This window comes from Amycolatopsis saalfeldensis (assembly GCF_900110575.1).
Taxonomy (GTDB): Bacteria; Actinomycetota; Actinomycetes; order Mycobacteriales; family Pseudonocardiaceae; genus Amycolatopsis; species Amycolatopsis saalfeldensis.
The window spans coordinates 1-57671 of record NZ_FOEF01000031.1 but is presented as its reverse complement, the minus strand read 5'-3'; the positions used below and the strand labels follow the sequence as shown (position 1 = coordinate 57671).

Annotated in this window: 55 protein-coding genes, 3 pseudogenes and 1 CRISPR repeat array; of the genes and pseudogenes, 18 read left to right on the top strand and 40 right to left on the bottom strand. The window is 67.1% G+C overall.

Annotation, left to right across the window (positions count from 1 at the left end):
• The first annotated feature begins 99 nt into the window (after positions 1-99).
• Positions 100-354 carry a hypothetical protein gene (locus tag BMY97_RS46595; RefSeq protein ID WP_143086467.1) on the top strand — a complete coding sequence of 85 codons (255 nt, stop codon included), beginning with the start codon at positions 100-102 and terminating at the stop codon, positions 352-354.
• Here the strand turns inward: BMY97_RS46595 and BMY97_RS41860 are convergent.
• Together BMY97_RS41860 and BMY97_RS41855 are read right to left on the bottom strand one after the other, a co-directional pair.
• Positions 331-924 carry a hypothetical protein gene (locus BMY97_RS41860; RefSeq protein WP_091628695.1) on the bottom strand — a complete coding sequence of 198 codons (594 nt, stop codon included), beginning with the start codon at positions 922-924 and terminating at the stop codon, positions 331-333. The two genes, BMY97_RS46595 and BMY97_RS41860, sit on opposite strands and share 24 nt — an antisense overlap.
• 238 nt (positions 925-1162) lie before the next feature.
• Positions 1163-1798: a hypothetical protein gene (locus BMY97_RS41855; RefSeq protein ID WP_091628694.1), complete on the bottom strand. Its 636-nt coding sequence runs from the start codon at positions 1796-1798 to the stop codon at positions 1163-1165.
• Between the two features lie 483 nt (positions 1799-2281).
• Here BMY97_RS41855 and BMY97_RS49735 point away from each other — a divergent pair.
• From BMY97_RS49735 to BMY97_RS46585, 6 genes and pseudogenes are all read left to right on the top strand, one after another.
• Positions 2282-2413: pseudogene (locus BMY97_RS49735) on the top strand (GTP cyclohydrolase I); the annotation flags it as partial.
• A gap of 137 nt (positions 2414-2550) precedes the next feature.
• The gene (locus BMY97_RS47565; protein ID WP_177231800.1) at positions 2551-3159 is read left to right on the top strand and encodes a hypothetical protein; all 609 of its coding nucleotides are present in this window, start codon (positions 2551-2553) and stop codon (positions 3157-3159) included.
• A 58-nt stretch (positions 3160-3217) separates the two neighbouring features.
• Positions 3218-3601, top strand: coding sequence for a hypothetical protein (locus BMY97_RS41845; protein WP_177231799.1), 384 nt, complete (start codon positions 3218-3220; stop codon positions 3599-3601).
• Positions 3602-4145: 544 nt separating this feature from the next.
• Positions 4146-5876 (top strand): DUF4209 domain-containing protein, encoded by a 1731-nt coding sequence (locus BMY97_RS41840; RefSeq protein WP_091628691.1) that lies wholly within the window; start codon positions 4146-4148, stop codon positions 5874-5876.
• Between the two features lie 165 nt (positions 5877-6041).
• Entirely contained in the window at positions 6042-6299 is a 258-nt protein-coding gene (locus tag BMY97_RS41835; protein ID WP_091628720.1) for a C40 family peptidase, read from the top strand.
• 540 nt (positions 6300-6839) lie between these two features.
• On the top strand, positions 6840-7421 hold the full coding sequence (locus BMY97_RS46585) for a hypothetical protein (RefSeq protein ID WP_143086465.1): 582 nt from the start codon (positions 6840-6842) through the stop codon (positions 7419-7421).
• Here the strand turns inward: BMY97_RS46585 and BMY97_RS46580 are convergent.
• The 22 genes from BMY97_RS46580 to BMY97_RS41730 all read right to left on the bottom strand — a co-directional run bounded on the left by BMY97_RS46580 (position 7418) and on the right by BMY97_RS41730 (position 27286).
• Complete coding sequence (locus tag BMY97_RS46580; protein WP_143086464.1) at positions 7418-8026, bottom strand: hypothetical protein; 609 nt, start codon at positions 8024-8026, stop codon at positions 7418-7420. The genes BMY97_RS46585 and BMY97_RS46580 overlap by 4 nt on opposite strands.
• A gap of 489 nt (positions 8027-8515) precedes the next feature.
• Positions 8516-8812: a helix-turn-helix domain-containing protein gene (locus BMY97_RS41820; protein WP_091628686.1), complete on the bottom strand. Its 297-nt coding sequence runs from the start codon at positions 8810-8812 to the stop codon at positions 8516-8518.
• Positions 8813-9077: 265 nt separating this feature from the next.
• Complete coding sequence (locus BMY97_RS41815; protein WP_091628684.1) at positions 9078-9791, bottom strand: hypothetical protein; 714 nt, start codon at positions 9789-9791, stop codon at positions 9078-9080.
• A 134-nt stretch (positions 9792-9925) separates the two neighbouring features.
• Entirely contained in the window at positions 9926-10486 is a 561-nt protein-coding gene (locus tag BMY97_RS46575) for a hypothetical protein (RefSeq protein ID WP_143086463.1), read from the bottom strand.
• A gap of 243 nt (positions 10487-10729) precedes the next feature.
• Entirely contained in the window at positions 10730-11734 is a 1005-nt protein-coding gene (locus tag BMY97_RS41810) for a DUF932 domain-containing protein (protein ID WP_091628682.1), read from the bottom strand.
• A gap of 1047 nt (positions 11735-12781) precedes the next feature.
• Entirely contained in the window at positions 12782-15820 is a 3039-nt protein-coding gene (locus BMY97_RS49270; RefSeq protein WP_091628680.1) for a LysM peptidoglycan-binding domain-containing protein, read from the bottom strand.
• Positions 15817-16230, bottom strand: coding sequence for a hypothetical protein (locus BMY97_RS49265; protein WP_218157007.1), 414 nt, complete (start codon positions 16228-16230; stop codon positions 15817-15819). Before BMY97_RS49265 ends, BMY97_RS49270 begins: the two co-directional genes overlap by 4 nt.
• Positions 16227-16685, bottom strand: a complete 459-nt coding sequence (locus tag BMY97_RS41795) for a TadE/TadG family type IV pilus assembly protein (RefSeq protein WP_281246966.1) — start codon at positions 16683-16685, stop codon at positions 16227-16229. Before BMY97_RS41795 ends, BMY97_RS49265 begins: the two co-directional genes overlap by 4 nt.
• On the bottom strand, positions 16682-17047 hold the full coding sequence (locus tag BMY97_RS41790; RefSeq protein ID WP_245787777.1) for a TadE/TadG family type IV pilus assembly protein: 366 nt from the start codon (positions 17045-17047) through the stop codon (positions 16682-16684). The genes BMY97_RS41795 and BMY97_RS41790 overlap by 4 nt, the downstream gene beginning before the upstream one ends.
• A 104-nt stretch (positions 17048-17151) precedes the next feature.
• Positions 17152-17577 (bottom strand): hypothetical protein, encoded by a 426-nt coding sequence (locus BMY97_RS41785; RefSeq protein ID WP_091628676.1) that lies wholly within the window; start codon positions 17575-17577, stop codon positions 17152-17154.
• A complete protein-coding gene (locus BMY97_RS41780; RefSeq protein ID WP_143086462.1) occupies positions 17574-18557 on the bottom strand; it encodes a hypothetical protein in 984 nt (327 codons plus the stop codon). Before BMY97_RS41780 ends, BMY97_RS41785 begins: the two co-directional genes overlap by 4 nt.
• Complete coding sequence (locus BMY97_RS41775; protein WP_091628670.1) at positions 18554-18808, bottom strand: hypothetical protein; 255 nt, start codon at positions 18806-18808, stop codon at positions 18554-18556. The genes BMY97_RS41780 and BMY97_RS41775 overlap by 4 nt, the downstream gene beginning before the upstream one ends.
• Before the next feature lie 58 nt (positions 18809-18866).
• Positions 18867-19772, bottom strand: coding sequence for a type II secretion system F family protein (locus BMY97_RS41770; protein WP_091628668.1), 906 nt, complete (start codon positions 19770-19772; stop codon positions 18867-18869).
• The gene (locus BMY97_RS41765) at positions 19769-20560 is read right to left on the bottom strand and encodes a type II secretion system F family protein (protein WP_245787776.1); all 792 of its coding nucleotides are present in this window, start codon (positions 20558-20560) and stop codon (positions 19769-19771) included. The genes BMY97_RS41770 and BMY97_RS41765 overlap by 4 nt, the downstream gene beginning before the upstream one ends.
• A 134-nt stretch (positions 20561-20694) precedes the next feature.
• The gene (locus tag BMY97_RS41760; RefSeq protein ID WP_091628664.1) at positions 20695-22203 is read right to left on the bottom strand and encodes a TadA family conjugal transfer-associated ATPase; all 1509 of its coding nucleotides are present in this window, start codon (positions 22201-22203) and stop codon (positions 20695-20697) included.
• A complete protein-coding gene (locus tag BMY97_RS41755; protein WP_091628714.1) occupies positions 22200-23027 on the bottom strand; it encodes a CpaE/TadZ family protein in 828 nt (275 codons plus the stop codon). Before BMY97_RS41755 ends, BMY97_RS41760 begins: the two co-directional genes overlap by 4 nt.
• 43 nt (positions 23028-23070) lie before the next feature.
• Positions 23071-23769, bottom strand: coding sequence for an SAF domain-containing protein (locus tag BMY97_RS41750; RefSeq protein ID WP_177231798.1), 699 nt, complete (start codon positions 23767-23769; stop codon positions 23071-23073).
• A gap of 90 nt (positions 23770-23859) precedes the next feature.
• Positions 23860-24354, bottom strand: a complete 495-nt coding sequence (locus tag BMY97_RS41745; protein ID WP_245787775.1) for a hypothetical protein — start codon at positions 24352-24354, stop codon at positions 23860-23862.
• Positions 24355-24818: 464 nt separating this feature from the next.
• Positions 24819-25379: a hypothetical protein gene (locus BMY97_RS46570; protein WP_143086461.1), complete on the bottom strand. Its 561-nt coding sequence runs from the start codon at positions 25377-25379 to the stop codon at positions 24819-24821.
• 68 nt (positions 25380-25447) lie between these two features.
• Positions 25448-25759 (bottom strand): A24 family peptidase, encoded by a 312-nt coding sequence (locus BMY97_RS48930; protein ID WP_245787774.1) that lies wholly within the window; start codon positions 25757-25759, stop codon positions 25448-25450.
• A gap of 550 nt (positions 25760-26309) precedes the next feature.
• Positions 26310-26879: a hypothetical protein gene (locus BMY97_RS48925; protein ID WP_245787773.1), complete on the bottom strand. Its 570-nt coding sequence runs from the start codon at positions 26877-26879 to the stop codon at positions 26310-26312.
• 62 nt (positions 26880-26941) lie between these two features.
• Positions 26942-27286 carry a DUF6355 family natural product biosynthesis protein gene (locus BMY97_RS41730; RefSeq protein WP_091628659.1) on the bottom strand — a complete coding sequence of 115 codons (345 nt, stop codon included), beginning with the start codon at positions 27284-27286 and terminating at the stop codon, positions 26942-26944.
• 360 nt (positions 27287-27646) lie between these two features.
• Between BMY97_RS41730 and BMY97_RS47555 the strand changes: the two genes are divergently transcribed.
• On the top strand, positions 27647-28030 hold the full coding sequence (locus tag BMY97_RS47555) for a winged helix-turn-helix transcriptional regulator (protein ID WP_177231797.1): 384 nt from the start codon (positions 27647-27649) through the stop codon (positions 28028-28030).
• Position 28031: 1 nt separating this feature from the next.
• Here the strand turns inward: BMY97_RS47555 and BMY97_RS41720 are convergent, their stop codons facing one another.
• Together BMY97_RS41720 and BMY97_RS41715 are read right to left on the bottom strand one after the other, a co-directional pair.
• Entirely contained in the window at positions 28032-29294 is a 1263-nt protein-coding gene (locus BMY97_RS41720; RefSeq protein WP_091628656.1) for a GGDEF domain-containing protein, read from the bottom strand.
• 119 nt (positions 29295-29413) lie between these two features.
• Complete coding sequence (locus tag BMY97_RS41715; protein ID WP_091628655.1) at positions 29414-30649, bottom strand: MFS transporter; 1236 nt, start codon at positions 30647-30649, stop codon at positions 29414-29416.
• A 482-nt stretch (positions 30650-31131) separates the two neighbouring features.
• Here BMY97_RS41715 and BMY97_RS41705 point away from each other — a divergent pair, with 482 nt between their 5' ends.
• On the top strand, positions 31132-31776 hold the full coding sequence (locus BMY97_RS41705; protein ID WP_091628653.1) for an HAD family hydrolase: 645 nt from the start codon (positions 31132-31134) through the stop codon (positions 31774-31776).
• On the opposite strand, the gene BMY97_RS41700 is transcribed toward BMY97_RS41705, so the two are convergent.
• Positions 31773-32996 carry a helix-turn-helix domain-containing protein gene (locus BMY97_RS41700; protein WP_091628651.1) on the bottom strand — a complete coding sequence of 408 codons (1224 nt, stop codon included), beginning with the start codon at positions 32994-32996 and terminating at the stop codon, positions 31773-31775. The two genes, BMY97_RS41705 and BMY97_RS41700, sit on opposite strands and share 4 nt — an antisense overlap.
• Before the next feature lie 575 nt (positions 32997-33571).
• Here BMY97_RS41700 and BMY97_RS41695 point away from each other — a divergent pair.
• The 3 genes from BMY97_RS41695 (at position 33572) to BMY97_RS41685 (ending at position 35046) form a co-directional block, all read left to right on the top strand.
• Positions 33572-33862, top strand: a complete 291-nt coding sequence (locus BMY97_RS41695) for a hypothetical protein (protein WP_218157006.1) — start codon at positions 33572-33574, stop codon at positions 33860-33862.
• A complete protein-coding gene (locus BMY97_RS41690; protein WP_091628649.1) occupies positions 33859-34116 on the top strand; it encodes a hypothetical protein in 258 nt (85 codons plus the stop codon). The genes BMY97_RS41695 and BMY97_RS41690 overlap by 4 nt, the downstream gene beginning before the upstream one ends.
• A gap of 75 nt (positions 34117-34191) precedes the next feature.
• A complete protein-coding gene (locus tag BMY97_RS41685) occupies positions 34192-35046 on the top strand; it encodes a helix-turn-helix domain-containing protein (RefSeq protein WP_091628647.1) in 855 nt (284 codons plus the stop codon).
• A 128-nt stretch (positions 35047-35174) separates the two neighbouring features.
• On the opposite strand, the gene BMY97_RS41680 is transcribed toward BMY97_RS41685, so the two are convergent.
• From BMY97_RS41680 to BMY97_RS41660, 5 genes are all read right to left on the bottom strand, one after another.
• Positions 35175-35900, bottom strand: a complete 726-nt coding sequence (locus BMY97_RS41680; RefSeq protein WP_245787772.1) for an ESX secretion-associated protein EspG — start codon at positions 35898-35900, stop codon at positions 35175-35177.
• Between the two features lie 56 nt (positions 35901-35956).
• Entirely contained in the window at positions 35957-37285 is a 1329-nt protein-coding gene (locus BMY97_RS41675; protein WP_091628644.1) for a hypothetical protein, read from the bottom strand.
• Entirely contained in the window at positions 37285-37869 is a 585-nt protein-coding gene (locus BMY97_RS41670; RefSeq protein ID WP_091628710.1) for a DUF3558 domain-containing protein, read from the bottom strand. The genes BMY97_RS41675 and BMY97_RS41670 overlap by 1 nt, the downstream gene beginning before the upstream one ends.
• Before the next feature lie 32 nt (positions 37870-37901).
• Entirely contained in the window at positions 37902-38351 is a 450-nt protein-coding gene (locus BMY97_RS41665; RefSeq protein ID WP_091628642.1) for a hypothetical protein, read from the bottom strand.
• A 135-nt stretch (positions 38352-38486) separates the two neighbouring features.
• Positions 38487-38837: a hypothetical protein gene (locus BMY97_RS41660; protein WP_143086460.1), complete on the bottom strand. Its 351-nt coding sequence runs from the start codon at positions 38835-38837 to the stop codon at positions 38487-38489.
• A 610-nt stretch (positions 38838-39447) separates the two neighbouring features.
• On the opposite strand from BMY97_RS41660, the gene BMY97_RS41655 reads away from it, so the two are divergent.
• Positions 39448-39942, top strand: coding sequence for a GNAT family N-acetyltransferase (locus tag BMY97_RS41655; RefSeq protein WP_091628638.1), 495 nt, complete (start codon positions 39448-39450; stop codon positions 39940-39942).
• 231 nt (positions 39943-40173) lie between these two features.
• A CRISPR array of direct repeats spans positions 40174-40506; the repeat unit is 28 nt; unit sequence GTTCTCCCCGCGCGAGCGGGGGTGATCC.
• 233 nt (positions 40507-40739) lie between these two features.
• On the opposite strand, the gene BMY97_RS41650 is transcribed toward BMY97_RS41655, so the two are convergent.
• The 3 genes from BMY97_RS41650 to BMY97_RS41640 all read right to left on the bottom strand — a co-directional run bounded on the left by BMY97_RS41650 (position 40740) and on the right by BMY97_RS41640 (position 46644).
• Positions 40740-41339 carry an SMI1/KNR4 family protein gene (locus BMY97_RS41650; protein WP_091628637.1) on the bottom strand — a complete coding sequence of 200 codons (600 nt, stop codon included), beginning with the start codon at positions 41337-41339 and terminating at the stop codon, positions 40740-40742.
• A 43-nt stretch (positions 41340-41382) separates the two neighbouring features.
• Positions 41383-45624 (bottom strand): DNA/RNA non-specific endonuclease, encoded by a 4242-nt coding sequence (locus tag BMY97_RS41645; protein WP_245787771.1) that lies wholly within the window; start codon positions 45622-45624, stop codon positions 41383-41385.
• Positions 45625-45777: 153 nt separating this feature from the next.
• Entirely contained in the window at positions 45778-46644 is an 867-nt protein-coding gene (locus BMY97_RS41640) for a hypothetical protein (protein ID WP_245787770.1), read from the bottom strand.
• A 467-nt stretch (positions 46645-47111) separates the two neighbouring features.
• Here BMY97_RS41640 and BMY97_RS41635 point away from each other — a divergent pair, with 467 nt between their 5' ends.
• The 3 genes and pseudogenes from BMY97_RS41635 to BMY97_RS41625 form a co-directional block, all read left to right on the top strand.
• Positions 47112-50231, top strand: coding sequence for an RICIN domain-containing protein (locus BMY97_RS41635; RefSeq protein WP_143086458.1), 3120 nt, complete (start codon positions 47112-47114; stop codon positions 50229-50231).
• Between the two features lie 502 nt (positions 50232-50733).
• Positions 50734-51276: a hypothetical protein gene (locus BMY97_RS41630; protein ID WP_091628634.1), complete on the top strand. Its 543-nt coding sequence runs from the start codon at positions 50734-50736 to the stop codon at positions 51274-51276.
• Between the two features lie 804 nt (positions 51277-52080).
• A pseudogene (locus tag BMY97_RS41625) lies at positions 52081-52593 on the top strand (CRISPR-associated endonuclease Cas3''); the annotation flags it as partial.
• A 122-nt stretch (positions 52594-52715) separates the two neighbouring features.
• On the opposite strand, the gene BMY97_RS48920 reads toward BMY97_RS41625, so the two are convergent.
• The 4 genes and pseudogenes from BMY97_RS48920 to BMY97_RS48915 form a co-directional block, all read right to left on the bottom strand.
• Positions 52716-53816 (bottom strand): integrase core domain-containing protein, encoded by a 1101-nt coding sequence (locus tag BMY97_RS48920; RefSeq protein WP_091628632.1) that lies wholly within the window; start codon positions 53814-53816, stop codon positions 52716-52718.
• 100 nt (positions 53817-53916) lie between these two features.
• Positions 53917-54564: pseudogene (locus BMY97_RS41615) on the bottom strand (IS701 family transposase); the annotation flags it as partial.
• Positions 54565-54782: 218 nt separating this feature from the next.
• Positions 54783-55184 carry an Imm7 family immunity protein gene (locus tag BMY97_RS41610; protein ID WP_091628630.1) on the bottom strand — a complete coding sequence of 134 codons (402 nt, stop codon included), beginning with the start codon at positions 55182-55184 and terminating at the stop codon, positions 54783-54785.
• A gap of 5 nt (positions 55185-55189) precedes the next feature.
• Complete coding sequence (locus BMY97_RS48915; protein WP_245787769.1) at positions 55190-55735, bottom strand: restriction endonuclease fold toxin; 546 nt, start codon at positions 55733-55735, stop codon at positions 55190-55192.
• A 117-nt stretch (positions 55736-55852) separates the two neighbouring features.
• Here BMY97_RS48915 and BMY97_RS48910 point away from each other — a divergent pair, with 117 nt between their 5' ends.
• Together BMY97_RS48910 and BMY97_RS46565 are read left to right on the top strand one after the other, a co-directional pair.
• Complete coding sequence (locus BMY97_RS48910) at positions 55853-56035, top strand: hypothetical protein (protein ID WP_245787768.1); 183 nt, start codon at positions 55853-55855, stop codon at positions 56033-56035.
• A gap of 310 nt (positions 56036-56345) precedes the next feature.
• Complete coding sequence (locus BMY97_RS46565; RefSeq protein ID WP_143086457.1) at positions 56346-56633, top strand: hypothetical protein; 288 nt, start codon at positions 56346-56348, stop codon at positions 56631-56633.
• 57 nt (positions 56634-56690) lie between these two features.
• On the opposite strand, the gene BMY97_RS48905 is transcribed toward BMY97_RS46565, so the two are convergent.
• Positions 56691-57470 (bottom strand): hypothetical protein, encoded by a 780-nt coding sequence (locus BMY97_RS48905; protein WP_091628626.1) that lies wholly within the window; start codon positions 57468-57470, stop codon positions 56691-56693.
• Positions 57471-57671: the final 201 nt, after the last annotated feature.

Sequence of the window (57671 nt, the reverse complement as noted above, 5' to 3'; positions counted from 1 at the left end):
CGGCTGAGCACCGCGAGCTCGGGTGAACAACAGTGCTGGCAAGCCGCCGGCGTAGTCCAGGGCGGAGCCCAGCAGGGGGCCGCAGTCTAGCCCAGGCTCTTGAAGAAGCGCCGCACAATCACCGCCCTGACCGTCTCGGCCGTCTGCCTCGCCGCAGAATCCGTCGCCCTCGCGCTGACCGGCCCGACCGCAGGCTGCGCGCTGACTCTGGAGCTCACCGTGTTCAGTCTGCTGCGTATCGCCCGCAAGCTGGACCTCAACGCCGATGACGCCGTCCACCTGGCAGGCGAGCCAGCCCCGTTGACCAGGGTCGGCTCGCCGTCGTCAAGATCAGCAGTCCAGGTAGATGCCTGAGCCCCAGCCGCCATCGGAGAAGGTGTGCCAGTTGCCCCACATGTGCTTCGAGCAGTCGGTGTGCTGCGTCCAGTCACTGTCGGTCCTGTAGACCGTCAGGTCGACGTCGGGAAGGAACTTGAGCGGCGGGGCATACTTGCCGCCCCACCGGTTGTAGTGGATGTCCTCGATCGGCGAGGTGGTGTAGGTGCCGTCGAGGTGGTCCTTGGCGAAGTTGGTGCCGGGGAAGCCGTCCTTGTTCTCGCCCTCGACGTACACGGTGCCTGCGGGACGGTAGACGTCCATTTCGCCCTCGCCGGCCGGGTTGGGCGGGACCGGGTTGGACGGGCCGAAGTTCCAGTGGATCTCGGCATAGACGCCCTTGCAGTCCCCGAAGTAGCCTAGGTAGAGAATTCCCAGGCGGTTGTCGTTGTCCATGATGGAGACCGGGTGCGAGACCGTGATCGGGGCCGTGGTGGCGCCGCAGTTCTGGGCCGTATTTGCGCTGGCGGTCCCGGCTCCGGTCACGGACAAACCGGCAGTAAGTGCGAGCCCGGCCACGCCGACCATGAGCTTCTTGGTGATGTGCACGAATAACCTCTCTTCGATTAGTAGATAGATCCCGGTGAGCCTGCCACCTGTGAAATCGTTTCATCCCCTAACGGCGGTTCAATTTACCCCCAGGCGAGGGTCGTTCGGACGAACTTGGGGACCGTGAATGGGCGAGGTGAAATCAAGTAGCGGCCGCTGCTCTGATGGTGACTGTCGGACGCCTGGCCCGGATTCCCAGAATCCCGGACTCGAACGCTGACAGATTTTCAGAGTTCTCCTAGGAGGCGTAGGGGGCGACCTTGGCCAATGGCCCCGACATGGATGTGCCGTTGGCGTAGGTGATAGTAACGGTTGCGTCCTTGGCCGCTTTCTTGTCCGCGATGGGCCACCATGCGAGCCAGCGGCCGTTCTGAATCTCCGCGGCAATGGTGCGGCCGCCGGAGGTGACGGTGAGGCCACGCACGTCAGCGCCGGTGAAACCGGTCGTGTATGCCGTGACGGTGCCGGTGCCGAACGTGCCTGAGGTATCCAGGATGACCGCTCGGCTAGGCAGCGCCGCGGTGCCACCGGGTGCGGGGTCGACTGCATCGGTGACACCGGCCCCGTGACCGTCGGTAAGGCACAGCTGGAGGTTGAAACCCTGGGACCAGATCTCGGCATGTGCCTCGCTGCGGCCGCCAGTGAACAGGGTCAGATGGTGATCCGGGTCGAGACCTGCGGCCTGGAGGTGTCGATCGCACCAGGAGACGCCCGCTGAGGTAGGCCGACCACTTGCGTGCTGGTCAGCGGCGTACCAGCCGAGGATCGATGGGACCGCTACGGCCGCGACGGCGACGGCGAGGGTGCGCGGGTTACGTATGCCCGAACGGAGCCGGGAGGTGATCGCGACCGTCCATACGAGCTTCTTGCGCATTGAACCTCCTTGCTGCTTTTCGCTTGGACCAGGCGTCCCGAAGCGCTGCAGCCAGCCTGCCGCAATGGACCGACTGGAGTCCTGTTTCCCACACAAGCCCGCACAAGCCCACACACCCACTCTTAGAATTTGGCTGTCCAGATCACGGCGTCATGAATCGGGCGACGTGGAGAAGCAGCGAAGGGGGCATGCCCGATCCGGGCACGGCCCGTGATCTGGCGGAGTTCATCAGCTTGCTGGGGTGAGCTGCGCGCGTGGGCGGGCTTGCCGTCGTACCGGACGTTGGCCATACGGCCTGCGCGCGAGGTGCCGGCCCCACCGTTGTAGACGCCTTCAAGACCAAACGCCGCCGCCGGACCTGGACCTCGTGGTGGCGGACGTGGACCTGGCAGCCCGAAGGAGTGACCGTATGACCGTCCTCTACGAACCTGCTCTCGGCACCATCCCACGCAGTCCGGTCGACGTGGTCCAGCTGCAGAAAACCTGTACCGCCACATCCTGATCGCGCTCGGCGAGGACCCGGACCGCGCCGGGCTGCGCGACACGCCCCGGCGTGCCGCCGCCGCGTGGGCTGAATTCCTCACCCCCGACCCGGCCCGCCGGAACACCTCCTTCGCCATCGATCCGCCCACCGGCGACGGCTTCGTGCTGATCCAGGGCATCTCGACGACCTCGGCAGCCGGGTACGGTCCGCAGGAGATGAGCAACGCGGCCACCGTCGTCGCCGTCGGTAAACGGATGAACGTGCCCGAGTGAACGTTCCCGAGCAAGGCTGGGTCGTCGCGATCACCACGGCGATCACTGAGTCGCAGCTGAAGAACCTGCCCTACGGCGACCGCGACAGCATCGGCCTGTTCCAGCAACGGCCGTCGCAAGGCTGGGGCTCCGTCGCGCAGATCATGGACCCCACCTACAGCAGCGAGCAGTTCTACCGGCATCTGCTGGCAGTACCGGACTGGCAGAACCTGACCGTCGCCGTCGCCGCCCAGACCGTGCAACGCTCGGGATTCCCCGACCCGGCAACGCAGATGTGGGGCGCTGCGGCCCTCGAGCCGCCGGACGAGCTCCGGTCCGGTGTGGCCGAGTCCGGTCGGCGCGAACGACCGCCGGTCCGGGACGGCGAGGTACACGTGCCTGAATTCATGGCTCAGCTGCCCCCACGAGCGCTTATTGTGTCGAGTTGTGGCAACAGACGTAACGACATCTCCTCCTCAGATCAGCGTGCCGCGCTTGGCCGGCGGTTGGCTCGTGCTGCTGGTCTTGGTCGTCGGGGCCGGGATGATCGCAGTAGGCAATGTCGGGATCGGCGCGGTCATGTTGGCGGTCGTCCTCACCTGCGGCTACACCTTGATCCTGCGTAAGTGGATCTTGCACGGTCGGGCGCCGAGGGCCGTGTGGGTCGGATTCCTCCTGGGCGCAGTGCTGCTTTTAGCGGGCAGTGTCCGCTTCACCAACGTCTACCTGACGTGGTTTGGCACCGAGGTAGTCGGCACAGTCGCCGACGAGTCGACATCCCCTGGCGCGCACGGGCACCAGTACACGCAGTGTGTCGTGCTTCTTCCGGACGGCACCAGGCAGGAACTCGCCGTCACCGGCCCCTGTCCCGCACCCCGGGGCACCGGCGTCGACGTCCTGCAGATGCCAGGCAGCGACGGCCTCGGTTTCTTTCGGCCGGTCCTGACGAGCGTGGCGGGCTACTGGTGGGGCCTGGCCGGCTTGTTGGGCGGCCTCGGAGGACTTGGCACCACGGTGGCGCTCACTGTCCGGGAAGCGAAGGCACGGCGGCCCAAACCCAGCGCTTAAGAGGTCACGCCCCACGATGCCCTCAAGGCTACTTCATCGCGGCGGGCTCCCGACGTCCAGCCGATAGCCGTCCCGGCACATCGACGCGACACACTGTCATGCCGCTGATCGAGTGTTCGGGAATGCAGCATTCGCCAATCGGACGCGCGATAACCTGTTCCACTTTCTGCGCTGCTCTCGGCGCTCCATGGCTGGCAACACCATTGACCGGTCCGCGAGACGCGTGGGAACAGGGTGGGTCGCCACTGGCGCTTGCTCACGGCCAGGTACTCGCGGGTGGCTTCGTGCAGAGTGTCGATCTGCTCGATCGCGTCGTTGCTGACGCCGACAGCGCGCACGAGCCTCTCTTTGCCGCACTGGGGAAACTCCAGCCACCTGGCGACTCCGTGGCCAAACGCTGGGAGGCCAGAGCACCAGCCAGAGGTCGGCGTAGTCGGTTTCGAGCCGCAGTGAAGCTCAGGCGCCAGAGCCTGAGCGTCGGAAGGCTGGTTGGGAGCCGAAATCACCGCGAGGTCTCAAGCTCACGGGGAGTAGCATCCACCGGATGCCCAGCACTACAGCGGACGAGCCGGATTTCGATCTTTCCCCGGAGAGGATCGCCGAACTCGCCGCGCTCGCGGACGCCGCTGCCGCGGACGCGAAGCTTGGTTGGTACGAAGTCTCGTCCGCGCTCACGGACAATCGCACCGACGCGGACATCGACGCCATCGCGGTCGCCTTCGACTACCGCCTGCAGGAACGCGTCGAAGGGAACAGCAACCCCGTGTTCCACGCCGCGCATCTGACGCCTATCACAGAGCTGCCCACGTCTGTCACGGACCTGTGGGCGGAGGTCGTGGATGCCGCCGCGTCGTCGCTGGTTCGCGCGCGTCTGCACGATCTCCTCTTTGCCCTCGGTAGGCAACCCAAGCCCGAGCACGCCGAGCAAGCCTGCCGAGCGTACCTGGAGCTGGGCGCTGGAAGCTGGAGTTCGCTGTACCGCGGACGCGCCCTAGCCCGCGCGCTCGACATCGCCCGGCAGATGAACCGCAATGACCTTGCGGACGATGTGGTGAAGCAGATAACCGCCAATGCTCGTGAGTCCCTCGCCTGCGCTGAATGGCAGCCCGGCGTGTCGCTGCGCCTTATCGGCCGTCTCGTTGAGGAGAAGAACCCGACGCCGGGCGTCGACGATCTCCTGGCAGCGGCACGAGCACGTTATGCCGGCGACCCCTACACCGAGGTCGACACGGCGATGTTGCAGCGACGCCTCGCGAAGGGCGACAAGGACGCATTGGAGCGGATCGACCGGGAGATCGTCGGAATCTGGACCAAGGCCGCAGAGGCGTCGGCCGGGCTCCAGAAGCTGGGGTATCTCACCAAAGCGGTCGACTACGCCAGAGACCACGGACAGACCGACCTACTCGCCGCGGCCACAACCGCGCTGCAGGCGATCGGTATCGAGGACCTGGAGATGCAGACTTTCAGCGTCCCCGTCGAGATGTCCGGCGAGGAGATCGGCAACTGGATCGGCTACTTCACCCAAGGTGCTGACTGGCGCGTATGTCTCGCGCGCTTCTCGGGCGGCGAGCAGGGAACACCTCCGACCGGCCGAATCGACGAGAACCGCGCTCAGGTGGAGACCCTCAAGAAAGACGCCCCGCTGTACTCGATGATTCCGTACTCGAAGATCGGCGGCGACGGGCTCCCGCGGTGGGAACCGCAGAGCGAGGACGATCAGGAAGAGCAGCGTCTTTCCGATGTAGAAATGTTCAGGATGCAGATGTGTGCGCCACTGTTCGCCAAGGCGTTGCACGAGATCGGGGTCGTCCACCATCCGATCCGCGAGGAAGTCGAGGAGTTCTTCGCGGAACGGACCTACCTGCCGCCGGAAATGCCCCGGGTCTTGGCGGACGCGTTGACCAGGTACTGGCGCCAAGACTACGAGGCCTGCACCTACGTCCTCGCACCGAAGATAGAGACGATGCTTCGCACCCTCGCCAGGGCAATTGACGAGCCGGTATACCAGACCCAGCGGAAGAACACTCCGGGGAAGTACGTCGGACTCGGAACTCTGCTCTCCACGCTCGGCAAGCACGGCCTTGACGAGTCCTGGGACAGCTACCTCTCTACACTGCTCGCCGGTCCGACGGGATGGAATCTGCGGAACGAGCTGGCGCACGGGTTCGTCGACCAGGTCTCCGCTCCCATGGCCGCGCTGCTGGTCCAGGCGGCTCTCTACGTCGCCAGCCTCGTCCCGCGCGCGGACGACCAGCAGGCGCCGGAGGCCGAATAAGCGCCGTTCCGAACGTGCCCCCAGGGAAACCCTTGGGGAAACCAGGCCGGCGGACTACTCCTCGACCGCGGCGCATTTGAGGTGGTTGTAGAGGTTCGCGCGGCTGAGACCGACCTCCTTGGAGATTCTGGCCTCGCCGGGGGTTTGGCCCGTCAGTCGGCCTCGATGATCTCGATGCTGTCGAGGCGGCGCGAGTGCTCGACCTCGTCGTCCTCCACGGAGCACATCGCGTCGCGTCGTAGAGAACAGTTGGCCGCCCTGAAACCCGCCGACCTCGTCTTCTACAGCCCCGGGACGATCCACCACGTCGGGATCTACCTCGGCAACGGCCAGATCATCAACGCCTACGAATCCGGCACCGTCGTCCGGACCCAGCCGATTAACCTGAACGAGTACGCGGGCGCCGTCCGACTCCTGCAATAGGGCCATCACGTCGGGGCATCCCAGGCGGAAGCACGTCGTCCCTGCAGTAACGACATCAGCGAACCGGCCGCAACTCGCCCGTCGGGAGCGTCGTGGCATTCGCTGCAAGTGTTCAGCTTCGCCCCGCAGTTTGTTGTTGGTGAGAGTGAGCTGGCGAATCGATTCCTCGTAGATCTGCAACGAGCTTGCGGAAGCCGGCGTTCTTCACCCGGAAGGCGCCGCGCGAGCCATAATCCATTGGCGGCGGCTCGCCAGCGCAGCATCCGTGCGGCGGGTGCGGCCGGTGGGCGTAGCCCCGGCACTTGACACCGGTGGGTCTGGCGTTGGCCATCGCTCGGCGTTCCGGCCCGCCACCGGCCTGCCCGTCGCGCCCACCTCGCGGTTCGCCGACGCGGAGGCGGCCTTCACCTGGCTGGCCGACCAGTGGCCGACCCTCGTCGAGATCGTCGAATCCGCTTCCCGGTACCGGTTGTACGACCGCTGCTGGCAGCTGGCGTTCGTGCTCCGCGCGCGCTTCTTCCGCGAGAAGCTGTTCGAGCCGTGGATCCGGACGCGCCAGTGCGCACTCGCCGTCGCCGCCACGACCAAGACGCTGCAAAGCTGGAAATTCGTACCGGAGAACTGTTGCGCACCAGCGAACACCCGTTCGCCGCCCCGATCTCCGCGCTCGCCGTCGGCCAGTGGACCGACCACCTCATCGCGGTGACCCGGCGACGAGGCCGGCAACATCAAACCTGCTGGGATCTGACGACCGGAAATCCGATGGGCCGGTGGCCGAAACACGAAGACAGCCGCATGACCGCATTGGCCATCGGCCACCTCGACGGACGTCTGGTCACAGTGGTAGGCGGGAAGAACGGACTCGTCCGGGTCTGGGGCACGGTCCGCACCCGGAAGCTCGACGAAATGTGGTTTCCCGCGGCGGTCGGAGCACTCGCACTCGGCCCTGGCCTCGGAGTGGTCGCGTTCGGCACCGACCTGGCCGTTCTCGACAACCCGCGTCACCCCGACCGCACAGAAGCCGCAGCCGGCCCCAACCGAACCCGCCGCGCTCCGCCCCCGGCGCCGGCTCCGCAAGTGGTGGTGACCGACCCTGAGCCACTGGACATAGCGGTGCGTTAATTTTCCTCAGATTTCCCCTTATCGCTTTTGCGATATTCATCCAAAGGGCCAGGCTTCGAAGCAAGATGAATAGCCCTCCTGTACTGTTTGATATTCATACGTGAATATCGTGTAACCAGTTCAACAGCGAGAGCTTCCGTAAGAAGTTGCTGCAACATGACATTTAAATGATCCACGTAGGGCCCACCAACCGCTCCCGGCATATCCTTCAAAGGTAGGACGCTAGAGTACTTTTCAAGGGCCAACAATGCCAATCTGGCGTTATTTACATAGCTTTCCCCCTTCGATATCGCGATAGAGGACTGCTTCGTCGTTAGAGAGCGCCTTATTAGCTGTAGCTCCTCGTTAATTTTCAAGAATTTTTCAAGTGCTTCAGCGATCGGTTCGCGGACACGATTTCCGATGTCGTAAGTGCCCGCAAGTATTGCGAGGTGCTGATTAATTACAAACTCCAAGTGAGCTGTCATTTCACGCCTAATCTTCAGATTGGTGACAATTCGCTCCTTTCGGGCTTCGGTGATCGGTTTTATGAAAAAGTCAATCATGAATGCCACCACGGCTGCGGTTATGGCGCTCGTTACGGCTGTCTGAAGAGTTTGTGACATCCCTTACTTGTATCAGTCGCAGCAGGTGGGACCAACGGCAATCGGAGACCCGCCCCGGGCAGCGACGAGCACCAAGGGGACGTGACAGAACGGCGAGATCACCGGTCGGCGATACCGCCACGCTGATGTGCAGTTCCTTCCAGAGATGGCTCAACATCATGCTCAACCGCTACATGCCGACCGACACCGTCGTGGTCGCGAGCTTGGAAGGAGCTGGCACCGGCGTTCCTGCGCATCCCGGACAGAGGCTTTCTGGTCACCAAGCCGCTGGCGAAGACCGGCGCGAGCGAACCGGGCTTAAAGCACCAGCCGGCCTGGCCGCGCTGAAGCCTGCGGATCTCGTCTTCTACCGCCCTGGGCGATCCAACACGTCGGGATCTATCTCGTGCATGGTCAGATGATCAACGCCTACGAATCCGGCACCGTCGCCCAAGTCCGGCCCGTCGACCTGAGCGAGCACCCGGGCCCCCGACTCCTCCAGTGAGTCGATCACGCTTCGCCTTCGGCTTCGTCTGACTGTTCAGCTGAGCCCTGGAGCCAGTTATAGACGGCAGTGCGGCTGATGCCGAGCTCTCTGCCAATCAGAGCCTTCGACACACCCGCCTCATCAGCCCTCCGCATTTCGGCGAGCCTGTCGCCGCGTTCGATTCTCCGCTGATCGATCAGGATCTCTTTCATTTCCTGCAGCGAGGCTTCCACCTCGCGGATGCTCTCCAGCGCGTCCTCGACCGCTTCCACGCGTTTACGGCTGGCACGCAGCAGCGCGACGTGCTGATCCTTGTTCATCTGCGGCCTCTCTCGCCGTGCCCGGGGCGGGCCTCGGCCCAGGTGATCGACTGCCTGTCTCCGTGTGGACCTGGACACTCTAGCGAGATACTGCGATTGAAGGCCGGATGCGCCCGCGACCTCGGCGTGGTCCCGTGGTCACGGGTACATCCGACTTGGCTGGCGGCCATCCGCTACCGCCCGGGCCACCAGCGCACCTCATTGGGCGCCGCCCGGGGGGCCGCGCAGCGGAAGCGGAAGCCCTGCTGTGGCTGGCGGCCTAGATTCAGTCGACGCGTTCCCATTCGAAGGTAGCTCCGATCGAGTAGCGTCCGTCCTCGTCAGCGGCAATCCGAGACGGCAGGTACCCGTCTTCGCCGACGAGTTGGGGATCGATCAGCACGACGATGTCCCCATCCCAGTACGCGCTAAAGCACTCGTCGGGACCGTACATGCTGGCAGTGTTGCTGATCCAGGCGACGACCGCTTCGGCTACCGGGCGACGGAACCGAGGACTTCCGGCCCTGCTCCACCCGCCTTGCCAGGACAGAGCGGGGAACGCGGGGTCCTCGCCATCGATGTTGACGGTGACCAGGATTTCGCCGTCCTCGGCCGTGAGCCGCGCCGGGTCACTCAGAAGCGCGGCATCAGCTTGGCTGTCGCGTTGCGGAGCGGTCAGTTCCCAGGGCCCTACTCCGGATCCGATCGCGTATCGGTTGTTCTCGTCTGGCTCGATCAGCTCCAGGGTGCCCTGTTCTGTATCGGTGAGAGAAAATACGTCACCGTCGATGGTGGCCGTGTGGCGCCATGCACTGGGGTCGCGACCATGCAGCGAGTTGAGCCACGGGGCAATTGCCTCGGCGACGGTGCGCCGAAATCGAGGGACGGGAAATCCGTTCGAGCGTTCGTGGTCAATGATCGCCGGGAAGGTTTTCCAGCCGTAGGTGATCGTGACATAAACCTCGCCACAGGTGGCGTCGAGAGTGGATGACGTGAACATTTTTGGACCCTTCATTCTGCACAATGGGATAAATCAGGACGCGGACCAGGCGGCTAGTCCTGGCATTTCAGAATTGCACGTCGGTCACGTTCAGGGAAATTTGTAATCGCGAGTGCTCTCGCCGCCCTGCGCTGTCAGGGTTGGTCGATGGGCTCGCGGGGTCTCACCAGCCGCCAGAATTCGGCGAGGTGGGCTCGGAGCAGGTTTCGCGCCGAAAGGACGCGTCCGAAGCGAGATTGCTGGAGTCGGCGGATACGTGTGATGAGCCGTTCCAGGTCGCGGGCCTCGATCAGGTCGGAGCACGGATCGCATGCGGCCCATCGGTCGCTGTATCGATTGGTGGCGATGTCAACCGCGATCCCTTCTTTCGGGCTCACCACTTGCCAGTGCCGTGAAATCCTTCGGCGGTACTCCTCGTCTGTGTGTGTCAGTAACGCGGTGGTGGTCGTAATCTCTCCGATGGTCGGATATGACCAACGAACCCCACCACCAGAGCAGAAGTCGCAGACCATGACGACATGCCGTGCGTCCGCTCGCGGAATCGGGTCAGGCTCATGATCTGCTTCGACACTGAAGTCGAGCGGGTGACACCACTCGAAGCTGCCTGAACTGTTTCCGAATTGAAATCGGTTCAGCGGCTGATAGCACGTTCGACACACCATTTCCGGCACGGAGCCAGGTGGGTTCTTGGACATAGTTCCACTTCCCTCGGTTTTTCGAAGTCTTCGCCAACCGACAATCGCCGACCGCGACGACCATGAAATCCCGGAGACAAAACGAACCCCAAAAATCAGCCCCGGGAAAAACGTCCGCCGGCCGCCGGGCTGGCACGTCGTTCTCGGTCCTGGGTGAGGTGCGGCAGTCTCGCGGCCACGGCACCCGCGCGACGGAGGGCCGCGCGGGCACCGAAGTGGCGAAACTTGGGCCCCGGGTCTTGTTCAACCCGCGGCCAGCACCTTGCCCAGCGTCGCCACCGTGTCCTGATCGAGCGTGACGGTCGTTCCGTCGACAGCGCGGGCCATGTTCCGTTCTGCGCGGGACGCGTTACGCACAACCCCTTCGTGGTGGGTGTAGGTGTTGACGGCCTGGACCACCCCCCACGCGGTGCCGCGCCACGGGCTCACCCGGTTGTCGCTGTTCCACAACCGGGTAAGCGCGGCCCGCTCGTTCGTCGCGGTCGTGCGGGAGCGCCCTGCTTCCTCGGGAACGGGAGTGTGCGCGTCCAAGAAGGCGCGCCATGCCCGGTCGGACACAGTCGTCTCGCACAGCGCCTTGACTTCGGCGGCGAACTCTTCGGCCACGGTGTGGACCATCGCGAGCGCATCGCGCGCCTCGACAATGCGGAGTTTGCCGTTCCGGCTGTGCTTCACCTTGAACTGCTGGCCGTGTTCGCGCAGACCGGCCGCCATGGTGTTGTCACACACCACGTTCGTCACGATCCGCTTGTAGGTGGTGGCGAGGCTGCCGTCATGGCTGGTGCAGGCGACCAGGTTCGGCCGGAACTCCACCCCTTCTGGAGTGGTGACGTTCTCCGGCACTTCGACGCTCACCCATGCCTGCTTCCGGTCGCGCAGCAGGCCCGCCGAGCCGATCGCCAGACCGTCGTCAAGAATGGTTCCCACCTTGCCGAGGAGCCATTCTTGGTACTGGTGCACGGTGTAGCCGTCGGCGAAGATCCCGAGCACGTCCCCGGTGTCCGATGCAGTGATCGCCTGCTTGTTGGGTACACGGCGCAAGCTGAACGCGCCCGCGACCAGCACCGGCGCCGGTTCGGCGGTCCAGTTGAACAGACGGCGCTGCACGTCGGCTACCGGAATCGCACCGGTGTAGTGGTTGGTTTCGTTGCCCTGATCCGATGCCCGGTAGTGCCAGGCGTGTCCGCGCTTGTCGGTGAAGCCGATCAGCACGTTGTTGTTGAGCCATTTACTGGTTTCTTTGGACATGACGAACCCGCTTTCATGATTGGAGGAATTCCAGGAAACCGCCGTGCGGTCCGACGTCCGCACACCGACGCGTGCGGCACCAAACAGCGCAGCGTGACTCAAACAGAGGCCCGCTTTATGCGGGCCTTATTTCCTCACGACCGTCAAGACGCGCAAAGAGGGGAAGAGGATCCGTCGCGAGACGCCGAGCCCCGGCCTCGCGCTCTCCTTTGCCACCCTCAGCTCGACTGTCAATGTCATATGTACATGTTGACACTCGACATTGACACTTTCAACCCGGAAGCGAGTTCTGTTATCTTGTCGTTACCTTCTTCGACTACCCCACCGGCGGGCTCTCGCGGGCGCTTGAGCTGGGAAGACGCGTACGGGACGCGCACCGCATGGCGACAGCCAGTCCCAGGCTTCCGCGCCCCACGGCCGATAGCGCCCGCAGAAAGGGTTCCCAGGGCGCATTTCTCGATCCATTCAGCTGGAAGACTTGAGTTCGTGCTGCTCGCCTGTTTGTCAAGTCATATTTGATCAATATTCTGCATCAATAACGGAGTTCGGATGATCGAAGGCATCGACCCGCCGACCAGCACATTTCATAGGGAACGCCGAGCGAGAGCAATTGAGCGGATATAAAACATGATAAGGCGACTATCGCAATCCACTGGCCCCCACGATCACAATAGCCCAAGTCAACCACCCACCCAATCAGACTGTTCACATGCCTGCCGGCACCGAAGTCGGGGTGTACGCGAGAAGGGGCTTTGACAGACTCGACCTGCGACAAGGCTCCCGAATGCCCCTTCCGCTCTAGCGGGAATCCGCAGAGGAAGGACAAGAAGAAGGCGGAGAGGAAAGCGGAAAGGCAGTCGATCTCGGTGCATTTCTCCGGCATGATCTGCGGCTCTGCGATTTCATGCGTCTATCCACCTTCGGCGATCGTCTCGCGCGCCAACTACAGTCGATCGATATCGCGCAGTGCAGCTGGACGGATCGCTAGGGAGAATGTCACCTTGAGCGCCGAACACGAGTATACCGCAGTTTCCGGTGGGCGGTTACTCAGCTGGCTTGCCGGTTCTGCCTGTCGTTTCGTGGCTGTTGTAGCGCATCGGCCAGCTCGTGGGTGCCTCGGGTGGGGCGTTGGTCGAGTTCGGCCAGTGCAGTGGTGAGCAGGTGCAGGGTGCGCGGGATGCTGTCGTGGCGGCCGAGGCGTGCTTGGGTGCGCATGAGGTCGCGGTAGATCGCTTCGTTGTAGGGGTCGAGCCAGCGGGCGTGTTCGAGAAGCGCGAGTGCGTGGCCGGGGTCGTCGTGTCGGACGCGGCGGACCAGGGTGCTCAGCGTGTCGAGTACATCGCGCCGGAGTGCCTCGCGGGGACCGTCGATCCAGTCCGCGGCGATGCCTTCGGCGAGATCGGCGCAGTACAGCTCGGTGACGCGGTTCAGTGCCGCGATGGCGTCGGCCGGTGGGCCCCCTCGGCTCGTGGCGAGCGCGTCCTGCAGCTGCCAGAGGTCGATGGTCACGGTCGTCGGGTCGAGCCCGTAGCGGCCGTCGTGGAGGACGATGAGGTCGAGGGCGTCGTCCCCGGTTGTTCGGCGGAGAGCGCGGCGTAGCTGGGACAGGGTGGCGTGGAAGCTGTTGTACGGGCGTTCGCCCGGTGCGTCCGGCCAGAGCGCGGCGGTCAGGGTTTCCCGTCGGCAGCCTGTGCGGTGCAGCGCCAGGTAGACCAGGATCTCGCGTTGCCGCGGCGCGAAGGCGTCGATCAGGTCGCGGGGGTCGGCATTCGCGCGGGTCAGGTGCAGCCGGCCGAGCACCTGCAGATGTAGTCGGGTGGCCGGGGATGTGCGTGTGGGCGGGTGCCCCGCGGTCGTGGTGGTCGCCGCCGGGCGCAGAGCAGGGGTGTCGAGGACGGCCGAGACGGTCGGCGCCGCCGTTTCGTTGTCGGGTACCGCGGGGATGAACTCGTACTCGGAGATGCCCCGCTCGGTGGAGGTCGCCGGGTTTCCTGCCCGGCTCGGCTGCGACGTGGCGGAGTCGTCGGTGGTGCCGGCGGGGCTGCGGGTCGGGTCGTCATCGCCCGGCTCGGCCGCGTGGAGCAGGGCGAGGAGGTCACGGGCGTCGGTGCCGGGCAGGGTGAACAGCCGTGCACCGCTCAGGTTGTCTTTCAGGGTGGGGCTGGTCGTCTCCACGGTGCCGTCGTCGCGGATGTGGGCGGTGCCGCCGGGTTGCCATGGACCGAGGAACATCCCGGCCAAGCCGTGGTGCGCGCCGTTCTCGAGGATGGTGTCCGCGCGCCGGACTGTGTCCGGGGTGGGTGCCGCGATGACCAGGACGGTTCCGTTGCGCGGGAGCGGGGCGCGCGCGGGCGGGTCGTGCCAGGCGACGTCGGCTTCGTGGGTGCGGGCGAGCAGTTCGGTGTCCAGGACGTCGAGAGCCGCGGGCAGGTCCTCGACGATGCAGAGCCGTTGCGGCGCCCGGTCCTTCAGGTCGTGTCCGAACAGGGTGCGGGCGTCGGCGGCGGGGATCACGATCACGGTGTGAAGGCCGTCGTCGGTGGCGTGCGCGAGCACGGTCACGATCAGGGCGCGTGCGGCGGCGTGGGCGCCGGGGCCGACGAGTCCCAGGCCCTGTGTGCGGGCGAGGTCGAGGGCGATGGCCTGTCCGTCGCGGACGCCGAGTGGAGTGCCCTGAGCCGGCAGCACAGCCCGGGTCGTAGCCCGTGCCCGGTCGCGGGTGGTCATCTCGGCCGGGCGTACCCACCCGGGCAGCGCGGAAGCCGCGAGCATGCCGTCTTCGTCGGGTGCTCGTGTGGCGGCGTCATGGGCGATGCGGAGCGCGCGCACCACCGGCAGCCCAGCCGGGTCAGCGTCCTGCGAACCGGGCCGGTACCAGCGGCGACGCCGTAGCCGCACGGTGATCATCGCGAGGGTGATCAGCGCGGCCAGGCCGAGGCCGACGAACGCACCGGTCGACAGCGAGACACCGGTGTCGATGTGGACGGCGGGCGCGTGCTGCTGCCCGCCTCGAGGTGCTGGGGGCGCCGGCTGGGCGAGGGAGACCGGCGGATCTGTGGGGAGTTCCTGGGCGGGCGCGGATGGAGGAGCCTGCGGTGGCGCAGCTGGAGCTGGTGTGTCCGGCGGAGCCGCGGGCGGTGCTGGTGGCTCGGCGGGCAGGACGAGGGTCCAGCCGGGCAGGAGCCGATCGGGATGGCGGAGTACCCGGCCGTCGGGTTGGGTGCGGCCTTCGTTGAGGTCGAAGATCTCACGCCAGGCGTCCGGGTCGCCGAGTTCGCGTTCGGCGATGCCGGAGAGGGTGTCGGCAGGCTGCACGGTGACGGTGCGGCCGGTCACCGCGGTGTCCGCGAGGTGGAGAAGGCCGGTGGCATCGGGCGGGAGCCGCAATGTCCATCCGGGCTGCAGGTCGTCGGGTGCGTGCAGGGTGGGGTTGAGTCGCACGATCTCGTGGTAGCGGATACCGGCGCCGAGGTGGCGTTCGGCCAGGCCCCACAGGGTATCGCCGTGCACGACCGTGTACCGGACCGTGTCGCCCGGCGCCGCCGCGGCCACCGGGGCGTCAGCACGAGCGGCTGGGTCGGGTCCGGTGCCGGCTGCCGTGGCACGGGATGCGGCGGTGGGGTGCGGGTGTGGCCAGGGTGGTGCGGTGGCCGCGGCCGGTGCGGCGGGCGGGCCATTGGCTGCGACGGCGGTGCCGGCGGACGACGCGACGACAACGGCGGCGACCAGTCCGGCGATCCAGCGGCCACGCGGAACCCGACCCACCAGACCGCGGACGGCGCGGACGCCGTGCCGGGTCTGGCGGAGTACTTCGACGATCACGGAGATGGTCAGGGCCAGCCACCCGGCCCAGGCGACGGCGATGATCAGCCAGAGCACGAGGTCGCCGGTGAGCCAGGCCCACCGCAAGGCGTTCCAGATCCGCTCGGGCCACTGGCTGATCGGCACCGGATCCGGCCAGCGGCCGGGAACCAAGCGAGCGGGACCAGCGCCAAGGGCGAGGAGTCCACAAGGGACTCCGGCGATGAAGGCGAGCAGGGCCAGCGCGGCGAGCACGCCCCGAACCCGCTCCGCGGTGGTGGTCATGGGAGGTTACCGGTGCGGGTGCCGACGCCGAGGTCGGCCACGGCGGTGCCGGTGGCCTGGGCGCTGGCGCCGAGCAGACCGATGGTGGTGGGCTCGGTGACCGTGACCGTCACCCGGACGGTGCGGGCGCCGGTGATGGTGACCTGACCGGGGTGTCCGGCGCCGGCGAGGTAGCCGGCCGCGGTGCGGGCGGCGGTGGCGGTGTCGATCCCCACGGTCGGGCTGCGGGTATCGATGGCGGTGTTCGCGGCGCGGGCGGCTTCGGCGGCCAGCGCGTCGGCGCGGGCGATCGTGCGCAGCCGCGCCGAGCCGTCGACCACCAACGCCAGCACGAGCAACAGGGCGGGCACCAGGACCGCGATCATCACGCTCACCGACCCGGTGTCCCGCGGCACCGGCCGGCCGGTCACGGGGTGCCCCGGTACGGATCGGTGGGGCTGGTGAAGGTACTGGTGATCGTCCGGGTGCCGCCGGGGACGGGGAGGGCGAGATCGGCGAGCGGGACCTGGCATGTCAGGTCGACCCGGACCAGCCCGGTGTGGCCGACGGCGATCTGGCCGGCGTCGACCGACACGCTCCATGTATGGCAGGTGAGGCCCTCGCGCCCGAGCCGCTCACGGGCCACCGCCGTGCCGGCCTGTTGCGCGGCGGCGGGGCTGCGGGCGAGCGACGCGGCCCGCGCGGCCGCGGCAGCGGCGTTGTCGACCGCCTGCTGAGCGGAGGAGATGCGGGCGCCGGCGATGATCAGCAGCCCGACGAACAGCACGCCGGGCACCAGCACGGCAGCTTCGACACTGACCGACCCAGCGTCACTCCAGCACCCCGACCCGGCACGGAGACGGCGTGCCTGGGTTCGGCGGATCACGATCCACCGCCAGCAGCCGGGGACACGGTGAATCGCTCCTTGCTCGCCCGTGCGGTGACGCTGACGGGAAAGTCCAGGCCGGGGATCGGGAGCAGGCGGATCGCGGTGCCGGACACCGCGACCTCGACGGTGGTCACGGTGCCGGTGGCGTGGACGTGCGGTGCGGTGAGTACACCGTGTCCCGCCCGGTCGGCGAACGAGCGTGCCGCGTCGGCTGCCGTGCTGGTGGTGGCGCCGACCGGGCGGCCGGCATCGACTCCGGCTTGAGCGGCTTGGGCGGCCACGGCGTGCGCGTGCCACCACAGGCCGCCCTGCACTACCGAGAGGATCAGCACCAGCACCACGGGGAACACCACTGCCATCCCCACCGACTCCGACCCATGGTCATCCACCCGAACCCGGACCGGCAGGTCCCTCCACCGTGTCCATACAGGACGGTCAGCGCGGGCGATGCTACGGGACTGCATCACGACACCTGTGCCATGTCCCGCGCGGGCGTGTCACCCGCGGAACGGCTGCGCAGTATGGATTCCTTCCCAGCCGTGGGCGTTGCCGCAGCGGACGGCTTCCGCTCGACGACGGCCCGTTTCGTGGCGGGCGCGTTGCCGGTGGCCTTCTTTCGTTTCGCAGCGGCGGGTTTGAGGGCGTCGAGCCATCGGGTGAGGTCGGCGGCGGGGATGTCGGTGAAGTCGGCCAGCTCGTCGATCCGGATGATGCCCGTGGACTCGGCGAGCACCTCGCCGAGTTCGCGTTCGAGGGCGGCGAGTTGGTGCGCGACGGCGGCGTGTTGCTGCGCGAGGTCGCCGATCCGTTGCGCTGCCAGGGTTCGCTGCTCGGTCAGGGGAACATCGTTCGCTGTCACACGACGGCCGATTTCGTCACTGGTGGTCATGACAAGCCCGTCTCTTCCCCGGTGAGCCTGCGCTGGATGCCGAACCGTCGAGCGGCCTCAGTGAACTGGTGGCCCGCCGCACTGGGAAACCGGGTAGTGCGTGGTTGTTCCCAGGGGAAGGGGCCGCTGTCGGTGAGGTCGCGGGCAGCGGTCACCCGGCAGAAGGTCTGCTGCAGCAGTGATTCCGTCGCGGCCGTCAGAGCGTCGGGCGCGATCATCCGCGTCGATCGGAGTTCCTGTTCACCGTCGCGACGTAACTCGGCGTCGTGGAGCGCGCGGGTCCACTCGCGGGCCAGCACGGCGCACCCAGACAAGGATTGCGCGGCCTCGTCCAGCCGGTGGTCGAGTGCGTCGATGGCCTCGGCGAGCGCCCCGGCCAAGACCGCGTGGGCCGGGTTCTGGGCAAGCTGGAAGGCCAGGGTCCGGGCTCGGCGGGTCCGGTCCAGGCAGTGCAGTACCTCCCACGCCAGCCGGTGGGCGGTCGACGGGAGACCGGGATCCAGCCAGGCGTGTGCCGGGGTGTCGTGCAGCTCGCCGACCGCGTCGATCGCCCGGGATGCGATGCCACGGGCCATGGACCCCATGCCCGTGAAGTCACGGGAACGGAACAACGCGATGCCGGGTCGTTCGTCCAGGCGGCAGAGCCCATCCGGATGGGCACACTGGCCGAGAGTGAGGCAACGGAGGTTGGCCAGGCCGGTACCCAGTCCGCAGAACACTATGAACGCGCCGAGCAACGCGAACCCCCACATCCCGGCGACGAATCCGATCACTACAAGCAGCGCGCCACCCAGCACCAGGAACGGAACCTCACGGGAGAAGACGGTGCGCCGTATCTCCCAGACACGCCGAGCCAGGGACAAATGCGGGTTCCACAACGTGCCACCCGATTCCTCGTCGATGCTGCCGGCCGTCACCCGTGCAGTGATTCCCCGGCGTGCCATGGTGTTCTCCCTCCTCCGGCCGGGTTGGGTGGTCACTGGAGCTGCCCTTGGTAGTGCTGCACCACGGCTCGGACCGCGGCCACGAGCCCGATGGCCACGGCCAGGCTGACAGCGGCGATCACGGCTTTCTCCACAGATTCCGACCCGCTATCGCCAGAGGCCCGCACGCGTTCCCAGCGGGCCTGCACGGTGGCGACCAGCACCAAGGCCAGCCCGGTCAGGGCCGGCACGAGTTCCGCGGAGCGCCGCCGGACGGCGACGAGGTCGCGGTCTTTCTTGTCAGACATGGGTATCGAACTCCTTTCATGTCGGGACCGGTTGTCCCGTAACGATCTTCTGTCCTGTCTAGCCGCTGCCGGTCATCAGGCGGATCATGGCCGGGTACATGACCATCAGCAGGAACGCGATCAGCAGCAGCGCCACCGGCAGGGCGAGCCGCTGGGAGCGGGCGTTGGCGTCGGTTTTGTCGGCGGCCAGGGCCGCGGCGCGCAGCGCACCGGCTTTCGCGATCAGGGTGGTGTAGATCGCGGCACCATCCGCGGCGGTGGCGAGGATGTCGGCAAGGTCGGCGAGTTCGACCACGCCCATCCGCTTTCCCAGCCGGGACAACGCGTCCCAGGGGGTGTGGCCGGCGCGGATCGCCCGGGAGAGGGTGCGGCTGATCCGGGCGAACACCCAGGAGTCCCCGACTTCCGCGGCCTCGGCCAGGGCTTGGCTGGGGGCGCGGCCGGTGGCGCGTTCCTGCGCCACGAGGTCGAGATAGGCGGCGGTGGCGCGGCGGAACTCCTCCCGCGCCCGGGTGGCGTCCTCGCGCACGGCCAGGACCGGCACCACGGACCCGCCCCCGGCCGCGGCGACCACGGCCAGCGCCACGACCGTGCCCGGGTATCCGAGACCGCCGAACCACGCCAGCCCCGCGACCGCGAGCACGGTGGCGATGGCGCCGGCGGTCCAGGCCAGGCGGCGGGCGAGGTAGCGGTCGGCGGGCAGGTCGAGGACGTCGAGGTCGGCGGCCGGGATGCCCCACCAGCGGTTCGACGACCGCGCAGAGTACCCGGCCAGCCGCTGCATCCGAGCCGCCCAGCGGCCCTGGTCCGGGGCGCCGTCGGCGCGGCGGCGAGTACGGTCGTCCAGCTCCGCGACCGCGGCAGCGACATTGACCGGCGCCGGGCGCAGCACCGCCAGCAGGACGCACACGACCGCCAGCCCGGCCAGCGCACCGAGCAGCACCGCCACCGTCCCGGGACTCATCGCGGCACCCCCGCACCGGAGCCGGGGACCGCGTGCAACGTCGGTTTCGGTGTCGGAGTCCCGGGCGGGGTGCGCGAGGCGGCTCCGAGCAGGCGCGCGGGGCGGTGGATTCGGGTCAAAAGGTGCATCCACCAGCCGGCTACGCCCAGCAGGCCGCCGATCCCGGCCATCACCAGCTGGCCCAGCAGGTCGTTGAAGGGGGTCAGGAACTCGTGGGCGAAGGCCACCAGCCCGGTCAGCAGGACCGCGGTGATGCCGAGGATCGCGCGGACGTCGGTGCGGGGTTTCGCACGGTCGGCTTCGATGTCGCGGCGGGCGACCACCTCGCGTTCCAGGGCGGTGGCGGTGGCGTCGAGGATGTCGACCAGGCCACGGCCACCTGCTCTGGCCCGCAAGATCAGCGCGAGAGCGACTTCGTCGGCGGCCTCGTCGCCCACATCGGCGGCGAACGCGCGCAACGCGGGCTCCAGGCCGCGGGTGCGCAGCCGCACCGCCAAGGCGTCGACTTCGGTGGCCAGCGCCTCGGGGGCGGTGCGGGCCGAGCTGATGATCGCTTGCTCCAGCCCGCCGGCGCCGGAGGCGAGCAGGTCGGCCAGGCGCCGGACCCAGCTCGCGAGCGCGTCCAACCGCGTGATCACCCGCTGCGCGTCGTGACCGCGGGCCAGGACCGGCACGGCCACTACCCCGGCGACGGTCAGGACGGCAGCAACCGGCCAGCCGGTCGCCCACCACACCACCCCGGCCGCCAGCACCGCCACCGCGACGCGCCGCGTCGGAAGCCGCGCCACCCACACCCGCCAGCCTTCTGCCGGGCGCGGTGTGGCTGGCCCGGCCGCAGGCATGACAGACGGGAGGAACGCGAAGACCGCGCAAGCAACGGCCAAGACCGCGGTCACGCCGAGCGCACCCGCCCACACGCCCGTCATCGCCCGACCCCGTCCACGAAACCAGCACCTGAGGTGTCGAGCTGGGTGCGGTCGAACCCGTGACGTTCCAGCCGCTCCAGCAGATCACGGCTCGGCGGGTACGCCGGGACTGCGCGGCCGTCGGCCGGGCGGGGGGCGAAGATCCGGGTGGTGTCCGGGCGGCCGGCGTCGCCGACCGGGCCGACCTCGATCACCTCGGTGACGAACCGCTCCCGCCGCCGCCCCGCGGAGGTGTGGTGGTCGGTGCGGGTGACGTGCACGACGAGGTCGATCGCCGAGGCGGTCCACTGGTGCGCGGCCTCGATCGCCAGCGGCGGGACGGCCAGCTGCCCCAGCGCGGCGATCCGGTCGAACACCGCCGCCCCGCTGGTGGCGTGCAGCGTGCACATCCCGCCCGCCGAGCCGTTCCCGAGGGCGCGGAGCATGGCGGTGACTTCGCCGGCACGGACTTCGCCGACGATCACCCGGCTCGGCGAGTGCCGCAACGTCTGCTTCAGCAGATCGTCCAAGGAGATCTCCCCGATCCCCTCGCTGTTCGCCGGGCGCGCTTCCAGCGGGGTCACCAGTAGCCGGGGTCCGATGTGGAGGCCGAGTTCGTACTCCTCCTCCACGGTGACCACATGCTCGGCCGCCGGGATCTCGCGGCACAACGCGCGCAGCAGGGTGGTCTTCCCTGCGGCCGGGCCGCCGGAGACGATGACGTTGCAGCCCGCGCGCACCGCCGACCGCAAGAACGACGCCAACAGCGGGTCGAGGGTGCCGTTGGTGGTCAGGTCGTCCAGGCCGACGTCGACCAGGCGGTGGCGGCGGATCGCGACCCGGGGCCGATCCGACACCTCCATCACCGCGGCCACCCGGGCACCGAGCGGGCCACCCGCGCCGATCCGCAGGTTCCCCAACGGGCGCCCTGCGTTGAACTCGCGGCTCGTCTGGCCTTGGCGGGCGAACATCGCCGCGAGCATCTCCACCAACTCGGCGTCAGTGTCGGCGACCGGATGCGGCCACTGCTCGACCGACCCGTCCGACAGCTCCAGCAGCACCCGGTCACAGCCGTGCACGTGGATGTTCTCCACGTCGTCGCGGTCCAGCAGCTCCTCCAGCGCGCCCAGCCCGGACAACGCCGCCACCACCGCCCGGATCACCCGGCGCTCCTGCTCGACCGGCAGCGGCGCCTGCCCCGCGGCGGCGCGGCGCTGCACCCAGGCCGCGACTGCTTCCGCCACGTAGGCCCGCATCCGCGCCTGCTGCTCCTGCACCGACAGCGGAACGTCCACATGCGACTCCCCAGCGGCGACCCGTTCCAGCCGGGCTGCGACCGACTCCCGGATCGCCCGAACCACCTCCGGATCGAGCCGCCCGTCCGGCGCGTCGTTCCGCGGCGCGGCGGGTACGTGCGGGACCGCGGTGGCTCCCAGCGTGCGGCCGTGGCGCTGCGGCAGGGTGGCCGGAAGCTCGTAGCCCGCGGGACCATGCGCCGGGTGGTATCCGTTGTGCGGCACCGTCATCGCACGCCTCCCATGAGCATCTGGGCCGACGTCGGCGGAGCCGGTGCGCGCAGTTCGGCCGGCGTGTACCGGTGATAGGTGCCATGCAGGCGCCGCGCCGCGCGACGCACACCCCGCAGCAACGGCGACCGCGACGGCACCACGCCTCCATCGACGCCGTCGGAGAACACCGCCGCCGCCCGGACGTCCGCAGGAACCTCGACCGCGACCTCCCGGCCGAGCGCCGCGCGGACTTCCCGTGTGCCCGCCGGCGTCGTCGCGCATACCGCCAGGCCCAGCCGCTGCGGCGCGATCCGTTTGGCCAGATCGGCTAGCAGCGGGCGCGCGGCCAGCACGTGCCGCTGGGTCGGCCGGACCGCGACCAGCACCACATCCGCCGCCAGCAGCAACGACCACGGCGTCGCCGAGCTGTAACGGCCGAGGTCGACCAGAGCGTCCGCCGGCTGACCGGCTGCGGTCCGGAACGCGGCCAGCGCCGAGGTCAGGCGCGTCCAGCCCGCGGTACTGACCGCGGCCTCCTGGCCTGGCGCAGTCAACCCGGCCAGCAGAGCGACGTGCCGCGCAGGAGGCCCCGGCTGCACGTGCTCGATCAGCGTCACCGGATCCCCCGCTGTCGCGTGCCGGGTCGCCGTGGCGTGGGACAGCACGCCGCGGTCGATGCGGATCGTGCCGTCCACCACCCACTGACCCAGCCAACCCGGCGCCAGATCGCCCCCGGCCGGGTCGCAATCCGCCAGCAGCACCGGCGCCGGCCAGCACACCGCCAGCGCGGCCAGCGTCGTAGTCGCGCCCGGCGCTCCCTTACCTGAGATGATCGTGATCATCGCCACCACCTCCACCGCCCTTCCCGACAGCAGTTGTCCCGGCTCATGCGCCCGGTCCGAGCTGGACCAGGACGACCTGGCCCGCGGCGGCGCTGGTCGCCGCCAGGGCGGCGTCCGCGCCGACCACGACATCGACCGTGACCACCCCGCTCGGATCCGGCAGGCCCACGCCCAGCACCCGCGCCCGGAACGGCTCCGCTGCGTTCGCCGGGGCCGAGCCCGCGTCGGTCCCCGTACCGCTCGCGACCGGGCTGACCTGCACCACATCCCCCGCAGCCAGACCGCGTGCCGGCAGGTGGCCCGGTTTCACCGGGAGCCCGACCAGCCGCTCACCCGGACCCGGGACCGGCTGCGCGGACAGCTGACCCGGCGCCAGCACGCTGCCCGCAGGCAGCGTCGAGCGCGCCACCCGGCCGACAACCCCGGCCCGCTCGCTCGCGGAGATGGAAGCGAGCGGCTGGTCCGGGACGGCCTTCGCCACCCCGAGATCACCCTCACCGAGCTGCTGGCCCCAGCTCACGGTCCGAGTCAGCACCAGGACTTCGACCCGGGCGTCCTGCCCCGCGATCAGCGCGTAGTTGCCGACGGCGACCACCGCGGCCAGCACCACCGCGACACTCAGCAGCCACCACCGCCGCCGCCGTGGCACCCGCGGACCATCACCATCCTCCGGCCGCCCGGCGGCGGCCGTGCCGCTGCCGCGTTGTTGCGGCGGCCGGGAAAAAGACAAAGCAGTATCCACGGGGGAACTCCCTCCCCATTCAAGAAATACGGTTTTGAGGTCTAAAGAATGCGATAAACTTCTATCTCACAGAATTCGGTGGTGCTGTTCTTAGTTCGCGCGCAGGGCCTGGACTTCGGCGACGGCGAACGTGGCTCTCGCCCGGGACAGCATCTGCGGGAAATCGCCACCCACTGGGGCGTTACCGTCCGAGCCGACCCAGCTCACCGACCACTGGATCGCCCACCCGGCGCCGGTCTCATCGTTCAGCTGCCCCACCGAGCTGCGGGTGTAGACGAACCCGCAATCCGGACTGGCCGCATGCAACCCGTACGACCGCTCATACGGCGTGCCCGGCCCGGAACACGTCATCGAGCCGCCGGTGCCCGAGGCGAACGTCATGCCCACCGGCGTCGCGGTCACCTCCGCCCACACCGGACCGACCTGAACCCGCTGCACAGCCGGATGCCACACACCACGATCAGTCCAGATCCAGGTGTTCTCCCCGACGATCGTCGCGTCCCGCCCATCCGGCAGACGCACATCCGGCGAATGCCGCGGAACCGGCAACGGCAACCGCAACTGCTCGAACGCCTGCGCCGCCAACTCCGCCGGACTCGGCAACGGCGGAGCTGCGGGCGCACCTGCCGGAGGTGGCGCGTTGGTGGCCGGCAGTGGTGGCAGGCAACGCATTCCGAACGCACTGCCACCCGGGCGACCGGCACCAGGAACGCCACCAGCACCGAACCCTCCGACGAAACACCCCGGCGGAATCCCACTCGGCGGATCGGTCGCTCCGCCAGAACCGGCCCGCCGACCGGAACCGACCGGCGTCGATCCTGGATCACCCGGCCGGACAGGAGCCTGGCCCCGCTGGTCCAACGCGCGCATGTCGATACGTGGTGGGGCGATCAGGCCCGATAGGTCACCCGGCACGACGATGACCTGACCATCATCATTGTTCGGCGGCTCTTGATCGGCCTGCGCCAATGACGAGAAGTCCGCCACGGAAACTCCGACCAGGCAGAGGCCACCGGTTAGGGCAGCTCGTAGGTTACGTCGGCGGTTCATCAGCAAGTCCCGCCGGGGAACCTGACCTGAGCGACCCGCCATTGGCCATCTGCGCCATCGCGCTTGAGGTCCGCATTCACCGGGTTCCGCGGTACACCAACAGTCTTGTGGCCACCGGTCTTGGCGTCCGCTTGGCCTGCCTGCGAACCGTCCTGGCAGTCGATTACTTTCGCTGAGGATCCGGTAATCTGAACCGACACAATGCGGGCAGCAACGTCGCCGTAGACCTTGATATCAGCCTGTTTCTGATACTGCATCGCGTTTAGCGTGGCGGTGAGCTGCGGATCGACGGCTACCGCTGCCAACATGTCGTGCCAGGTGTCTTCCGGCTTATCGCTGGCGTGGAAAGTACTGAACCAGAAAGCGGTATAGGCAGTTTCCACTGCCTGTCGCTGCTCTTGCCCAGATGAATTCGGCGCCGAGGGAACCTGAGATGGAACCGACCGGCTTGGTGGAGACCCCGGCACCGGATCGACGCCACCGCAGCCCGCCAGCAGCAGAGCCACAGCGCCAGCTAGAGCGGCGCTCAGCGACGAACGATGAGCGTTGAACTTGTTCACAGGATTCCTCCCATTGCGTCCGATACCGATACCGAGCCAGTTGCACCTCGGAAACCGGCCACCTTCACCTATGTAACCAGGATGCTCATCAACGCCCCGACGAGCAGTGACGGCCCGGCTGGAAACCGTGAATTCATGCTCTTGAACGACACCGCTACGGCAAGCGCGACCACACCGGTGAGTCCGCAAGCGATCAGCAACCCCCGTAGTAAGCCATCCCAGCCAAACCAGCCCAGGTACAACGCGAGCGCCGAATACAAAGCGGTGTCGCCGCCACCGGTATGCCCTGAAGCTAACATCTGGACGAGGGCCGCCAGCGCGAACACAGCCGCTGCTGCCGTGCATGCGAAGCCAAATTGCGTCCAGACCTCGTCGATCAACGCGGCGCCCAGGAAGGCTACGACACCTCCACTCGCAAACACGCCTAGGAGACGAAACGGCAGTCTCCGGTAACACACGTCCGTCAGCACAAGACTGCAACCCAGCGCACACGCCCAACACCACGCCAACCAGACCGGCGTCGTCCCCAGCTGAGCCCACCCGGCCCACCACAGCGACGCTGTCATCGCCGACATCGCCGCCGCTACAACGAAACGCGCCCGCGCCGTGGTCACCAACGAGGTGCCGACTGCCCATTCCGCCATCCTGAGCGACACTGGTCCCGCTGCAACGCAGCCCACTCCGACCGCGCACACGAAGATCAAGCACACTGGTCCCCCCGAATGAACATGATGGCGCGAACGGCGAGCCGTGAACAGCGCCCCGAACCCCGACTCCGACGGAACGGTCCGCAATCCTCGGCACGAGCTACTGCCGCCTGCAAATCGACATTGGGTGGCGGGCACCTCGTATTCGCCACCATTCCGTCAGCTCGGACTCGTCCGGGCGTGATGGTCACGGCGAGACGATCGACAACGCTGCTTCGGTGGTTCAGCATGTTTGCTCCCAGCATAGCCGGATGATCTGCACGAGCCACCGGTACGGCGCGGGATACCGCACGACCTCGGCCTCGAGCAGATAGCGGTGGGGCTGGGCCGGATTGTCCAGGTTCTTGCCGGCTTCGCCCAACCGTTCGCTGACCAGATGATTGGCGGATGCGTCGAGGTAGTCGACGATCACGACGCGGGCCGGCTCAGCAGTCGCGACGGACTGTACCTTCGGCGAGCGGCGGTACCCCCCTGTCGAGTGCGCTGGGATCGACGCGAGCTTCGCGAGCTCGTCGACGAAGGTCGTCAACGCCGGATCCGCCATCAGATGCGCGAACGAAGTCCGCCAGTCCTGGGAACCCGGGGACGCTTCGGCCTCCTCGCTCAGCTGCCAGTACTGCCGGTACACCTGCAGCGCGTTCTCGGCGATGGTCTGCTCTGGCGCCGGAATCCACGAGGACGAAACAACGCTCGGGCTCGGCGGAGCAGCGGACGGCACCGGGGTGTTCGAGCAGCCGGCGAGGGCCGCGGCGGTGATCATCAGCCCGACGACCGGGCGCCTGATGCGATTCATCAGAGTCTCCACGGGTCGGCGGTGTGGCGAGCCAACGCGGGCCCGCCACACCGCAGGAGGGATCAGGCGGGGCCGTCGTACCCGGGCTGGCAGCCCACGTATCCGTTCCACCAGGCGTCCCTGATGCGCCACCGGATGACGGGTTGGAGATCCGTCACGCCGGGGCCGACGCAATAGTGGTAGATGGACCCCCAGAGGTCCTGGACGTCGAGCATCACCGTTGAGCCGGTCCCGCCGTCGCAGTGCCGGTACGTGCCGTCGCCGAGGTAGCCGCACGGCTCCGCGGGCGACGCAGGTTTGGCCGGCTGCTCACCGGCGGCTGATGCCTCACCTGCGACTGCGCCTCCGAGCGCCAGTGTCGCGAAACCCACGATTGCCGAGCGGCGGACCGCTCCGATTTTGGACATGGTTCCTCCCCAAAAGGAATTGAAATTGCTTCATGAATTGCTGATGGACGAGTGCTCGGCGATCAGAGGATCGCGAATCCGAGGTCGATCACGGTGCCTCCGCTCCAGGGGTGAGACGGCCGGTCCTTCTCGCTCTCGCTGCGTTTGGGACCGGCCGCCTCTACTTCCGTTCCGGCGCCGGATGGCCGGGACGTCCCCTGGTCTAGCTGGGCAAGTCCGACTGAGTGCAACGTAAGTAGCCGCGTGAGCCTAGACTCACGCGACGGTTCTTCACCCGTCTGGCCGAATGTGTCGCCGCGATGTAACGGGTTCGCCCGTTGCGGGGACCGGCGAGAAGTTGATCGTGGTAAGCACGCTGATGTGAATGACTGGGACGTGCCCTACCGGCAGAGCGTGCACGAAGCGCTGGCGGTGCTCAGCGGCCAATGGACCGTCGCAGTTCTCGCGACCCTCGCCCTCGGTGAACGGCAGTTCTCCGACTTGCTCTCCGAGGTCAATATTGGCGAGGAACGGGTCGGCTGGCTCTCGCACCCGAAGCCGCTGACCGCGCGCGTGCTGACCGACACCCTGCGTCGGCTCCAGGGCCATGGTCTCGTCGAGCGCCGAGCTGAGGGCACCCAGTTCAGCGCGGTCCACTACCAGCTCTCCGCGGAGGGACGGACGCTGCTGAGCGCGTTGCGGCCACTCGCCAGTTGGGCACAGCAACACCGGGAACCGGCGCCTGCCTGCCCGCAAGGGAACTGAGCTACCGCACCTCGACCACGCGGACCTGGTTGCGGCCGGCGTCCTTGGCGGCGAACAACGCATTGTCCACCGCAGTCATGAGCTCCTGCAGCGTCCGGCCGGCAGCCGGAAACGAGGCGGCGCCGATCGAGACGGTGATCTGGAAGACGTCCGCGGTCTCATCAGCCTGGATCCGGGTGTCGTAGACGCGCTGCCGGATGCGGTTCGCGACGTCGAGGATCGTGTCCGCGGAAGTGCCGGGCAGCAGGATGACGAACTCCTCACCGCCGACCCGCCCGCACAGGTCGTTGCTCCGTACCTCGCTCCTCAGCGCGTCGCCGATCCGGCGCAGCGCCTGGTCGCCGACGAAGTGGCCGTGCAAGTTGTTGACCTGACGGAAGTGATCGATGTCGAGGATAAGCAGCCCGACGTCCGTCTCGTGCTCGCGGGCGCGATCCAGCTCGGCCTCGGCGATCGCGTTCCAGCTCGCCGCGTTGAGCAAGCCGGTCTTCGAGTCGATCGTCGCCGCCTGCTCGAACTGCCGGATCAGCACGCTCCGATGCAACGCGTAGAGCGGCACGAACACGATCACTACCAGCCAGGGCAACCGAGCCAGCAGCAACGCCGCCAGCGTACCCATGCACAACGTCGCCAGCTCGAGGATGTTCTCGTTCAACGGGCCGAGCAGGGTCTTCGCCGACACCCGTTGCTTGATCAGCGCGATCGCGGTAGCGACCAGCGCAGAGTTGACGGTGAAGTAGACCGCGATCACGAACATCAGGCCGAACGCCGCCACCGCACCACGGTCCGCACGCGGAGGAAAGAGATCCAGGTAGCGGGCGGTCCACGAGGCGACCAAGCAGGAAAGCACCACGTTGCAGTTGCTGAAGACGACCTTGTACGCGTAGATCCCGGACACTCCGCGCCAGCTTCGCAGCCACAAGTGCAGGTACAGCACGACGGCCACGAGCGCGGCCAGCGCGGGAGGCAGCAGCAAAGCCCCGGCCAACGTCCACACCGACGAGAAATTCACGTGCGGCGTATCGGAGAACCGCCTCCGGCGGCGCTCCACCTGGCGTGTCATCTCCGCGGCAGCCATCCCCAGCCCGACGAGCCCAAGGCACTCGACGAGGTCTCCGGGCGACATGGGTACGACCACCGACCAGGCTGCCGCTGCGAAGGCCACCAGATCGATGACCAGCAAGAACACGATCGCCGGCCGCGGCGACGACCAGATCGCCCAGCTCGTCCAGCCACGCCTTCGGAGGTCGCTCAGAAGGGGCATACTGAACTCACTTCCGTTCCCAAGGAGGTCCCGAGCTCCGGCCGTGCACCGGAGCTGCCGGTTCCTCCTGCCGCAGGATGTCCTGGGAGGGGGCCGTTATGCGTAACAAGGATCTGTGATCACGCCATGCCGACCGGCGCGGGCTCGTCCGCGGCAGTTCTCGCCTGCCGCGGACGAGCCGCCCGCCACACCACACCCGCGCCGACCGCCGACGCGATAGCCAGGCCTCCAGACAACGCCACGGTCGAGACAGGATTGATGCGGTCCGCCACCACGCCTGCTCCGGCGATCGCCACGCCCTGCGAGGTCTGCAGGTAGGTGCTCAGCCGTCCCATCACGCCGCCGAGCCGTTCCTTCGGAATCACTTCCGCGGCGACGGCCTGCATGCGGATCAAGTAGACGGTCGAGAACATCCCGCAGATCGCCCAGAGCACCGCGGCCACCCACGCATTCGCGTAGACCGCGCACAGCGCCAGCGGGACGCCAGCGAGTACCGCCGGCCCGACGACTGCACGCAGGGACGGCACCTCGGTGCTGCTGCGCGCGCCGGCCCACAAGCCGCCGAGCACACTGCCGACCGGGTCCGCGGCCATCAGCAAGCCGACGCCGAATGCCCCTATCCCCACGGTGCTCGCGAACGGCGCCGCCAGTCCTTCCGGCACCACCAGCAGCCCCGTCAACGATGCCAAAACGAAGATCGCGGCGAGGCGTCCGTCCGCTCGGACACCGCCTGCGCCGCCGGGTTTCGCCCGCTCTGATCGAGCAGGCGGACGCGCGCTGACCCACCGCCGAACGATGATGGCGCTGATCAGGAAGGTCGCGCCGTTCAGCAGGAGCGAGGTCCCAGCGCCCCACAAGGTCACCAGGGCTCCGCCAAGTCCGAACCCTGCGACCTGGGCGATCTGCGAGCTGACCTGCCGCAGACCGAGCCCGGCCTGATAAGCGTCTCGCGGAAGAACGTCCCGCAGGAGCGCCAGCTGACCAGCTTTGAACGGCGCCGCGGCCATCGTCAGCACCGCGATCAACGACCAGAGCACCCACAGCGGCAACCCGGGGACCGCCATCGCAGCAGCGAGAACGGCCCGCACCAGGTCGGTCACCACGATCACCGTCCGCCGCGGGAACCGGTCCGCCAGGCCGGACAGCAGGAACCCGCCGGCCAACGCGAACAAGAACGTCAGCGCGTACGTCAACGCGGTCAACGCCGCCGAGTTCGTCCTGGCGTAAACGAGAAGCGCGAGCGCGACCCGCGCCACCTGATCTCCGAAGACGGACAACGCCTCGGCCGACCAAAGCGCGCGATACTCTCTGACCCGCAACGCCACCGCGAAAGGCGCGCGCTTGGTGTCGTTCATCCGGCCTCCCCGCCGTCCGACCAACCCAGCAACAACAGCTAAATTCCATGCCTGGTGATCAACAACGGTATGCCCGAAATGCGCTCGGCCGGATACAAACAGCGACCGTTCACCTGAACGTAGGAGTCGAAATACCCTGAGTAATCATTCGGATTCGCACCCGCCAGAGTCGGGATAGCCGTCGGGGCAGCCCACAACTCGCTCATCGGTCACGTGCAGCTCGAAGCGTGCCGGGTCTTAGCCACCGGCCGCCCAAGCTGCATCACTACTCCCGAGCCGCCACCCACGACCCGTGGCCCGCTCCCGCAGCAACCAGCCCACGCTCACCTCCCAGCTCAAGACAGGACATCTCATAGCCGAGTCGCATGATAGAATACTTGTTCGAATCAGTGCCGATCCCCTGTCCCTCGATGACGCCGCCGCCCGAGGCGCACTGGGGGCAGCCGGTGGCGCGCCAGCCGCTCCTGCCGTAGGAGTGGGACATGGTCACTGCGGTGGTGTTCGACGTCGGCGAGACACTGCTGGACGACTCGCGCGAGTGGGGCGCGTGGGCGGACTGGATCGGCGTGCCCCGCCACACGCTCTCGACGGTTCTGGGCGCGGTCACGGTAGCCGGGCGCGACAACGCCGAGACGTTCCAGTACTTCCGCCCCGGCTTCGACGTCGCCCGCGAGCGCCAGCTGCGCGAGAAGGCCGGTAAGGGTGAACGAATCGAGGAGACCGACCTCTACCCGGACGTCCGCCGCGCGCTCGGTCGGCTAAGGACGCAAGGCCTCTGGGTGGGAGTGGCCGGCAACCAGACGTCTCGCGCCGGCGAATTGCTGCGGACGTTGAACCTGCCCGTAGACGGCATCGCCACTTCCGGCGAGTGGGGTGTGGCCAAGCCGTCGCGGGCGTTCTTCTCCCAGGTCGAGAACATGGTCCCCGGCTCGGCTGCGGACATCGTCTACGTCGGCGACCATCGGGACAACGACGTGGTCGCTGCGAAGGCAGCGGGATTCCGCACCGCGTTGATCCGCCGAGGCCCGTGGGGTCACCTTTGGGCCGACGACCCACTTGTGCGCCGTGACGCCGACTGGGTCATCGACTCCCTTGACGAGCTGGCCGGCCTTCTCGGCGCTCGCTAGCGCAGTACGCCGAACGCTGATGTCCGCGGGCCGATCCACTCCGCCAGCTCCAGCAGGTCGGCTCCGGGGTTCCTGGCCTCGTCGAGCAAGGCCGTGAGAGTCGTCCTGACCTGTGGATGGCCGCGGGTGTGCTCCGGCGCCGCGACTCGTGCAGCACGTAGGCTACGGCTGGAGTCGCCGTGCCGGCCGAGGTGAAGCTGAGCCCGGGCCAGGTCGATGTAGTAGTGCGAGCGGCGTTCCGCCGGAAGGGAACCGGGCGGCGCCCAGGCCGCCGCGCGCCGAATTCCCGCGACATCGTGCAACTCCGCGGCGACGGCCAGCTCGTGGATGCGCAGCGACGCCGTACCGAACGCAGTGCCCTGGTAGACGCCTTCCTCGACCATGGCAGCTCGATAGCGGGCATGCGCCAAATGCTCGGCGGCCCGATCATGCTTTCCCGATCGACCAGCCACGACGGCGGCGCGCATGTGGAGCGCACCGAGTGCTGCGTCCCCACCGGTCGTCGGCAGATTTCGGGCTCCGTCGATAGCGAGTTCGAGCGCGCGAGCTGCCGCGTCGAGGTCACGACTGGCGAAGAAGGTCTCGGTACGCACGTACGCCACAGCCGCCAGCATAAGCCGGTCCTCCGCCTGCTCAGCCTTCGTACGCATCAGATCGATCAGGCGAGCCGAGAGGTCGAGGTAGCCGAACTTGAAGGCCACCCCGTCAGCTGCGCGCAAGAGCAGCGTCATCAACCCCGCGGCGCCCCGCCGCGCGTCGGCATCGTTCGCCAAGCAGGCGCGGGCGACTTCATGGATGAGGTCGGGCAACTTCTCGGCGAGATCCGCGTAACGCGCCTGCAACCGGTCGTCACTAGCGACGGCAACGTCGACATGTAGCGCGGCCACCGGCCTAGTCGGTCCGTCATCTGGGAGGTCAAGGCGGTCGAAAGCACGGCGCAACCCGGGTATCGACGCGCGCACCGCTTGGGCCTCGACACCAAGACCACGTTCGTGCCCCCCAGCTTCCTTGGTCTCGCCACCGAGAAGGGCGTCGAGTTCATGGAGCGTGACATCCAGAACCTGAGCAAGTCGCCTCCGATTGTTCGGATAAGGGCTGCTGACTCCGCTCTCCCATTTCTGGTACGTCGTGAAATTGACTCCGGCCGCCTGCGCCGCGTTTCGCTGGGACAGCCCCCGGAGCTCGCGGCGTCGCGCCAGCGCTTCCCTCGGCTGGTCCATCACGCACCCCCTCAACAGGGACCATCATCGCAGCTCAAGCGCTTCTGCGCCACTATCCAGGGGCAGGCGTCGCCTCGTGCAGTCACAACGCAGTCAAGAAGCAGTCAGGACGCCGTTGATCTCGCTGCTCGCTGCTTGTTGACTTGAATAACACCCCAGCGATGCGCCACTGCCGAAAGGAGGCAGGCATGGAGGTCACACAGTTTACTGAGACGTTTCCTACTGCCCAGAAGGCCGATACTGGGGCAGGGAGCCTCGGAGTCGGTTATTCACTACCGCAGCGGCACGCCGCCATAGGCCCGACTCGTCCGGTTCCGGGCGCACCGGAAAAGGAGTTGTTGAGTCGAGTCCTTAAAGGACTCCACGAGCCCCCCGGACGGCCGCCACAAGCCCGTACGCCAGCGTTGAGAGGCGGAAGGAAGATGGATCTCGCCACCCGATGCGCGAGCGCCGATCTCCAGCGAATCGGCCACAGGGCCCTTGCACTGGCTAGCGTCTTACCCCGGTCAACCTCGGCCGACGTCCGTGAATTCGCCGGATAGCTTCAATGTCGCGTTCCTTAGGAGTGGGCTGCGATGACAGCGCTGATCTACATCGACCTGACGGTGATGCGTCCTGTGGTCGACGACGTGTGGCACCTGACCCAGCCGTCGGCCGTTCCAGCGCCGGGCGAGGAAATCACGATGCTGTGCGGGGAGACCGCGGTGGCCGCGTTCGTGCCGCTGAGCGAACGAACCGCGCACAGGGTGACAACGCAGTGCCCGTACTGCGACCTGGAGTACTGCAGCTCCCATGGCTACGAGATCTCGCCACACCACCCGGGCCTGGTCCCCCGAGCCAGGCCTACGAGCAGGAGTCCTCGATGACCTTGTGGCCCTACGACGAAACCGCGACCTACGTGCCACGACTCACCGGCAGGTTCCAGCCAGTCGTGCACTACTTCCGCAAGCGGGATCTTGACGATCCGGAGGTGGTATGGGTGACGCCTCAATGCATGGAGGGGCAGCCCTACCCGAGCCAATTCCACAAGGACATGGTCCAGAAGAAGGTGGGATCAGGATGGTGCCGCTGGCCCGGCTGCACCGGAAAGGAGCCGGGCGATGGGCTGGTGGATCTGTGACGACGGCACCGAAACCGACACCGACCCTGATACCGGCGAGATCATCACGGACCCGGACGAGCAAGGACAAAGAACGTGAGCAATGCGAAGGAGAAGAGGCCACCGCAGAACCTGTTCCTGAGCATCGCGCTTCGCGCGGCCCGAGAGAAGGCCAAATTCGGGGTCCGGGAATTGGGGCGGCGGATCGGGGTCAGCCCGGGACTGATCTCCAACTGGGAATACGGTTCACGCGCACCTCACCTGGTGGACGTAGGCAGCATCCTGGGCGCACTCGGCGTCGTCGGGGACGAAAAACAGCGGATCACGAATCTTGCCCGCGCCTCCGGCCCAGGCACGGTTGCCTTCGGGATTCAGGCCAACCGCGACCATCTGGCGACCACGCGCGATTGCGAAGCGCTAGCCGACAACATCAACGTCTGGCATCCCCTGCTGTTGCCAGACATCCTGCGAATCCCGGACTACTCCGAGGCTGTTCTCGTCGCCCAGGGCTTCGCCACCAAGGATGCCCGTCGGCTCGCGACCATCAGCACGGACAGCGGCAAAGTCATCATTGGCCGTGACGCTACGCCGGTCACGGCCTTCATCGGCGCAGCCGCCCTCACCGAACCCGTCGGCTCACCCGAGATCATGGGTCGTCAAATCGGGTTCCTCGATGACCTTGCGGCGACCTCGCACAGGACCACCGTGCGCATCGTGCCCGACAACATCGGCTGGCACCCTGGATTGTCCGGCCCCGTCACCCTCTTCGCCACGCCCCTGGCGACCGTCGCCTACTTCTCCCACCACGGCGCCGGATCGTTCCTCCCCGACCACGGCGGCGAGTACAGCGGCATCATCGAACGACTCGACAAGGTGGCCAAGACACCACTCGAATCAGCCATGATCATCGAAGACCTCGCCACCAAGTCTGTCCGGGCCCCCGTGTTCTAGGTGCCCGTCCCCCGAGTTTGGCCATCCCGTCGTCGCATCTCCCCCCTCTGCGACAACCCAGACAGGGTGGCCGGGCCATTCCGGCAGGCACGGTCAACCCGTGCCTGCCGGAACTGGTTAACCTGCCACTACCCGAGCGCGCCGAGGGTGAGGGTGAGTGCGTCGACCAGATGGATGCGGTGGCCGGGATAGAGATTGACCTGCGGGTGGCCATCCGGACCGTCATTGACGAAACTCAAGACCCGGCCCTCACGGGTGAAGTCGATGGCGGACAGCGGCGTACTGCGGATGCGATCCCCGGTGCCGTCGCGGGTCGCGGCGTAGAGCTGGTGAACCGCGTCCCGGTCGGCACGCATCAGGCGACGCAATTCGTCGGCCTGCTCGGAGACCTCGGTGAGCGGGTCATCGGCACCGTAGTCGCGACCGGCATCGTCGTAGTGCGCCTTCGGCACGCACAACGGCCGGATCCTGGCCGGAGAACGGGTCGGAAGCGCATCCACCAGGCTCTCGACCACGTCCCGCGGCCGGACGGCGTCGAGCTGGACCGCCTCGTGATCGGTGATCAGCCGGACCGCGTCCCGCCCGGCCTCGGCGGTCAGGATCGCCCCGCTGTCCTGCTCGCCGCCATAACGGAGGTTGCTCCAGCAGTACACCTCGCGCCGAGCCGTCGCGAGAACCCCGAGCGCGGCCCGATACTCCGGAACGAGCACACCATCGGCGAAAGCCAGTCCGAGCCCGGCCAGCGTGTCGAGGACACGCTGCCGGAACGTGGCCGTGGCGTCGTCGGTCCGGTAAGTCTGGTCCGGTTCGACCACGACCGGGAGCTCACCGAGCCCGGCCAGCTCCCAGGACATGAGGAACACGGGCCGGGGCATCCGCACCGGCCGATCGATGATGCTCACCGGCGTGTTCAGCCCCCGATGGTCGGGGGCGTGGGTGGCAACCCGGTCCGCGGATCCAGCAGCTTGCCGCCGTCATCGTCGGTCAGGCTGAACGCGGAATCATCGTCCAGGCCGTACTTGCGCTGGTGTTCCTTGTCGTCCTCGCCTTTGCCCTTGCCGCCGGCCGCACCCATGCCGCCCATGCCCGAGGCACCGCGCCCACCGGCGGCGCCACGCCCCGCGGCCGAGCCCCCCGAACCGCGCATGGCACCTTCCTCGCCGGCACCGGACTGCGCACCACCACCAGGCCCGCCGGACAGCCCACGACCGGCAGGCCCACCAACTCCACCAGATCCGGACGACGAACCACCGGAACCGAACCCGCCGGGCACGAACCCACCACCCAGCCCGGGAGACCACGACGAACCGCCCCCGGAACCCGGGGAGGACCCCGGCACCGGCAGCGGTGGCATCGAACCAGGCCGCGGTTCAGGCAACGACGGTGGAACGTAGCCCGCAGTCTGGGTACCGCTTCCGCCGGAGTGACCGCCTGTCCCAGGAGTCTCGCCCGGCGGCGTGTATCCGGCAGGCGGGGTGTGCCCGTTCGACACGGAACTACCTTCGAGTGGTGTGTGTGCCACGCCGCCCGTGCCGGTGAAATCCGATCGTGCCGACGAATGCCCGTTCGTCCCGCCGGTCGACGTGTGCTGCGAGTGCGAGGTGGCGGGATCCTGCGGAGTAATCGTGACCTGGCCATCGAAGGTGCTCAGCTGGCCGTAATCGGTCTTCAGGCCCTGACCGCTGACCTGTGCCTGCTGCGCGTAACCACGATAGCGGTCCAGATTCTCTTGTACCTGCTTGTTGTAGCTGTTGATCTGGTCCTCGGTGTCGGTGTCCCACGGCGTGGCCACGTCGAGGAAGTCCTTGTGCGGTGGGGTATTCGGCATCGGCTGCAACGCAGCCTTCATCTCATCGAACCCATGCGCCACATCCGTCAGATTCTGCGCATTGCCGGTATAGGTCTGCCCGGCGGCAGAAGAAGCATCGCCCAACGGCCGGATCCTCGCCTGGGCCGCATAAGCCCCGCCCCCGGTCCACACCGATTCCAGGCCGGTGCTCAGCTGTTGCACGTCCGAACTGGCCTCGTCATGGTCCTTCGCGATCTCGCCGAGCGAGGCCGCGCCTTGATGCCACTCGGTGGCACCCTTGCTGGCCAGAACTTTCTGGACCAGTTCTGGTGCCGGGACCGCCTGATCACCGGTATTCCCGTGCCACACGTCCGAGGCCCAATCCTCGACATCGTTGACCCGGTCGTTGAGCCACTTCACGCCGTCGCCGACCCAATCGAACATACCCATCACGAACCCGCTTTCTGCCGCAGGTTGGTGACCACCATGTCCGCCACCCGCGCCGCCAGGTCACACGGATCAGCACTGCCCTTTCTGGCCAGGCTCAGCTGCAACGTCGCACCGAACGAGAGATCATCGGCAACACCGACACCCACCTGGCAGATGTCACCAGAGTTCGCTCCCGCTTTGTCGACGTATCCGACGGCCGGAAAACCTTGGATCAGCGGAAGAACTCGCCATACTGCCGCCTGCGGCTTGGTGTTCTTGTACACGGCGCTGAGACCCTGGTGATCTTGTGTCACGTAACTCACCGAGACACTAGCGTCGGCATGCCAGTCGCAGCTTGGGCCAAGGCCAGCTGTGGAGTCAGGCTCCCCTTGTGGTGCCGTGCCGAGGATCTGTTGGAGCTGGTCCGGGGTCAAGGCGCCCTGGCAGGGATCACCGGAGAGCACGGACTCCGGGAGCGGGTGCTCAACCTTGGGGGCGCCGCTGTGCGGCAACGTCTCGCCGGTGGGCGACGACGACGGAGTATTCGTGGGGGCAGCGGCCGGTTTCCCAGAGCATCCTGCAGTCACAGCAACGGTCACAATCATGCCGGCGAACGCCGCCAGCACTCGGGAACTCTTCACGCGAATCCCTTGCCCTCGCCCGGTGTCATGTTCTTGACGTCGACTGCCGCCTCTGCGTCCGACGACTCGGTGATCCCGAGTGCCTGCTCCAGTCGGGAGGCCAGCTGAGTCGCATAGTTGTACGCAAGCTCGACCTGATCTCTGCCTCCGCCGAGCACTCCGCTGTTGTGGTCTTCACCCACCATGAGCTTGTTGTAGCCATTGCTACCCGGCTCATCCGCCGGCGGGTTCATCCGAAGCGCGTCCAGCGCTTTCCGACGCATATCGCTGTACTTGTCGCGGACGCGTTTGGCCACGACAAGCATGTTCCGTGCTTCGTCGGTGCTCATGGCGAAGCCCGGCCCCGACTGTGCAGCGCCCCCGCCGGACGCACCTCCACCGCCCCCGGCGGGTTGCTGGCCGATGATGGCGAAGTCGAGCCCTTCGAGCCAGTTCGGCCCGGCCACAGGTTGAGACACTGGATCTACCCCTCTGGTGACACCCGTTAACGCTGCAGAACGGTCCACCCACAGACTGTCTGCAAATGATGACAGTAGCGGACTGATCACCGAGCGGGAGCTACTTTCGGGGAAACGTGATCGTCAGCCCAAAGCGTCCTTGGGCAATAACGCCTGGTGACGGCGGGTCATGGCCTCGTACTCGACGTACGCGCGGGAGTTCCCCGATCCGCCGGCGGCCATCATCTCGTCGTGGGCGATGCCCTGGGCGGCGTTCACGCCGGCGACCTGCTCCATGTACTCGATCGCACGCCTTGTTTCGTCACGTCGATCGGCGAGACCAGACATGCCGCGGTCGGCCAGCTTGCCGTACAAGTCAGCGGCGTCGGCAAGAACGCCCGCTGCTTCCTGCGCCCACACCACATACAGCCGAAGGTAGTCACCGAACGTCATCGGGCTGGCGTCGCCTGCTCCGGCGTGCTCCGTCTCACCCACACCGGCATGGTGCCATGCGAATCCGGTGCGGATGGAGTATTCGTCAGACCACTTCCCACTTCCACGACGAGGTGGTCAAGAGAGAGGGATGCCGACCTCGCCACGGCGAAGCCGTGAACACGAGCGTGACCGCCCTGGACTACCGCAGAGCAGCGCAGTTCGTGCCGGAGGCAGGCCCTATCGCCACGCAGCGGCCTGCTCATCAACGTCACCATCGAGCACGACAACGACTGACGAACGGGTCCAATGTCGGCGATCTCGCCCGCTGGCCGACGAGCGCAACGGAGCAGCGTAAAGCAGTTTCCGGCAGGTAGGGCGGGCTCAGCGCACGAGGGGGAGGGATGCGCCAAGCCCGCGTGGTCGAGCGTAGCGGCCAGAAGTCACATTCCGGGCGAGCGTCGTCTTCAGCTGTCTTTCCCGGTGGCGTCCGGTCGGGCTCACCCAGGTGAGTTCCATCCCTGGACTAGTCCGTTCGATACCTCACATACTCGAACGCGTGATCGAGCTAGGTACGGTCGGTACCTCCCCGGACCCCGGCTATCCCTTTCGCTCCCCAGGCCCTCACACACGGTGTCTGAACGGCCACTTGCTCGGCCTCGCTGGTCAAACTTTGTCGTACTACCACGTCCTGGACCTGGATGCCGCGCTGTGCAACCTGTGCACCGAACTCCGGCTCGACCGGCCTGGCTGGTTCCCTCTCGACCACACCAAGGTTCGTCGCGTCGATGTGCCGCCGAAGTACCACCGCCCGATCGTCGAGCTGGTCGCGCATCCACCGGACCAGCCCGCCGGCGTCGGCTACATCGCGCTACAAATCCACGGAAGCAGCGTCGCGGACATCGACGTCCAGATGTGCGGCACCGACCAGTGCGGCGTCATCGAGCAGATCCGCGTGGACGACACCTACCGTCGCCGGCGTATCGGCACGCTCCTGGTCGCCGCCGTGCTCGCGCGCGGCCCAGGATTCCAGTGGTCGACGACGAAGGTCGACAGCTCGGCGAGCGCGCGAGCGTTCTGGGCATCCCAGCACCCCGCCGATTCAATGAGCCTTGGCAAGCCGCGCTACTGCTCGCACATGAAGATCGTAAACGGTGAAGGTCTCTAGCGCGGTGGTCTGCGTGCCTTCGCACAGACCACCTGCGCAACGCTCAACCGCGCGGCCTGGCCCGCGTGTCCAGCTCAGATCAGGAGTTCGTCCTCGCAATCCGAATCGTGGTGGCGGTGGCTGCGGCCCAACTGCCGCCAGAGCCGGCAGCGTCTCCCCCCAACCGACAACGCACCTTCGAAAGTGAATGAAAACCAGCCCTCCAACGCGTAAAGTCCCAGTTCACGAAGCGTTCTCCCCGCGCGAGCGGGGGTGATCCGCGGTGAAGGTGAGCCGCAACAGCGTCGCTCGTGTTCTCCCCGCGCGAGCGGGGGTGATCCTGCGTTGTAGCGAAATGGGTGACCACGTGGTCTGTTCTCCCCGCGCGAGCGGGGGTGATCCCTCGGCGCGATGTTGCGGCTGCTGCACAACCTCGTTCTCCCCGCGCGAGCGGGGGTGATCCGCGTGGGACGTCGTCTCCGGCGCCCCGTTCTAGGTTCTCCCCGCGCGAGCGGGGGTGATCCAAACGAAGTGGGCCGTCCTCATGCACCGTTACCGTTCTCCCCGCGCGAGCGGGGGTGATCCCGTGCGGTCACCAGCTCGGACGGCTAGATCCGGTTCCCCACACGAACGGAGATGGTCCCGCATCGACTGCGCTCGCCACCGCGGCACCAGTGGAGTTTTCCGCTCGAGCGGGGATGGTCCGGACTGACACGCGGTCTATATCTCTCGTTCGACAGTTCCCCAGCCTCGGCCGAATTTGATTCCGTCATATCCTTGCACAAATTAGACAACTTCATAAATGCGAATATCGATGACTATCGGTACTCTGCATATGGCAACCACTCACCATTTGCCAGAAGTGTCGACGGCACACGGAATATTGCGAGTTCGTGGGCGAGGTCCCAGCGGAAAATGTTATCATCGCCCGTGCCGGTGAGGACCTTCCAGATGACGTCCGTCATTGGTCCACTGTGTTCACGCCACTCACCGAGACCTTGACTGTAGTAGGCGACGCGCCACTGGTTCGGGTCTGCGGGTTCAGTGATCCAGCAGAACATTCCCCCTTGCCCGTCGTGACCCCAGGGCAGGAGCCCGCCCAGTTCCGGGAACGTCCGATAGCCTGTATCTTCGATATATTCCAGGCCTTCGTCGCCGAGAATCTCAAGGGTTCCATGAATGTCTTCGCGGATAAATTTCGCATAATCAGTTCGAGAATCAACCGGGTTCGAGACCGTAATTGCGTTACGATAACTTCCAGACGGAAATCGGTTCAGTAATTCTTTGTAGTCATCCGGGAGTGTTGTTCCGATTTCTTGCTCGACGGATTTCCAGTCGCGGCCTGGCTGGATCCGGCCGTTCCATTGGGCGACACGGGCGATCTCGTCTATCGAGTGCTGCGCGCGTGGTTGGCTCATGAGTCCTCGCTGGTTCGGTGGGTCAGTCGCACTGGTGATCTTATCAGTAGCAGCCTTTCACGACGTTCTTCGGCGAGTTACCGCCATCGATGTTTTCAATGGTGGCGTGGCACATGTAGCCGTTGTTGCCGATGACGTCGATGAAGATCCACTCCGGCACTGACGCGGCGTTGCTAGAGTACTGCGCCCAGGCGCGGTAGATGATCTCGGTGTCAGTTTTTGAGTTCAAGGCCCGCGCAGCGGCGTTCTCGACTTTCTTGACGTCAGAAAGGTTGACCCGATGGTATTCGTTGACGAGGTTGATCAACTCGTTCGGGCCGCTGAGGCGAGCGGGGACGAGATGGCCGGCGTGGAACTTGTTGCTGTCATATCCGGCGGGTTGCGGACGCTTCCCGTTGTCCTGGACAGTTTTGGTGGCGCAGACGATTCCGCTGGTCGCGCGCAGAGCCGGGTCACCGAGGTAGGTGAAGGGCTGAAGCGGTTCGTTATAGACCAAGTCTTTGGGCATGGCGCCGTTGGCGCAGTCGTCGAGTTTCTTCTTGTCTTTGGTGGGGTCGAGGCGGAGGCCGGGTGCGGGGTCGACTTTGGGGATGGGTTTGTTGAGTTCGTCTTCTTTGTCGATGACGGTGCAGGGGGCGGTTCCGGCGGTGGTGGTTGCGGTGAGGCTGCGGCATTTGAGCAGGTCGCGGACGAGGTTGCGGAGGTTGGTGGTGATGCGGCGGGCGGCGACGACGGCGTCTTTGAAGGTGCGGATGCCTTTGACGATGCGGACGGTGGCGGAGACGGCGTCGGGGATTTTGGAGAGGACGGAGACGAATTTGAACAGCGGGAGGGCGTTGACGACGGTCATGATGCAGGCGATGAAGTCGCCTTCGGTGAAGCATTTCTTGGCGTCGGTGTAGCCGATGAGGTCGAGCAGGACCTGCCCGCCCTGGTCGCTGATGAACCCGAGCAGGCCGGCGTTGGCCTTGGCGCGGTTGGCGTTGTAGTCGTCGACGCCCTGCTGGCCCTTCTGATTGCGGAGGGTGGTTTCCTCTTCCGCAGTAAGGGCGGGGACGTCGCTGTCGTCGTTGATCGCCTCCTCCGCGGCTTTGCGCTGTTCCTCTTCCTCGGCCTTGCGCAGCTCGTCCTGTAGCTGGGCGAGTTCGGCCTGGATCGCCTTGCCGTCGGCGGCCGCGTTCTTCGCGCGGGTTTCGGCGTCGCGAGCATAGTTTTCCGCGCTGGTGGCTGCGTCGTTGGCGTCGTTGGCGTGCTGCTGGGCGCGGTCGGCGGCCTCGCGGGCGGCGGCGGCGTCCTTGGCGGCTTGGTCGGCGGCGCGTTGCGCGGCGGCGGCGTCCTGTTCGGCGCGGGTGGCCGCGGCGGAGGCTTCGTTGGCGGCGCGGGTGGCGTTGTCCGCGGCCTGCCGGGCCGCGCGGGCGTCGGCGGCAGCCTGGTCGGCCGACAGCCCGGCGAGTGCGGCGTCGGCGGCGGCCTGGTCCGCGGCGGCGCGGGCGGCGCGGGCGTCGGCTTGGGCTTGGGTGTCGAGGGTGTTCGCGTCCGCGGCGGCCTGGCGGGCGCCGGCGGCTTCCTTCGCCGCGTCGGCCGCGGAGAGCTGGGCGTCGGCGGCGGATTTCGCTGCGGCGGCCGCTGAGCTGGCGGCGTCGGCGGCGGCTTGGTAGGCGGGGGCGACCTCGCCGGAGGCGTTCTTCGCCGCTTCGGCCGCCGCGCGGGCTTGGGCGGCGGCATCGGTGGCTGCCTTCTGGGCGGCGTCGACCTGGCTGGTGCCGGTGTCCTTCGCCCGGTTGGCGACGATCACCGCGAAGTCGGCGTCGATGTCGGTGTCGGCGAACGGTGTGGCGGTCCCGATCGCGGTGTCGGCGGGGTTGGCGATCCCGGACGCGGACTGCACCGCCCCGGCCGCGGCGCGGGTCGCGATGCCGGCCTGGGTGGCGGCGGTCGCGGCTTCCACGGCGGAGGCGTTGGCCTCGTCCTGGGTCCGCTGCGCCGCCTCCAACGCCTGCGCGGACTTGACTGCGGTCTGTTGTGCCAGGTCTGCGGCGTTGCGGGCGTTCTGCGCCGCCTGGGCTTCCGCGGCAGTGGCATCCGCGGCCGCGGCTTGGGCCCGCAGCGCGTCCTGGTGGACGAGCGCGGCCTCGGACTCGGCGCGGACCGCGTCCTGGTTCGCACGGGCGGCCGCGGCCTGCGCCTGATCGGCGGCGTCGCGGGCGTGCTCGGCGGCAGCCTGCGCGCCATCGGCCGCGGCACGAGCCTGCGAGGCGGCGGCCTGCGCGCGATTGGCGGCGGCGCGGGAGTTGCTCGCGGCGAAGTTGGCCTGGATCGCAGAGGTGCGGGCACTGGCCGCGGCCGCACCGGCGGCATCGGCATCCCCGCGGGCCTGGCGTGCCGCGGCGGCGGCCTGATCGGCGTCAGTGCGGGCCTGGTGCGCAGCGGCCCACGCCCGGTCCTTGTCACCTTGGGCGACCTCGGCCATGCCCTGGGCCTTCTGCGCGAGTGCTTCCAGGACCTGGGCCTTGCGGTTGAGGGTGTCCGCGGACTTCATCGCCTCGGCGGCGCGGTCGCGAGCGTCGTTGGCGCCGGCTTCCTGGGTCTGGGCGTCGCGGTCGGCGTCGAACGCGATCTGCTCCTGTTTACGGGCGTCTTTGCTCCGGTCGGCGGCGACCTGTTCCTGCTGCTGGGCGTCCCCGCGCCGCTGCGAGGCGATCGCGGCCTGGGCGTCGGCGTCCCGGCGTTTCTGGCCGGCGATGTTCGCCTGCTGCACGGCGATGTCGCGTTGCCGCGCGGCCTCCTGGGCCTTCGCTTCGGCCTCGGTGCGTTTGGCGGCGGCTTGCTGGCGCCAGGTTTCGGCTTCCTGGCGTTTGGCCGCGGCGGTGTCACGCTCGCGTTCGGCCGCCGCGCGGGCGTCCTTGACATTCTGCGCGTGCTGCTGCGCGTCATGCAGCGCGGCGAGCGCGTCGGCGTGGGACTGCTTCGCCCGCAGCGCCGCGTCCGCCGCCGCCGTGGCCTGGTCGGCGGCGGCCTGGGCCAACTGCCGTGCGGCGGCGGCGTTGGCTTCGGCGTTGGCGCGCCACTGCCGGGCGTTTTCCTCGTGGGCCTTGGCTTTCTCGGTGGCATCGGTCGCGGCGGCGTCCGCGGCGATCGCGTCGACGGCGTGCGAGGCGGTGTCGCTGGCCTGTTTCGCCGCGGTCGCCGAGGCACCCATCGCCTGCACAACCTTCGCCCACTCGGCACCGTGGGGCATCCCGTTCTGCACCAGCAGATTGGCCTGCGCGACCGCCGCGCCCGCGGCGGCCTGCGCGGCCTGGGCGTCGGTGGCGGCGTGGGCGACATGGCGGGCGACGTCGTCCTTGGCCCGCTGATACAGCTCCGCGTGGTAGGTGTGCCCGGCCTGGTCCGCGGCCAGCGTCTTCGCCGTATCGCGGGACACGTTCGCGGCCATCGTCATGTCGTCGGCGGCGCGCTGCAGGGCCCGCACACCATCGGCGTGAGCGGCCAGCAGGTTCCGGCGCGCGGTCATCGCCCGCGCGGTGCGCTGCGCCAGGTCCGCGGCAGCTTCGGCTTCCTTGCGTTGACGCTCGAGGTCCTGCAGGTGCTTCTCGCGTGCGTCGGCGTCCCGTTTCGCGGCCTCCAGGTAGCCGGTGGCCAGGAACTGCGCGATCGCCACGTCGCCTTGGGCCAGCGCGGCTTTCGCCGCCGCGGCCACTTCCGGTTCGCCGCGGTCGGCGACCATCTGCACGTGCGCCCGGCGGCGATCCTTGAGTTCCTGGTCGTAGGCGTTGTTCTTGCGGTCCTGCTCGGCGGCGATGTCGCGTTCGTAGGCCAGGAAATTCTCCCGCGCCCGGGCATCCCCCTTCAGCGCCCGGTCCACCGCGGCGTTGAACACCGGCCCGCCCTGACCGGCCAGCGGCTCGATCTGCGCCCGGTTCGCGGCGTCGGCGTCGGCCTTCCGCTTCGCCGCTTTGGCTTTCGCGTCCTGCTGGCCGTGAGCGAAGAACGCGTCGATCGCGCCAGTGTCCCCGGCGTCGGTGCGGCGCAGCGTGTCCCGCGCCGCCTCCCGCACCTCCTCGTCCTCGTCCTGCGCGGCAATATCGGAGAGCAGATCCCGCTGCAGCTGCTTGAGCAGCGCCGCGTCGTCCGGGTCGTCAGCGGGCGCGGCCGTCTGGGCGTTGTTCGCCGCGGCCGGCTGCTTCGCCTCTGCCTGCCACTGCCCTGCCGCCGCGCGGGGTGCGGCCCCGGCGACCGCGGTGGCGCCTTCCCCGGCCGTGCCCGCCAGCAGTGTGGCGGTCACTGCGACGACGATTCCCTGACGCCACAACGGTCTCAGCACGATCGCTCTTCTCCGGTTCCGGAACACTCCGCTCACAACACACGCACCCCATCAGGTCGGAAAGCGCACGACAAAGGAACACGGCCTAAGCCGCGCAGGTCAGGGAAATCTGGGTCAGGCCGGGCCGGTCATCCGGTCGGCGCCGGCCTGGGCCTGGGCCGAGACATCGGTCCAGTGCCGGGACTGCCCGGTGGCGAAGGTGTCCTCGCCGGTCCAGGCAGAATGGTTCTTGTCGGCCGAGGCGGTGATCGCGGTCCAGACCGGGTCGGTCTGGCCGCGGTAGCGGTCGGCGACCGTCTGCCAGTACCGGGCCTGCTCCGCGCACAGCCGCTGCTCGGCCTCCCACCCTTGCCGGGCCGCGTCCGCCCGGTCCTTGCTCGTGGCCCACGCCCGCGCGGCGACCGCGCGGGTCTGCTCCGCCGCGGCACCACTGGCCGCCAGTGCTTCCCGCTCGGCGTCCTGCGCGTCGGCGATCAGGCCGGGGATCAGCGCGAGGTAGCGCATCCCCGCTTCCTGGCTGCGCTGGCGGAAGAACTCCACATCCAACTCCGCCGCCGCCATCCAGTCGCTGGCGTAGAACTCGCGGATGTCGGCGTCCGTGCTGCCCTGGCGCAGCGCGTGCTGCGCAGCCAGCCGCACCTGCTCCCCCGGATCACTCGAGGCGAGCAACGCGACGACGTCACGGTCGGCCTGCGCGATCACCTGCCGATGCTGCTCATCAGCCTCACGTGCCTGCAGGTCACGCGCTTTCGCCTCGGCGAAACCGGTGCGGGCGAACCACTCCCGGTCCGCGTCACTGCCCTTCAGCACCCGGTCCGCCGTCGCGTGCACCAGCGGCGAGTACGCCGCGCTGTAGGAGACCAGGACCCGCTGCGCGAAATCCCGGTTCCGGGCAGTGCCCTGCTGGGCCCGGCCGCGGGCCTCGGCGAACCCGGTCAGCACGAACGCCTTCAACGCCGGCTCACCATCCGCCGAACGCATCGCATTCCATGCCGCCACTCGGACTAATGCCTCCGAGTGATACAGCGCAACCTGCCGCACCATCGGATACCAGACAGAATCCTCAATACCCGACACACGCATCGCAGACATTAGAGAACTGCCGCCCGGAGCGGCTACGGAATCCGTAACACTCGTCGTAACCAGCAATGTTGCCACCGCGACACCGGTGACAAGAGCGCGCGAAACCACCCAGTCCCCCTTTACATCCCCTAGACCGTGGGCTCACACAAGCTTGATCAGATTGGCAGCAAAACCCCCACAAAAGCCACCATAGTGACGACGGTCACACCATGTAACGCGTCTTTGGGTATCGCCGATAAGTCGATCGGTAAAGTTTCTATTACCCGCACGGCGCCTGCCTTTCTCGGACGTCGAGCATTCTCATTTCCGCGCGCCTCAGGCGCGCTTTTCTGCTATGTGCTGTTCTCTGAGCAGGGGGAATACTGTTGAGACGCTCGAATCGGTTTTCCGCACTACCCGGGGAATGGCCGCGCCGGCGCGCAGCGCGCGCCGCGGCCGTCCTCCTCATCACCGGCATCGTCGGTACCGCGGCACCGGCCCTCGCGGCCGCCGCCCCGCGCACCGCCACCGGGACCAGCGCGGCCACGAGCCAGCCGGCCGCACGACAGGCGGATGCCGGTGACCCGGACCTGCGGCTGGCTGTGGGAGGGGATATGACCCCGGCGCCGGCCAAGCCCGCGACACCGGCGGCGCAGTCCTCGGACGTGGACAAGGGCAACGCGGCAGCGCTGCTGGGCATCGTCGCCGGTCCGGAGCTGCTGATCCTGTCCGACCGCGGCTTCGTCTCGGCGATGTACCGGGCGGCCGACGACCTGGACAAGGCGCGCCCGCTCGAGCCCGAGCACCAGAGGGTGCGGGAACGCGCGATCGACGCGATCATCGCCGGCGACGACGCGACCACCACCTACATCAAGACCGGCATGGCCGCCGCCAACGTCGCCGACCAGAAGATCGTCACCGACCGGCGCGAGCAGCAACGCATCGAACGTGAGGCCAAGGTCCGGGCCGCCGCGCAGATCAGCACCACCGTCACCGACACCGACCTGGCCAAATCGGTCTACGACTTCATCGTCCTGCTCGACCTCAAAGCCGACGACCACAAGGACACCGCCGTCAAGACGGCCGCCCGCGCAGCGCTGAAGAGCAACGCGGACGACCAATGGCGCTTCCTCACCGACGGCATCATCGCCGAGCACGCCAAAGACACCCAACGGCTGGTCGACGAGGACACCAGCCGCACCGAAGCCGAAAAAGCCGAAGCCAAAGCCCGCGCGGCCCGCGTCACCGCCGCCTACTACGCACTGGGCCTCAGCATCACCACCGACGACCCCCTCGCGAAGCTGCCCGACCAGAACTTCCTGCGCGAAGTCCTCAAACGAGCACCAAAAGACACCGAGGTCTACACCGCCGCCTACGAAGCGCTCCTCAGCACCGCACCGGCCGACTGGAAAGCCTACGTCGACACCGGCGCCCAAGCCGCATGGCAGCGCGACCTCGACAAGGACATGAAGAAAGCCGACGACGAGAACATCAAGGCCATCACCGAGATCCGCACCCGTGCCGCCAAGAGCACTGTCCACCCCGACCTCGTCGCCGCGGCCGATGCCGCGCTCGCCGGCACTCCCCTCGACCGAGGCCGATTCGTCGCGACCGGTCAGAACCAGCATCAGAACCAGACCATCCGCACCGTCGGGTGGTTCACCGGTGACGACTCCTACATCACCGACGCCGGCACCAGCGCCACGCTGGTCACCTGGACCCAAGGCAACCACCCGGAAATGACCTGGAAGATCGGCGCCGGGCTCAGCGACCCGAGCTGCTTCTCCTTCGAATCCACCACCCACCCCAACTCCTACCTCCACTGGCGCCCACCCACGGACGGAAACCGCGCCTACGCCGACATCGCGCCTACCGACGGCACCGACAAATTCCGGCAAGAAGCGACCTGGTGCGTCAAACCCCTCAACGAGGATGGTTCCAGATCGGAAATCCACCCGATCGGCGCACCGAATGCCTACCTCTTTCTCCCCGGTGCCCACGATCCCAACCCCAATCCGATCAATGCCCAGCTCTGGAGTTTCGACGCACCGCAAGCACCGACACCGTTCGACCGGCGCTACAAGGCAGAGAAGGACCTGCAGACCCGCCTGGGCAAGCCGGTCGGTGACCCGGTCCTCACCGCCGGCAACACCGGCTACCGCATCTACGAGAAGGGCCGCCTCTACCTGACCTACGACAAGGACAAGCGACCAGTCGTCGCAGACGTCTACAACGGTCCAGCACTCGACAAGCTCATCGCCTTCTTCGGCGATTCACTGCTGCAGCAACACATACTTGGTCAGCATGACGACCAGGATGAACCCGGCGGACAGCAAATTGTCGTTATCAGGCCGGCGGACCGACTTGCACTCCAGATTCTCTGGACTGCCCAGACCGGGGCCCACGAGATCCACGGCCAAATCTCCATCACCTGGGATCACAACACGCATTTTGATGTTGGCTATCCGACCACCGACACAACCTCCTCACCCACCGGCGGTGCGGTCTACAACCGCTTCGCGCGCGGCTCGATCTACTGGATGCCCGGCATCGGCACCCGCGTGGTGTCCGGGGAGATCCACAAGAAGTACGCCTCGCTGAACTACGAGAGCGGCCCGCTCGGCAACCCCGTCACCGAAGCCACCCCCTTCGGCACCAATGGCGGTATCGTCCAGCGGTTCGACGGCGGCTCGATCTACTACACCTCCGCCGGCGGCGCCATGGTCGTCTACGGCGACATCGCCCGCAAGTACGCGGAATTCGGCAACGAGACCGGCAGCCTCGGCTACCCCGTCTCCGACACCACCACCGCTGCCGACGGCAAGGGCCAGTACGTCACCCTCAGCAACGGCGCCGCGATCTACTGGTCAGCCGCCACCGGAGCGCACGCCGTCTACGGCACCATCCGGCTCAAGTGGAACGAACTCGGCGCCGAGAAATCCTTCCTCGGCTACCCGACCAGCGACGAACTCCCACTGCCCAAGGGCCGGCGCACCACCTTCACCGGCGGCCGCATCGACTGGAGCAGCGAAGGCGGCGCCACCGTCGCCTACTCCACCGTCCCCGTCACCGCGAAAGCCGTCGAGTTCAAGGGCATCCAATCCGGACGCTGCATCCAGATCGCCGGCGCCGGCAACGACGCCCTCGCCGACTTCGCCGGCGCCGAACTGTGGGACTGCAGCACCACCGCACCCAAACAGATCTGGGACGTCGTCGACCTCGGCAGCAACACGTACGCCTTCAAAAACCGCAACTCCGGAAAATGCCTCGACCTGTACGACGCCGGCGCAGGCAACGGAGCAAACATCGCCCAATACACCTGCCACTACGGCGCCGCCCAGCAATGGGAAATCACCACCGCCCCCGGCAGCGCCATAGCACTCCGCAACATCGCCTCCGGCAAAGTCATCGAAGCCGCCGGCAACCAAACCGGAAACGCCACACTAGTCCAGCAATGGATGGACCTCCTCCACCCCAACCAGCAATGGACCATCATCCCCGTCTAACACCATGACACCACGAGAGCCGGGCGCCGCCGACACATTCGACGACGCCCGGCTCTCGCTAACCGGATGACAAGACGACAGACCTCCCCCACCGACCCGCCAAACCGGTCAGAACGAACATGACCTACTACGCGACGGAACATCCCAATCTCCGGACACCGGTAGGGCACCGGCGAGCGACATCGTCCCGACCCCGTCCTCGGGCAGCGAGGCATCCGCTCGGTGGGCCGCGGTTCGACACCGTCACCGACAGCCGCTGCCCGGCGATCCTGCGCACCTCCGGCATCTGCCGCAGTTCCCGCTGATTGCCACCGGAGCGACTCTGCCCGATAACGAAACCTCCAGCCCCTGCGGTCTCACCTCGATTCCTCCCGAGATGCACGTTCTGCGGTCGGGCCAGTTGTGCTGCAGGTAAATTCTTCACGGATTCCTGCGAAGGTCGGTGGCGTTTGACCCGGTCGTGTCGGATGCTGTGGGCACTGATCCTGGGGAAGGAGCTTCGATGTCTCAACTTTCGCGGTTCGCGGTGCCTGCCATCATGGTAGCCGGTTCGCTGTGCCTGGTCATGCCGGCCGCGCACGCCACCACCGTCACACGTGCGACGGCGCCGGCGGCGAGTTGTTCGCAGTCCTACCTGCCGCTGCCGGACCCGGCCTGTACTCCGGGCGCGACGAACCCGGATGTCACCCAGGCCACGATCGGGTCGACGATCTGCGTGTCGGGCTGGACCGCCACGGTCCGCCCACCCACGTCCTACACCAATGCGTTGAAGAAGCAGGGCATCGCCGACTACGGCTACAGCGACACGAACATGAGCGACTACGAGGAAGACCACTTCCTCCCACTCGAAGTCGGCGGCGCACCGCGGGACCCGAAGAACCTCTGGCCCGAACCGCATGCCGGCAACGAAAACTCGCGCAGCAAAGACTCGGTCGAGAACGCGGTGAAGAAGGCCGTCTGCGCGAAGAAAGCCACCCTGTCTGCCGCGCAGCACGCCCTGCTCACCGACTGGACCACCGCCGAATCCGTCCTCGGCATCAGCTGACCACCGGCCATCGCGGCAACCGACAACACGGCACACCCGTGCCGTCCGGACCACGCCGAGCCGGGGCGATCAGGTGACGTCAGAACCGCAGCACAGGTTCCAGCGGGAGGATTCGCCGGGTGCGCGAGGAACAGGTGCCGGTGCGGATCACCTGAACATGCCTGACCGCGGCCAGCACCGGGTTCCTCAGGATCCGAATCGTGGTGGCGGTGGCTAGGAGCCAACCGCCGTCATGTCTGGCAGCGTCTACCCTTGACCGACAACGCGCTTTCGAAAGTGAATGAAAACCAGCCCTCCAACGCGTAAAGTCCCAGTTCACGAAGTGTTCTCCCCGCGCGAGCGGGGGTGGTCCTACGTCCACCACTGCGATCCAGGTCCGTCGTCCGTTCTCCCCGCGCGAGCGGGGGTGGTCCCGCGTTGCCGACCCGGTCGAGGTCGACCTGACTGTTCTCCCCGCGGGAGCGGGGGTGGTCCCGCGCCTGCTGCTCCTGGTTTGTGACGGCACGCCGTTCTCCCCGCGCGAGCTGAGGTGGTCCCCGCGCCGCGGTCTACGGTCTGCGCGTCCCGGCTTTCTCCCCGCGCGAACGGGGTCGTCCCTCGGTCAACCCAAGGCAGTCGCGGCCAGCGAGTTCTCCCGCGCGGGCGGGGGTGGTCTTAGCTACCCGTACGCCGGCCATCCGGTCTGTCGTTACCACGATCGGGTGCGCCCTGGTACGGGGTGTAACACAGCCAGAGCGCCTGGCGTCTTTCCTGCTTGTGACGCCGTTGTGGTCACCGTAATCAGGGGAGGGGTTGTTCGTCGGCGTGGTGGATGTCGGTGTGGTGTGGGCGAAGTCCGTGCTGGATGCGCATGGGCGGACGACGCACTGGTTGCCGTTGCGACAACATCTGGATGATTCCGGTGGAGTGGCCGGTCTGTTGGTGGACGAGTGGCTGTCCGAGCAGGTGACCGCGCGACTGGTTCACGAAATCCCTGGCGATATCGAGGGTGTACGGGCGCTGGTAGTGTGGCTGGCGCGGGTGCATGACGTCGGGAAGGCGAGTCCCGCGTTCGCGGTACAGGTGCCGATCTTGGCGGATCGGATGCGGCACGCCGGTCTGGTGGCGTCGTCGGCTCTGTTGACTCATCCGCGGCGGAGCCAAGTGAACCATGCCCTGGTCGGGCATCTGGTGGTACGCGATCATGTTCTCGCCGTATGCGGTCCGGGCGACAAGGTCATCGCCGAGCAGTTGGGCAGTGTGGTGGGCAGTCATCATGGTGTTCCGCCGGAGATGACGACGCTGCGCGAAGCCGAGGACTATCCCGAGCTCGTCGGCCACGACGCGTGGGCGTCGGCGCGGCAGTTCTTCCTCGACCGGGCGTCGGCGGATCTCGATCTGGCCGGCTACGGCGGGGTGCGGTTGAGCAGTGCGCGTGCCGAAAATCACGTCCGTGCAGGTCAAGCGACCTGTCTGTACTCATGGAGGACTCCGCCGAGTCGGTCCTGCCGACGTATCACGAGGCGTTCGATCCCCTCGGATTCAAGGGCCTGGGGCCGTGCTCGCAGGGGCGCCGCGACGGCTAGCGACCGGTGTGTTCGATGCTGGTTGTAGTGCCACTCGTACTCACGAAGCGCATGCCGGAGGTGAGTCTCGTTCCAGATCAACGTGCGGTCCAACAATTCGGCCCGCAGCGTCTTCACCCAGCGTTCCATGATCGCGTTCATCCGTGGCATCCGGACACCGGTGCGCACAGTGGTGATCTTGGCGTCGCGGAGGATCTCATCGATCAACGCGGGGTACTTGGCATCGCGGTCGCGGATGAGGAACCTCACCCGCGCGACACCTCCCGCATCCGCTAGGTCCATCAACAGATTGCGGACAGCTTGCGTCACCCAGGCATGGGTGGGGTGCGCGGTGGTACCCAGAACGCGGACCCGCCGGCCCGCGTGGTGGATGGCAGCGAGGATGTACTGGCGCTGCCCGGTAAGGGTGACGGTCTCGATGAAGTCCATCGCCAGGATCGCCTCGGCCTGGGACCGCAGGAAGTCAGCCCACCTGACCGTCGCCCGTTGCGGGGCCGGATCGACACCGTCGGTCTTGAGGATCTCCCACACAGTGGAGGGAGCAACTTTAACACCGAGCAGGGCGAGTTCGCCGTGGATGCGCCGGTAGCCCCAGGAGGGGTTCTCGGCCGCAAGACGGAGAACGAGGCGACGGATCGAGGTGAGAGTACGCGGACGCCCAGGCCCTCGGTTCACGCTCACGCGGGCGTGACGGTGTTTCAGTAGGTCGCGATGCCACCGCAGCACCGTGTCTGGGCTGACCATGAGCCGGAGCCGACGCAACACTGCACGCGACAGCGGCACCAGCAACATGGAGAGGAACATCCTGTCCTCGGGCCGAAGTCGCGGGCGGTGGTCACCGAGCTGTCGTTGCAAGATGGTCAGTTGATGGCGCAGGGCGAGGATCTCGACGTCCTTCTCGCGGTCGGTCATCGACAGGAGCCGCAGCGCCGCGAACACATGGACAACGGCGAGATAGACGAAGCGAACCAGCACGACACGCGATCATGCCGGACCACGAGCGGTCACCCGCCGATGACCCTTGACCTGCACGGATGCATTATCGGCACGTACAACGTGAGGTGCCGGCCGTGGCGGGGATGGTCTGGTTGCGGGCCACTGCCACGACGTAGCTGATGCGCCTGGTTTCCAGCCAGGTGCGGAACTTGTAGTCCTTGCCGTAGGCCTCGTCGGCGGTCACCCAGGCCGCGGGGACACCGGCATCCAGCGCCCGGGCGAGCATGTTCTGCGCCAGGACGGTCTTCGTGGCGAACTCGACCTCGTCGGGCACGCAGGCTTCCTGGCACCGTTCCCGGTCACCGGCCCAGGACTTCGGCAGGTACAGCTCGCGGTCGATCAGGGTGCGTCCTTTGCTTGTGGCGTATGCAAGAAACACACCCAGCTGACAGTTCTCGATCCGCCCCGCGGTACCCGAATATTGACGCTGCACGCCAGCGGAGCGGGTGCCCTTCTTCAGGAATCCGGTCTCGTCGACCACGAGAATGCCGTCGCGTTCGCCGAGGTGTTCCATGGCGTAGGCCCGCACGTCATCACGGACTCCGTCGACGTCCCAAGAGGCAGCGTTGAGCAGACGCTGCATCCCGTCAGGGGTGGCGTCACCGGCGGCTTCGGCCAAGGTCCAGCCGTTCTTCCCCGCCAATGGCGCCAACAGGCCACGCACGTAGGCACGGGCACGGCGTCGCGGCTCGACCCGGGTGAAACGGGCCGCGACCCGCGCGAACAGGTCATCCTTGCACTCCCGGACTGCACGGGAACCAAAGAACTGCCCCGGAGATCGTCGGTCTCCTCACCGTCGGCGGGGTGGCCGTGCTCGACGCCCGTTGCCGGTTGGTGTCCCGGCGCGTGCAGCTCTGAACGGCGGCGAGCTCTGACCCGCCAGAGTCGCAAAGGCAGAACGGTGACTTCGAGGCCTCGATCCCCGCGCCGGATCGATCGGACAGGTCAATCTTCGACGACCGGCTGAACCGGCGAGAGAAACGGGTCCAATCGGACAGTAATCTCACCTCGTGCCATGACCCGAACCCGATAGCCGCCCTGCCCGGGTGGGCTTTCCATGTCCTCCGCCTGTTCATATAAGAGGCCCCACGATCCGGGAAGCTGCCGGGCGACGTACTCCAAGAGTTCAGTCAGCTCACGCTCTTCATCTCTGCGGCGATTGGGTGCGCCGTTCACCAGCAAGAGGTGCTCGCCGTTGAACACCTTCAGCGCCGCTTCGCCGGATGCCCAATCAATTTCGGCAACTCGATCGCGGACACCCTTGAGCAAATCATCGAACTTCTCCTCTCCGAATTCGATTTCTTTCGGAGATTCTGACAACTGGAACCAGCCATGGAATTCATACATTCAGCTCACCCGAGAGGTCCGATTTTGACAACAGGATCGATTCCATACCGTCGGCCATACTCTGCAATCTTGGCCAGAACTTCAGGGTCCGGCGGAACCTCAAAGTGAAAGAATGGAATTCGACCAGACTGCTTCGCGAATTCGAATGTCATCCTGGCCTGATTGCGGAACTTGCTGCCCATTTTCACTCTAGTGGACTTGGTTTGAGCCACGTAAAGGTCACTGATCGCGTCGAACTCCCGCCCGTCCGGATCGTTGGCGAACTTGACCCGAGAGACACCGCCGAGCTTCGCTGCCAGTTCATCTGCGGCTGCGTCAGGCTTGTTGACCTGGCTGAGGGCACCCAGTCCTCCATTGATGCACTCGTCTCCGTCGTTGTTGTGCACCAGGACAGGTGCACCGCCGGTCTCGATGTAGTACGTATGGAGACCGTTGATCGTAAGGTTATATGTACGTCCGTTGCCGGCGTAACGGCGGTTCGCCACGACGGTGACGTACCGGTCGTGGGTGCTGTCGAGTTGAATCCCGGGAACCAGCGCCGCAGTAGGCACCCAGGTGTGTGAGGTGCCGTCCCAGAAGAGGTGGTGCGCAGTTGCCGTGATCCGGGTGGAGCCACTGGGCGTGGAGACTGTGAGGTCGTCGAAGTCGGTATGTCCACAGTAGGCCCTGTGAGACCCTCGCGGGCAGGTTCGAGCGATGATGGCCCCGAGCGGCGGCTGCCGCTGAGGTGGCTCGTCATCGCGCTCCTCGCCGGGCTGGCCGCTGTCGCGAGCTATCCCGTCGGCGGGGCGGTCGCCGCGATCGGTGCGGCAACCGCAGTCGCCGCCGCGCTGCACAAGATGATCGACTGATCGTCGCCTCCTTCGGGCTGATCCTGCCGGACGGCCCGAAGGAGGCTTCCCGAGTGCCGATGGGCCCACACTTGTCGCCTCTACGCCAAGCTGTCTCGATGCTGACCGCGCTCATCTCGGCCTCCGCAACGCTGATCGGCGTCGTCCTGGGCTTCCGCGGAACCCTCCACGTCCAAAACGCAACGCGCTCGCCGATCAGCGGCGACGGGTCGCCGACACCGCGCGCGAAGCTCCCGCAGCCGCCGGCGAACTCGAAACCGCGCTCGAGGCCAATCGCATCCAGTGGCAGACCTGGCGCAACACCTGGCCGGTGCTAGCCATCGCCGCGGCCGACGTCCTCGCCGCTGGCGGTGACTGGGTCAAAGCAGCACCGTCGATGTTCCGCGTCGTGAACCAGTTCCGCCGCGATCGCGACGAAGCCGCCCGAACAGCGCTCGCCGCGCTATCAGCACGCCTGATGACCGCGCTGATAGCGACGTCAATGCTGGACGAGCCGCAACTGCGAGCTTCAGCTGACGAACTCCGCGGAGCTATCGTCGAGTTGCTGCGTCCAGCGACGAACGTCGCAGATCGTCAACGTCAGGCCGCCAATCTCTGACGCGGCGCAAGCTCAGACACAGTCTCCAGAACCCGGCACGACACCTCCCCCGGTTCGTCATTCCGCTTGCGCGGAGTGCAAGGAACCACTTGACCCCGGGACAGGCCGCGCAGCCCAGGCAAGGCGCCGCGAACGAGCCGCCCCGACCCTGAGTCGCTTCCGCAGCGTCTCCGCCGAGATATGACGCTGGTGCTGCTCCCAGTGAAGTGCCTCCTCCTCTCTCGCGCGATCCAACAGGTCATCCTCGACAGCCAGCCCCTCATCCCGAGAACACGAACTCGGCCGTTCCTCCAGCCCGCTCTCGACGTCGTCACCCGCAGCGCCGACCGGCACAGACCCAACCGTCTCGTGCTCGCCGAGCGGGGAGTCATCCTGGACACGAACGCGCCCAGATACCCGATGTGCCCCGATCATGGCCTGGAGGAGACCAGGGCCGACCTCACCCCACCCGATCAGAAGCAGCGGTCCAACGGCGTCGAACGCAGCCTTTCCGTACTCTCGCGCTACGAGTGGATCTGCAACGTTCAGCGCCAGGGTGACGGCACTGGCAAAGATCAGCAGCATGCGAAGTGGACGGAGTACGTCCGCCTTGGCGCCCCGGACCACCAGGTACCGGGTGCCTAGCAGGATCCCGAGAATGGTCAGGTCAACCGCGGGCGCGACAAGCGGTGCAACCCAGACAGGTACGCCCAGCCTCAAGGCAAGGCTGAGAACGTTGCCGAAACCGAACAGGAACGTCAGCCCCACGACCGTGCCCATGATCACCGTGACTGCCCGCACGACTGCGGCAGGCTTCGAGGTCTGTGGAGCCTCCGAGTCCAACCCCCCGGCGGCCATCAGCCACCACCCACAGAGTCACCGACCCGAAAACTGCCCTCGATCACCAGCAACCCGCTCGAAACCCACAAGTCAGGCGCGGAACCGTCTGCATGCTGCCCTGCCGAGGATTCGAACCTGCGACCAACATCAGATGATCGAGGATGGCCGCCTCCAGCTTCACACCTCGGCCCCATGAAGCAACACGCAGCACCCACGAAC

Excerpts from the sequence above, each read along its gene's own strand:
- BMY97_RS41855 (WP_091628694.1), bottom strand. The coding sequence starts at position 1,798 with ATGCGCAAGAAGCTCGTATGGACGGTCGCGATCACCTCCCGGCTCCGT.
- BMY97_RS41840 (WP_091628691.1), top strand. The coding sequence starts at position 4,146 with ATGCCCAGCACTACAGCGGACGAGCCGGATTTCGATCTTTCCCCGGAG.
- BMY97_RS41835 (WP_091628720.1), top strand. The coding sequence starts at position 6,042 with ATGATCTCGATGCTGTCGAGGCGGCGCGAGTGCTCGACCTCGTCGTCC.
- BMY97_RS46580 (WP_143086464.1), bottom strand. The coding sequence starts at position 8,026 with ATGTCACAAACTCTTCAGACAGCCGTAACGAGCGCCATAACCGCAGCC.
- BMY97_RS41820 (WP_091628686.1), bottom strand. The coding sequence starts at position 8,812 with ATGAACAAGGATCAGCACGTCGCGCTGCTGCGTGCCAGCCGTAAACGC.
- BMY97_RS41815 (WP_091628684.1), bottom strand. The coding sequence starts at position 9,791 with ATGTTCACGTCATCCACTCTCGACGCCACCTGTGGCGAGGTTTATGTC.
- BMY97_RS46575 (WP_143086463.1), bottom strand. The coding sequence starts at position 10,486 with ATGTCCAAGAACCCACCTGGCTCCGTGCCGGAAATGGTGTGTCGAACG.
- BMY97_RS41810 (WP_091628682.1), bottom strand. The coding sequence starts at position 11,734 with ATGTCCAAAGAAACCAGTAAATGGCTCAACAACAACGTGCTGATCGGC.
- BMY97_RS49270 (WP_091628680.1), bottom strand. The coding sequence starts at position 15,820 with ATGACCACCACCGCGGAGCGGGTTCGGGGCGTGCTCGCCGCGCTGGCC.
- BMY97_RS41790 (WP_245787777.1), bottom strand. The coding sequence starts at position 17,047 with ATGGCAGTGGTGTTCCCCGTGGTGCTGGTGCTGATCCTCTCGGTAGTG.
- BMY97_RS41785 (WP_091628676.1), bottom strand. The coding sequence starts at position 17,577 with ATGACCACCAGTGACGAAATCGGCCGTCGTGTGACAGCGAACGATGTT.
- BMY97_RS41775 (WP_091628670.1), bottom strand. The coding sequence starts at position 18,808 with ATGTCTGACAAGAAAGACCGCGACCTCGTCGCCGTCCGGCGGCGCTCC.
- BMY97_RS41770 (WP_091628668.1), bottom strand. The coding sequence starts at position 19,772 with ATGAGTCCCGGGACGGTGGCGGTGCTGCTCGGTGCGCTGGCCGGGCTG.
- BMY97_RS41760 (WP_091628664.1), bottom strand. The coding sequence starts at position 22,203 with ATGACGGTGCCGCACAACGGATACCACCCGGCGCATGGTCCCGCGGGC.
- BMY97_RS41755 (WP_091628714.1), bottom strand. The coding sequence starts at position 23,027 with ATGATCACGATCATCTCAGGTAAGGGAGCGCCGGGCGCGACTACGACG.
- BMY97_RS48925 (WP_245787773.1), bottom strand. The coding sequence starts at position 26,879 with ATGAATCGCATCAGGCGCCCGGTCGTCGGGCTGATGATCACCGCCGCG.
- BMY97_RS41730 (WP_091628659.1), bottom strand. The coding sequence starts at position 27,286 with ATGTCCAAAATCGGAGCGGTCCGCCGCTCGGCAATCGTGGGTTTCGCG.
- BMY97_RS41720 (WP_091628656.1), bottom strand. The coding sequence starts at position 29,294 with ATGCCCCTTCTGAGCGACCTCCGAAGGCGTGGCTGGACGAGCTGGGCG.
- BMY97_RS41715 (WP_091628655.1), bottom strand. The coding sequence starts at position 30,649 with ATGAACGACACCAAGCGCGCGCCTTTCGCGGTGGCGTTGCGGGTCAGA.
- BMY97_RS41705 (WP_091628653.1), top strand. The coding sequence starts at position 31,132 with ATGGTCACTGCGGTGGTGTTCGACGTCGGCGAGACACTGCTGGACGAC.
- BMY97_RS41700 (WP_091628651.1), bottom strand. The coding sequence starts at position 32,996 with ATGGACCAGCCGAGGGAAGCGCTGGCGCGACGCCGCGAGCTCCGGGGG.
- BMY97_RS41695 (WP_218157006.1), top strand. The coding sequence starts at position 33,572 with ATGACAGCGCTGATCTACATCGACCTGACGGTGATGCGTCCTGTGGTC.
- BMY97_RS41690 (WP_091628649.1), top strand. The coding sequence starts at position 33,859 with ATGACCTTGTGGCCCTACGACGAAACCGCGACCTACGTGCCACGACTC.
- BMY97_RS41680 (WP_245787772.1), bottom strand. The coding sequence starts at position 35,900 with ATGTCCTGGGAGCTGGCCGGGCTCGGTGAGCTCCCGGTCGTGGTCGAA.
- BMY97_RS41675 (WP_091628644.1), bottom strand. The coding sequence starts at position 37,285 with ATGGGTATGTTCGATTGGGTCGGCGACGGCGTGAAGTGGCTCAACGAC.
- BMY97_RS41670 (WP_091628710.1), bottom strand. The coding sequence starts at position 37,869 with ATGATTGTGACCGTTGCTGTGACTGCAGGATGCTCTGGGAAACCGGCC.
- BMY97_RS41650 (WP_091628637.1), bottom strand. The coding sequence starts at position 41,339 with ATGAGCCAACCACGCGCGCAGCACTCGATAGACGAGATCGCCCGTGTC.
- BMY97_RS41640 (WP_245787770.1), bottom strand. The coding sequence starts at position 46,644 with ATGCGTTCGGCGGATGGTGAGCCGGCGTTGAAGGCGTTCGTGCTGACC.
- BMY97_RS41630 (WP_091628634.1), top strand. The coding sequence starts at position 50,734 with ATGTCTCAACTTTCGCGGTTCGCGGTGCCTGCCATCATGGTAGCCGGT.
- BMY97_RS41610 (WP_091628630.1), bottom strand. The coding sequence starts at position 55,184 with ATGTATGAATTCCATGGCTGGTTCCAGTTGTCAGAATCTCCGAAAGAA.
- BMY97_RS48905 (WP_091628626.1), bottom strand. The coding sequence starts at position 57,470 with ATGGCCGCCGGGGGGTTGGACTCGGAGGCTCCACAGACCTCGAAGCCT.